Consider the following 57,430-nt stretch of genomic DNA (forward strand, 5'->3'; position numbering starts at 1 on the left):
CGGGACACCCTCCCGTCCGGCCCGCGGCGCGTCCCGCTCACCCGGCCGAAGCGCTGAGAGGCGCCCTCCCGGCCGACGCCGGGGCATTGTCAGTGGTGGGAGGCAGGATGGCTCCCATGACGACTTCAGTTGCAGTGATCGTGGATGCCGCCGCCTATGCCCAGGCCGTCGAGGACGCGGTCCGAGCCTCGGCCGCGTACTACACCGGCGGCACGTCGGCGCTGGACGACGACACCTACGACCGGCTCGTGCGCGGCATCGCGGTGTGGGAGGCCGCGCATCCCGAGCAGGTCCTGCCGGAGTCGCCCACGGGGAAGGTGGCCGGCGGGGCCGTCGAGGGGGACGTACCCCACACGGTCGCGATGCTGAGCCTGGACAACGTGTTCTCCGCCGAGGAGTTCACGGCGTGGACGGCGTCGCTGGCCCGGCGGATCGGGCACGACGTGGAGCGGTTCGGGGTGGAACCGAAGCTCGACGGGCTGGCGGTCGCCGCCCGGTACACCCGGGGGCGGCTCACGCGGCTGATCACGCGGGGCGACGGGACGGCCGGGGAGGACGTCTCGCACGCCATCGGCACCATCGAGGGGCTGCCGCGGGAGCTGGCGGAGCCGGTGACGGTCGAGGTGCGGGGCGAAGTCCTCATGACGACGGCCCAGTTCGAACACGCCAACGAGGTGCGCACCGGGCACGGCGGGCAGCCGTTCGCCAATCCGCGCAACGCCGCGGCGGGCACGCTGCGCGCCAGGGAGCGGACCTACACCGTGCCGATGACGTTCTTCGGGTACGGGCTGCTGGCCCTGCCCGGGACGGACGCCGACTCCGCCGCCCGGCTGGGCGAGCTGGCCCACAGCGAACTGATGGCGCGGGCCGCCGAGCTGGGGGTGAACACCACCGCGAGCACGGCCGTCCCCGGTGTCACGGCCGCCTCGGTCGAGGAGGTCCTGGACCGGGTGAAGGAGATCGCCGGGCTGCGGGCGGAGCTGCCGTTCGGGATCGACGGGATCGTGATCAAGGCGGACCTGGCCGCCGACCAGCGGGCCGCCGGGTCCGGTACCCGCGCCCCGCGCTGGGCGATCGCCTACAAGCTGCCGGCCGTCGAGAAGATCACGCGGCTGCTGGAGGTGCAGTGGAACGTCGGCCGCACCGGCATCATCGCGCCGCGCGGAGTGCTGGAGCCCGTCGAGATCGACGGCTCCACCATCACCTACGCCACCCTCCACAACCCGGCCGACATCACCCGCCGTGACCTGCGCCTGGGCGACCACGTCATGGTGCACCGCGCCGGTGACGTCATCCCGCGCGTGGAGGCGCCCGTCGCCCATCTGCGCACCGGCGACGAACAGCCCATCGTCTTCCCCGAGGTGTGCCCGAGATGCGGATCCGCCATCGACACCGGAGAACAGCGCTGGCGCTGCGAGAACGGCCGCAACTGCCATCTGGTCGCGTCCCTCTCGTACGCCGTGGGCCGCGATCAGCTCGACGTGGAGGGGCTCGGCCACACCCGGATCGTCCAGCTCGTGGAGGCGGGACTCGTCGCCGATCTCGCCGATCTGTTCGCCCTCACCCGGGAGCAGCTGCTGAGCCTGGACCGCATGGGCGAGACCAGCACCGACAACCTCCTCGCCGCGCTCGACACGGCCCGGGGGCGCCCGCTGTCCCGGGTGCTGTGCGCGCTGGGCGTGCGGGGCACCGGACGCTCCATGTCCCGCCGTATCGCCCGCTACTTCGCCACCATGGACAACATCCGTGCCGCGGACGCCGAGGCGATCCAGCGGGTCGAGGGCATCGGCACCGAGAAGGCCCCGTCCATCGTGGCCGAGCTGGCCGAACTCGCCCCGCTCATCGACAAGCTGGTGGCGGCCGGGGTGAACATGACGGAGCCGGGCGCCACACCGCCCGCCCCGGCCGGCGACCCGGAAGGTCCGCAGGAGGGCGCCGAGGCCTCGGGCGGGCCGCTGGCGGGGATGGCCGTGGTGGTCACGGGCGCGATGACCGGCGTCCTGGAGAAGCTCAGCCGCAACCAGATGAACGAACTCATCGAGCGGGCCGGGGGACGCGCCTCCTCCAGCGTCTCCAGGAAGACCTCCCTGGTCGTGGCGGGCGAGAACGCCGGCTCCAAGCGCGCCAAGGCCGAGAGCCTCGGCGTCCGGCTGGCCGACCCGGACGAGTTCGCCGCGCTGGTCGCCGACTTCCTCGGCTGAGTCCCGCCGACCGGGTTCCGTCGGGATCAGAGCTGGAGGATGACGAGGGCCGCGTCGTCGGTGGCCCGGCCCGCGGGGAGAAGGTCGAGCAGAAGGGCGTCGGCGAGGGGTTCGGGGCCGGCCCGGCGGTGGCGGGTGAGCGCGTCGGCGAGGCGGGCGAGGCTGTGGTCGATGTCCTCGCCGCGGCGTTCGACCAAGCCGTCGGTGTAGAGGACGAGCAGGTCGCCCTCGGTGAAGCCGACGGTGGCCTCGGGCCGGGGCGTGTGCTCCGGGCGGGCGCCGAGCGGGGGGTCGGTGGCCGCGTCGAGGAAGACGACCTCGCCATCACCGCACAGCAGCGCGGGCGGCAGATGCCCGGCGCTGCTGTAGGTGATCGTGCGGGTGTCCCAGTCGACGCAGGTCTGTACGGCGGTGGTGTTCTCGGCGCCGTCGACGGAGCAGGCGTACAGGCCGAGCGCGTCCAGTGCCTGCGCGGGGCCGTCCGCCACCAGGGACGCGGCGCTCAGCGCACTGCGCAGCTTGCCCATGACACAGGCGGCGGCCAGGCCGTGTCCGACCACGTCACCCACGGCGATGCCGATGCGGTCGGCGCCGGTCAGGTCGACCAGGTCGTACCAGTCGCCGCACACGTTCAGCGCGTCGGTCGCCGGCCGGTAGCGCACCGACGCTCGGTGGTGACCGAGCGGCTTGGGCGCGGGCAGCATCGCCGTCTGCAGGGCGAGCGCGACCTCCCGCTCGTGGGCGTGCGCCTCGCGCAGCCGCTCGTTGACCTCCTGCAGCTCACGGGCGCGGGTGTACAGCTCGGCCTCCAGCACGCTGGCCCGATCCCCCGGGGAGCGCTCACGGGCCCGGATCAGCTCGGTGACCTCCTCCACCTTGTGGATCAGGAGGACCACCTTCCCGTCGGGGCCGAGCACCGGGGCGTTCACCGGGCTCCAGTACCGCTCCTCCCACTCCCCCGGCCGCTCCACCGACTCCACGTCGTAGCGCTGCAGCGCCATCGCGTCCCGCTCACCGGTCTCCACCACCCGGTGCAGGGAGGCGGCCAGGTTGCGCATACCGCTGGCGGAGGGGTCGGTGGGGTTGTCCGGGAAGACGTCGAAGAGGTACCGGCCGACCACCTGCTCACGGGTGCGGCCCGACAGCCGCAGGAACTCCTCGTTCGCGTCCGCGTACACCAGCTCGGGTGTCAGCAGCGCCACCATGCCCGGCAGTGCCTGGAACACCGCCGCGTAGTCGTTCGCCGTATCCGTCATGGTCGCCGCCTCAGCGTCCGTCGGCCTTCCGTGATCCCCACCATAGGAGCCCACGGCCGCGACGGCGCGGTCCTGTTCCAGGAAAACCGGCAGGTCACGCACATTTGTGCGATATAGGAGGCAGCGTCGGGCAAAGGTGACCGTACGGACACCGCGGCCCGGCCGGCCACCGCACCGCAGCCACGCGCCGCTGCGGAGGGTGAGCGCGCACGGTGGTGCGCGGAGGGCGCGGCGTCGGCCTCGGTGACTGGCCGGTAATACGTACTCCGGTTACGTAGGACTACGGATGCGGCGGCGCACGCGCTTCGGTTGGCTTGCCGGACGCCGGAGGAGGATCGCCTCGTGCGCCCGCGCGCCGTCGGGGGCTCCCGGCGCGTCACAGGAGGCTTCCGGGGAGGGGCCCCGCAGTGATTGTCAGTGGCTGCCGCTAGCGTTCCGCACATGGTCGCACGTGGGCCGGGATTCCCCGGCTGAACTGTGCTTTCTTCCTGTGCAATTGACGCTAGGGGCTGGGGTACGTGGGTTGGCTGTCGGCGGGCGACGGGTATGAAGTCGCCCTTGTGGAGGGGCGGGTGGCGGCGCGAGCCACCTCGGGCCGGGCGGCGGGACGGCAGTTGAAATCACTGCCGAAGGCGCTGAAGGACCACCCGGAGGTGGACCGGCTGCGGCGGTTCGCCGAATGGCTGGATCGGCACGCGGCGGCATGCGTCACGCAGGTGGACGCCTGGATGGTGTCGTCACTGCCCGTGCCCACCGGTCTGCTGGCCCGGGTGTGGCCGGACGAGGCGTGGCAGGCCGCGCTGCGCGACCTCGCGATCGTCGGTGACGACCCGGACGAGGTCGGCTTCCTGCGGGGGGCCACCGACTCCGGCGAACTGCGGGTCGTGAACCTGGACGGCGAGACGGTCCGCCTCTCCCCGCGCACGGTGACCCTGCCGCACCCAATACTGCTGCCCGACCTGGACGACATCCGGGAGTTCGCGGCGGAGCTGGGCATCGTCCAGCGCGTCGAGCAGATACACCGGGCGACCTGGCGGCGACCGACGGACCTGGCGGCCAAGGCCACCCAGGTACGGGACTTCACCGGAGGCCGGTTCCGCTCCCGCTTCGCCCTCGCCGCCCGCGCCACCTCCCTCGGGTACCGCGTCTCCGGTGGGTACGCCACCGCCCGCGTCCGGGACGGCGAACGCACCGTCGAGGCCTCCGTGTGGATCGGGGAGCCGTACTGGGACGACGAGGTGGAGACCGGCAGCCTCACCTGGCAGGACCAGGACGGCCGTGCCCTGCCGCTGGCCGAGGTGGGCCCGGTGGCCTGGTCGGAGGGGATGCGGATGGCCGCGGCGCTGCACGCCGGGCGCGTGATCGAGGAGGGCAAGGACGCATGAACGGGGGCGAGACTGTGGCGTACGAGGACATGCTGGCGGCGGGCGGGGTGCTGCCGGCGGACACCGAGGGAGCCGGAGAGCGGGCGGTGCCGCTGACGGCGCGGACGTACCGTCATCCGGGTCTGGACGACCGGGTGGTGGTGCGGCTGGTCGCCGGGGAGCTGGGCGCGGCGGAGGATCTGGCCGCCGGGTTCCTCGGTCTGGAGCAGGACGCGGAGCCGGAGGTCGTGGGGCTGGGGCTGCGGCAGTCGCTGGGCTTCCCCGAGTGGGTGCTGGTGCACCACCCCGCGGACGGGCACCACGCGCTGGGCATCGTGCCGGACCTGGAGCGGGCGGCCCGGCAGGCCCGGACCAAGCCCAAGGCGGCCATGGACGCCTGTCTGGAGCTGGGCGCACGGCTCGCGGCGTCGGTGCCGCACTTCCTGCCGACCTTCTACGAGCAGGCCGGACGGGTGTTCCTCGCGGAGGAGAACGCCACCTACGCGGCCCAGTTGTTCACCCGCGCCCGCAAGGCCGAGGCGGAACACGGGCTGGCCGTCGAGGAGGAGCGGCTCGACGCCGTGTTCCTGGAGTTCGCGCTGGCCGGCGCGCTCCCGGTGAAGGTGCTGTCGGCGTACGCGAAGGAGCTGGCCGCGCGGGTCCCCGCCGAGGAGGCGCTGCGGCGCTTCACCCGGCTGTGCCTGCGCCGCACGGCGGGCGGTCTGCCGCCGTCGGCGCAGATGGCGAACGACCTGCGCAGACTGGCCCGCGCCGCCGGCCTCGACGCGGACCTGACCGAGCAGGACTATCTGGCCGAGCTGCTGGTCCTGCCGTCCACGCTGCGCGCGGCGGCGGGCTGGTGGAAGGGCCACCGCACGGCGCTGGTGGCGCTGGCCGCGCGCGAGCCGAAGGTGCGCGGCACCCTGCTGGACACGCTCCCCTCGTCCTCCGACGATGACCTGCCCGCGATGTGGCTGGACATCCTGGAGGCCTCCGGCGCCACGGCCGCGCTGTGGGACGGCTCCCTGCCCGCGGACCAGCGTCCGCACGACGGGGCGGCGGGGTGGCTGGAGCGGTTCCTGGTGTTCCGGGAACGGGCGCGGTCCTGGCGCGGCTCCACGCGGATGCCCGAGCTGTACCCGCTGGTGGAACGGGCGGCTGACCAGATGCGGACCGAACTGGCCTCGTCCTCCCGCGAGTTGACGGTCACGCACGACATCGATCTGATGGACCTGCTGCTGTCCCTGGACGTGCCCGTGGCCGCGCCGACGAAGGCCACCGCGCTGCCGCTGGAGCAGTGGGCCCCGGGCGAGGGTCACCGCGAGCTGCTGTCGCTGACCGCGGACTCCCGTTTCCACGACGCCTTCCGCCTGGGCGCGGACCGGTTCAGCGACGACGACTCCGGGCGGCGCGCGATCCGTGTGCTGGCCGCCTCCCCGGGCGGGCGCCCGCTGCTCGCGCGGTGGGTGAGCGGGGTCGTGCGACGGTTCACCGCCGTGGGTCTGCCCCAGCTGCCCGACGCGCTCACCCGGCTGAAGTGGCTGCCGGCCGAGGCACTGGCACTGGCCGAGGACGAGGTCCGCGCGGCCGTCGCCACCGACCTGGCACCGGTGCTGGCACGGACCCTGCGCGCCGGACTCTTCGACGAACTCGGCTGGCCGGCCTGGGAGGACGCCACCGCCACCCTCGTCCCGAAGAACGACGTCGAGGACATCATCGTCGCCGATGCCTGGCCGCACCTCGTCGTGGCCGGCGCCGCCCAGGCACGCGTGATCGGCGCGGAAGGCACGCTCCTCACCCACGACCTGCGGATCCCGGCGAACGACAGCTGGGGCGACCCGGGCTTCCACCACGTGGACGGCGAACTGCTCGTCTACTGGCGGTCCCGGTCCGACGGCCTGCGCGGCTACTGGCACACCCGCGCCGACAGCCCCCGGACCATGGAGGGCCCGGGCGGCACCCGGGGCACCGAGATGGACTGGTACAAGGCCGACCTGCGGCTCACGCTGCCCCTGCCGGGCGGCGGCCGCACCACCGGCGCGGGCGTCCTGCACACCGGGGACACCACGATTCCCGAGGAGCGGTGGCTGATCTTCGACGGGGCCTCCTACTGGGTGTGGCACGCGGAGGGCGAGCAGGACGCCCACGGCTATCACGAGTACGACCCGGCCACGAACACGCGCGGCCGCCGGAGTCTGCCCGCGTTCCTGTCCGACGCACTGCGCGACGCCCCCGAGGGCAGCACCTACGACAGCGGCTGGCTCGGCCCCTCCCCGACCGTCGGCCGCACGCCGGCCTCGGCTCCCGTGGACGGTGTGGTCGGCATCCGCACGATCCGGCTGCCCGACGGCTCCCGGCGCACCCAGGACCTCGCCGGACACACCGTCACCCTGCCCGCCGACCGGGGCAGGGCGGCCGCGCTCGTGGTCTTCCCGGGCGACGACCGGGCCCGCGCCGTGGTCCGCAACGGCTGGCAGCTGGAGATCGTCGACACCGACGGCGTCGTGACCTCCGTCGCGAAGACGGACCGTACGCCGGGCGTCTTCGGCGAGGGCACGCTGCTGCTGCCGCCGGTGCAGTTCTGGGAGTGCATGACCGCCCGTGACCCGGAGGGCTCCGCCGCGCTGCGCCGCCTCGACGGCGCCACGGCGGCGGCCCTGCTGACGGCCGCCGCCGAGGAGGACAAGGAGGCGCTGCCCACCGCCATCCGCGCGCTGCTGCCGGTGACGCACGACGCGCTCGTCGCGGGCATCGCCGGGGTCGTGCGCCACGCGGCCGGCCAGCAGGCCGTCCTCGACGGGGCCGCGGCGCGGCTCACCCGGGCGCTCGACGGGGGCCTGGAGGAGGAGGGACCCGCCGGTCCGGCGGACGTCGTCCTCCAGCAGGCCCTGAGCGGTGTCGGCGGATCGGCCGGCTACTGGTGGAACCGTGACGACCAGGCAGACACCGTCTTCCGTGCCCTGCGCACCCTGACCAGGGCCGCCGGGCACGGAGAGACCGCCGTGCCGCAGGAGCGCGCCGTACGCCTGCACCTCGACGGGACCGGGCTGCCGACCGGGCGCCCCGAGTTGCCGGCGCTGATCGACCGGGTGTGCGCCCTGGCGTTCCGGGCCGCCGCCCTCACCACCACGGAGGAGCACCGCGAGGTGCTGAGGACGCTGCTCGAACGGCTCGACACCCTGGGCCTCGGGAACGACGGCGGGTCCACCCGCTGGCGCGAGGTGACGCTGAGGCTGGGGGCCGACCAGCTGCGCACCCCGTCGGGCGCATGGCACGAGGGCTCCTGGGAAGGGCTGCTGCCGCTGGGCGGCGGCGCGTTCCTGGCGATCCTGGAGCACGGCTCGCCGGACAACGACGGCTGCACCTTCCGCGGGTACTTCCACGACCCGGCGGAGCGGTTCGAGACACCGGAGCCCTACACGCTCCAGAAGTCCACCCCGCTGGGCGTGGCGGGGGATGCCCCCTGGATCGGCGGGTTCCTCGCGGAGCTGGCCGCGCGCGGTCCTGCGCCCTGGTTCCCGGAGGCCGCCGAGGAGTTCGCCCGGCTGACCGGGGTCACCGACACGGTGGCCCGGCTGATCGTGGCCGGGCTTCCGGGAGTCGACGTTCACCAGCGCACGTTCCTGAGCACGGAGGCCCGCCAGGCCCTCGGGGTCAAGGCCGCCCCCGCGGCTGTCGCCAAGGACGAACTCCAGGGGGTCGACAGCGCGGTCCGCGCGGCGGTGGTCGGCGCGCTGCTGCCCGACGACCCCGCCGGTCTGTGGACCGACGGGCCGAACGTGGCCGCCGCGGCCGAGCTGTGGAACAGCGAGGTCGGCAAGCGTACGGCCGTCCCCGAGGACGTGCTCGCCGACGCGCTGCGCGCGGTCAGGCACGGCCAGTGGAACGTACGCGAGGCCCTGCCCGCGCTGCTCCACCCCGCCGGGGAGCCCCGGCTCACCCAGGACCTGGAATGGGCGGTCAGGGGCGACCGGGTCCGGCCGGTGACGGACGGCGCGGTCGGCTTCACGGCGGACACCCTGGTCGGCTCGGTCGGGCCGGCCGCCTGGCTCGCCCACCGCCTGCCCGCGGGCGATCCGCTCCGGGCCGCGCTGCCCGCCGCGCTCGCCGCCGTACGGGAGCGGCTCGCCCACCCCGGGCTGGTGCTCGACCTCGGGCGGTACGTCAGCCTCACCCAGTTCCGGAAGACGGCCGGCACACCGACCGAGACCGGCGAGGGCTTCGAGCGGTACGGCGCCGTCATCCTCGCCACCCACGACGACCAGCCGGCGCCGGGCATCCGGGTCGCGCTGCTCGACGAGGCCGGCCAGGACCCGTACCTGCCGGCGCTGCGGGTGGACGATCAGCGGCCGTACACGGCCGAGGTGGCGCTGCGCCTGGCCCGCTCCGCGTCGTTCGCGGCCCTGCTCGACGACCCGGGCGCCCCGCTCGCCGGCGAGCGCGCCGCGGACGGCACCTGGTGGCCGCAGGACCCGAGCCGTTCGGTGCCCGAGCTGGTGACCGAGGCGGCTAAGGAGTACGGCATCGGTGAGGACGCCGCCACGCTCTACCTGATGCTGCTCGCCATGCCCGACCCGACCGACCGCATGACGGCCCGCTGGACGGGCTGGAAGCCGGCCCGGCTCAGGGCGGCCCGTGCCGAACTGGCCGGGGGCGAGCTGGTGGTGGAGGCCAGCCGCACCAGGGCCGGGCGGTCGCTGTTCCTGCCCGGCGCCTGGGTCGACCCGAAGGCACCGCGACTGCCGCTGGAGCGGTGGAAGCTGCCGCTGTTCGGCGAGCTGATGAGCGACGAGCACGCCACGTTCGGCGTGATCGTGCCGACCGAACCGGCCGCCGAGCTGTACCGCAGGGCCTGGCAGCGCGTGCAGGACGGCGACGCGCCCCGGTTCGAGGAACTGAAGGTGCGGCGGGGCCGCCGCCGCTGACCGGCCCGGGGCGCCCCGCACCGGGCGCCCCCGGCACCGGCACACCAGAACGACCCACCGACCCACCGACCCACCGAGCAAGGACATCCATGACCCCGACCGACACGGCGACGGCCCTCCCGGCCCGGCAGACCCTGCCCGCCGAGGAGCGCCACGCCACCGAACTCGACTTCCTCGCCGCCCACGACCAGGGCCCCCGCCCGCCCGGCTGGCGGCTGACCCCGCGTTCCGTGGTCACCTTCGTCTGCGGCAGCGGCGGCGGCGCCCTGAAGCTGGCCGAGCCGCACGAGACGCTGCCCGACAAGCTGGTGATCGCGCCCAAGTTCGTCGGCGAACGCGCCCTGGTCGAGCGGTGCGTGGTCACCCTCGCCGGTGAGCGGGGCCTGCTGCTGGTCGGCGAGCCCGGTACGGCCAAGTCGATGCTCTCCGAACTGCTGTCGGCCGCCGTGTGCGGCACCAGCGCGCTGACCGTGCAGGGCACCGCGGGTACAACGGAGGACGCCTTCCGCTACGGCTGGAACTACGCCCTGCTGCTCGCCCAGGGTCCGAGCCCGCAGGCACTGGTCGACTCGCCGGTGCTCGGCGCCATGCGCTCGGGCCGGGTGGCGCGGGTCGAGGAGATCACCCGCTGCCTGCCCGAGGTGCAGGACGCCCTGGTGTCGATCCTGTCCGACCGCCGGGTGAGCGTGCCCGAGCTGTCCGGCACGGACCACGCCCAGGTCCCGGCCGCGCCCGGGTTCACCGTCATCGCCACGGCCAACCTGCGCGACCGGGGCGTCTCGGAGATGTCGGCCGCGCTTAAGCGGCGCTTCAACTTCGAGACCGTGCACCCGATCGCGGACGTGGACGCCGAGACGGCCCTCGTCCGGCGGCAGGCGGAGGCGGCCGTGCAGCGGGCGGGCGCGGCCTTCGGCGTGGACGACGCCGTGCTCGACGTACTGGTGACCGTCTTCCGCGATCTGCGCGAAGGGCGCTCCGCCGAGGGCTGGGACGTGGAGCGTCCCGGCACGGTGATGTCCACCGCCGAGGCCGTGCAGGTCGCGGCCTCGCTCGGGGTGGCCGCCGCGTATCTGCCCGGCGGGGACGCCCTCGACCTCGTCCCCGGGCACCTGCTGGGTGTGGTCCGCAAGGACGACCCGGCCGACCACGCCCGGCTGCTCGGCTACTGGGACGGTCCGGTGCGGCGCCGCGCCGAGGACGGCTCGGCGATGTGGCGCCGCCTGTGGGACCTGCGGGAGAACCTTCGGTGACGACCACTCAGGACCCGTGGGCGGCCGTCACGGCCCTCGCCGACTCCGCCGCGCCGTACCTGCTCGGGGTACGGCACCACAGCCCGGCCCTCGCCGCGGCCGTGCCCGCCCTGCTGGACGCCTCGGGCGCCGAGGTCGTGTGCCTGGAGCTGCCGGCCGACTTCCAGCACTGGCTGCCCCATCTCGCCGCCCCCGGCACGCTCGCCCCGGTCGCGCTGGCCGGGGCCGGCGAGGGCGGACGGCTCGGCTTCTACCCGTTCGCCGACTTCTCCCCCGAACTCGCCGCGCTCCGCTGGGCGCGGGAGCGGGGGGTGGAGGTGATCTGCTGCGACCTGCCGATGTCGGACCCGGCGTGGAGCGCGGACGGTCGCGCCCCGGCCACGGAAGCGACCGGACCGCGTCCGGACCGTCCGGCACCGCCCACGGACGACCCGAAGGCCGCCCCCACGCTCAGTCCGTCTGACGGCCCCACGGACGGCCCCACAGCCGGCCTCCCCACGCCTGCGGACGACCCCGCCCCGGCCGCGGACACGCGGAGCGTGGTGGCCGAGGCCGCCGCTCCCCTCGCCCCGCCCACCGCGTTCGCGGCAGCGCTCACCGCCGCCGGAACGGGGCGCGAGGGGGACGACCTGTGGGACAGGTCCGTGGAGGTGCTCGCCCCCGGCTGCGCCCCCGAGGCGATCCGCCGTGCCGCGCTCGGCGTGGGATGGGCACTGCGTCGCGATGCCGAGTCGGCGGGCGGCGTACCGTCCGTGGACCTGGCCCGCGAGACCCACATGCGGGACACCATCGCCCGCGCGGCAGCGGGTGGCCGCCGGGTCGCGGCCGTGATCGGCGCCTTCCACGCCCCAGCCCTCACCGACGCGTCCGCGGCCGGCTCGGCCGAAGCGGAGAGCAGGGCGCCCGCCACGCGTGCGGCCGGCGCCGCCGGCCGGTCCGGGGGAGCGCGGCTCGGCGCGGAGCACCCGCCCGTCGTCACCTCGCTCGTTCCGTACGCCTTCGACCTGCTGGACTCCCGTTCCGGGTACCCGGCCGGCATCCGGGACCCGCGCTGGCAGCAGGCGGTGTTCACAGCCGGGGGCGACCCCGGGCTGCTGAGGAACGCCGCCGCGCGGGCGATCACCGACGTGTGCCGGGAGCTGCGCGCCGCCGGGCACACCGCGGGCACCGGGGAGGCCACCGAGACCCTGCGGATGGCGTGCGACCTGGCCAGCATCCGGGGGCTGACGGCCCCCGGCCGGGGCGAGGTCCTGGAGGCGCTGACGACCGTCATGGGCCAGGGCGAGCCCCTCGGCCGGGGCCGGGCCCTGGCCCGGGCGCTCGAAGTGGTCCTGGTCGGCACCGACCGGGGGCGGATCGCGCCGGGCACACCGCGGTCCGGTCTCGGTCCGTCGGTGGAGGCGGAGCTGACCGCGCTGCGACTGCCCGGCCCGGACGACCCCGCCTCGCGCGAACTGCGCCTGGACCCGCTCCGCTCTGCGCTCGACAGCCGCCGCGAGACCCTGCTCCAGCGCCTCGCGGTGTGCGGCGCGGGCTACGGCCAGGCCATGGAGGTGGCCGGCACGGGCGACGGTACGGCGCTCACCACCCGGTGGCGGCTGTCGTGGACGCCCGCGGTTCCGGTACGGCTGGACCTGGCCGGGATCCGGGGCGTGACCCCGGCCCTGGCCGCCGAGGGCACCCTGCGGGAGACCTTCCGCCGGGAGTCGGCGGACGGCGGGCCCACCTGCGCCCTGGTGCTCGCCGGGCTCCGCGCGGCGGCCCGCTGCGACCTGCCCGCGCTGGTCGCCGACCGGCTGGCCGACGCCGCCGCCGTACTCCCGGCGGCGGCCACGCTTCCCGAACTCCTCGAAGCGCTGGACCTGTTGGAGGCGCTGCGCCGGGGTCATCTGCCCGGCACCACCGCCGAGGGCAGACGGTCGGCCGCCGAACTGGCCGTCGACCTCCTGGAGGCAGCCGTCCGCGCGCTGCCCGGCCTCGCGGGCAGCGACCGGCCGGAGGACGCGGCCGCGCTCGTCGCTCTCGCCTCACGGGCCGGCGAACACCGCCTCGGGCTGCGCATGGACGACGCCCTGGCCACCCTCGCGCGCACCGGCTCCCCGCTGGTGCAGGGTGCTGCGCTGGCCGCCCGCGTCCTGCTCGACCTGGACGCCGCCGACACCCTCGGGGCGCGTGCCGCGGGCTGGATCGACACGGCCACCGGCCCCGACAGCAGGCTGGCGCTGGCCCGCCGTCTCAGCGGCCTGCTCAGCGGCGCCGCCCCGCTCCTGCAGTCCGCGCCGACCGCGCTGGACCCCCTGCTCGACCGTATCGACACGCTCACCGACCAGGGCTTCCTGGACCGGTTGCCCGCGCTGCGCGGCGGTTTCGACACGCTCACCCCGGCCGGCCGCGACCGTCTCCTCGACACCGTGACCGAGCGCCTCGGCGACCGGCTGGACCTGTCGCTCGGGGCGTCACCGGCCCTCCTCGCGCTGTGGACGGCGGCCGACAGGGCGGGCCTGGCGGCCGTCGACCGGCTGCGGGTGCGGCTGCCCACCCGCACCGGCCCGGTGGAGCGGCCCGGGGGCGTGGACGGCGCCGCCGTCCCGGAGACCTCGGTCGCCCCGGCCGGACCGAACGCCGCCGTCGGGTCCGGGGTCATGGGGGCCGCCGAAGCCACGGTGCCCGGCCCCGAGGCGCCCGGCCCCCTCCGCCTCTCCCCCACCGACCGCTGGCGGCTGCTCCTCGGCCGGGAGAGCGAGAAGCTGCCGCAGGGTGCCCGCCGTTACGCGCACGCCCTCGACGAGCTGTACGGCAGCGGCCGGGGCGAGGGCTCCTCGGATCTGGGACGGGAGGGCGGCCAGAGCCGGGCCGGCGGCCAGGACACGTCGTTCCCCACGGCCCGGGAGTGGGCCGAGGAGCTGGACGCTCTGTTCGGCGCGGAGGTCCGCGAAGAAGTGCTGGCCCGGGCCGCCGACCAGGGCCGTACGGACGTCCTGGCCGAGCTGGACCCCAAGGCCGTCCGCCCTTCGGTCGATCTGCTCACCTCCGTGCTGTCCCTCGCCGGAGGGATGCCGGAGCAGCAGCTCGCCAGGCTGCGTCCGCTGGTCCGGCGTCTCGTCGACGAGCTGGCGAAGGAGCTGGCCACCCGGATGCGCCCCGCGCTCACGGGTCTGGCCACCCCGCGCCCGACCCGCCGTCCCGGCGGCCGGCTCGACCTGCCGCGCACCCTGCGGGCCAACCTGGCCCACACGCACCGGACGGCGGACGGCCGGACCGTGGTGGTGCCGGAGCGGCCGGTGTTCAGCACCCGGTCCCGCAAGGAGGCGGACTGGCGGCTGGTCCTCGTCGTCGACGTGTCCGGGTCCATGGAGGCCTCGGTGATCTGGTCGGCGCTGACCGCGGCCGTGCTGGGCGGTGTCCCCACGCTGTCGACGCATTTCCTGGCCTTCTCGACCGACGTGATCGATCTGACCGACCGGGTCGACGACCCGTTGTCGCTGCTGCTGGAGGTGCGGGTCGGCGGCGGCACCCATATCGCCGCCGGGATGGCCCACGCCCGTTCCCTGGTGACCGTGCCCAGCCGGACCCTGGTGGTGGTCGTGAGCGACTTCGAGGAGGGCTGCCCGCTGGGCGGGCTGCTCGGCGAGGTACGGGCCCTCGCGGGTTCCGGGGTTCATCTGATGGGCTGCGCCGCCCTGGACGACACCGGCACCCCGCGCTATTCGGTGCCGGTCGCCCAGCAGCTCGTCGCGGCCGGGATGCCGGTCGCCGCCCTCAGTCCCCTCGCCCTCGCCCGCTGGGTGGGCGACCGCCTCCGCGGAGAGACCCGATGAACGCCGAACTGCCCCCGGCGGCGCCCGATGTGGTGGCCGCCGCCGTCGAGAGTCTGACCTCACGGCTGCGCAAGAAGCTGGACGCCGCGATCGAGACGTACGCGGCCGTGCCCGTCACGGCCGACGGCGGTGCCCTGCGCGTCCGGTGCGGCGAGGACGCCGAGGTGACGCTCACTCCCGGACCCTCCGGTGCGGTGACCGAGGCCGAGCGGGCGGTGTGCAGCTGTCTGCTCGCCCCCCGCTGCCTGCACCGCGCCGCGGTGCTGAGCGCCTGCCCGGTGGCCGACGCCGAGGCAGCGGGCACGAACGGGGACGCGGCCGGAGCGGACACCGAAACGGACACCGGAACGGACACCGGAACGGACACCGGAACGGGGGACCCGGCCGTCGCCGGCGCCACCGAGCCGACCAACGCCACGAGCCCCGACGGCTCCACGGCAGCCGACAGCACCGCGAGCACCACGGGAACGCCCCCCGCCCCCGCTGCCGCCGGCGTCGCGCGGGCCACGCCCCCCACCTCTGCCCAGACGGCCGCCGCGGCAGGGCTCTGGGCCGCCACCGCGGCCGTGCTCGCCGCCGGGGTCCCGGCCGCGGGCGCGGTGCCGCAGGCGGAGTTGCTGCGGGCCGCGCACACCGCGCGGCTCGCGGGGCTGCACCGCGCCGAGGCGGCCGCCCTGCGGGTGGTGCGCGGACTACGCGGCGCACGTGCCCGGCACGAGGGCCACCGGCTGGCCGACCTCGTCGCCAACGTGCGTGAGCTGCTGCTCACCACCGGCCTGCTGTCGGCGGCGGACCCGGATCCGGCCCTGGTCGGCACCGCCCGCCGCGCCTACCGGCCGGGCGGCAGCCTGCGGGTGCACGGGGTGTGCCGGGAGCCGGTGATCTCGGCCACCGGCTACGGCGGTGTCGTCACCCACCTCGTCTCCGACGAGGGTGACTGGTTCTCGATCGCCGACGTCAAACCGGGTGGCCCGGCCCGCGCCCGGGGTGCCGGTACGGCCTCCGTCGCTCTCGGCTCCGGGGCCCTCGACCACGCCCGGCTCTCCCGTGGCGGGCTGCTGGTCGCCGGGGCCACGCTCTCCCCGGACGGCCGCCTCGGCTCCGGCAAGGGCGTGCGGGCCACTCCGCTCACCGGCCTGTCCTGGACGTCGGGACCGCTCGCCTCCCTCTTCGCCCGCCCTCTGGCCGAGGCGGTCGCCGAACGGCTCGCGGTCACCACCGGAACCGACCCGGAACAGGCCGAACAGGCGGCCCGCCGGCTGATCGGCTGCGACCTGGTCCTCGTCGGGGCGGCGGGCGATCATCTGCTCGCCCGCGAGGTGTCGCCCGCCGGGGCCCCGGCGGGCGACGGGCTCCTCGTCCGGCTGACTCCGGCGAACAGCCACCCGGACCTCGCGCACACCGACAACTTCCGTCAGCTCGCCGCCCGGCCCGGTCTGCGGCTGCGCGTGCTCGGGCGGCTCGAACCCGACCGTGCCGCCACGCTCAGCCCCCTCGCGGTCGGCCCGGCCCCGGACACGGAAGCCACCCTGCGGCTGCCGGACGACTGGCAGGGCCACGCCGACCTGGGTTACGACCGCCTCCGGGGCGCGCACTTCCCGCCGCCGGACAGCCTGCCGGCCCCGGACGGCCCCGTCGGCGTCCCGGCCGACCCGCTGGCCGAGGCTCCGCTGTGGAGGCTGCGCCGACTGGTCGAGGTCGCGGTCTCCGGGGGCCGCCGCGCGGTCGCCGAGCCGGCCCGCGACGGCGACCGGAACGGAGCGGGCGCGGCCCTGCGGCGCAGCGGGTTCCACGCGGCGGCCGACCTGTCGAGCGCGCTCACCGCGGAGGCCGACCGCCGCTCCCGGGATGTCTTCGGCCGCGTCACCGATCCCGACCCGGCCCCCTACGCCCGCGCCTGGCTCGCCACCGCGGTGTACCTGGCCGCCACCGAACGCGCGCTGGTCCAGGCCACCTGGCAGCCGGCGGCCTCCGGCACCTGACCGCGGGTTGCCCCCGCCCGACGCGCCCGCCCCGGTCTTCCCCCGACCGGGACGGGCGCGTCGCTCAGACCCGGCCCGACGGCTCCGGCACCGGTTCCTCCGCGGGTTGGTGAGGGATCGGCGGACGGTGCTGCCCCAGGCTCGATTCGAGGGCGTCGAGGGCCTGCCGGGCGGCCAGGATGCGGAGGCGGAGTTCGTCCGCGGCGGCGGTGGTGCGCCCCTCTGCGGCCGGGCACGCCGGACCCGGCGAACGGAGCCTCTCCTCCTGCACGCGCGCCGTTTCCGCCTGCGCGCGAGTCCTCTCCTCTTCCCGTTCCATCTCGCGGGCCTCGTCGAGGGAGCTGATGACGACGCCGATGAGGACGTTGACGAGGACGAAGGAGGCGAAGAGGACGTAGGAGGCGTAGTAGACGATGCTCCACCGGGAGATCTCCAGGCCGGCGCGGACGGCGTCGCCGAGGCCGTCCAGGGTCATCAGGAGGAAGAGGGTGAGGACGGCCCGGCCGAGGGAGCCGAAGTGCTCGGGGTCGTGCGCGGCGAAGAACACCCAGCCGACCATGGCGTAGACGTACAGCAGCAGGGCGCCGACGAGAAGGAAGCTGAAGGTGCCGGGCAGGCTGCGGCCCACGGCGACCATGAAGACGCGCAGCTGGGGCAGGAAGCGGGCGGTGCGCAGGACGCGGGCCAGGCGCAGCAGCCGCAGGACGGTGCCGTTGTCGCGGGCGAAGGGGAGGAAGGCGGAGACCACGACGGCCAGGTCGAACAGGTTCCACGGGTCGCGCAGGAAGTCACGGGGGCGGTCGGCGTGCGCACAGGCACGCACGAGTATCTCCGCGGTGAAGGCGACGAGGAAGGCGTGCTCGGCGAGGCGTAACCAGGTGCCCCAGCCCGCCACCAGCGCGCTGTACGTCTCCACGCCCAGCAGCGCCGCGTTGGCGAGGATCAGGGCGAACACGGTGACGCCGAACCAGCGGGCCTCCGTGACGGCGCGGGCCCGTTCCGCGAGCGCCCGGCGGAGGGGCCGCCGGCTCGTGGTCGTACGGTCGTGCGGGTCGGTCATCCTGCTGTACCTGCTCCTTCGCGCAGCGCGACGTCCCGCCGGCCGGGGCGGCCGGCGGGACCGTTGGAACGATCACGCTCCAGGAGACTTCTACAGCACTGTCCACGCGTGGTGCGCCGGGGGCGGCCGGTCAGGCCGCCCGGGGTTGCAGATAGCGCGCCAGGAGGTCGTCCAGGGTGACCAGGCCGGTCAGGCGGCCCGAACCGTCGTGGACGACGGCGAGGGTGGCGCGGTGCCGGCGCAGGACGTCGATCGCGTCGGCCACGGTCGCGTCGTCCGGCAGATCCGGTACCGGCCGGGCGAGGGCCCGTGCCGTGACCGCGCGGCCCTTCGCCCGGGCGACCAGCGCGTCGCGGGCGTGGATCGAGCCGAGGACGGTGGTGTCCCCGTCGCGGACGAGCAGGCGGGTGCGGTCGTGCGCGGCGGCGGCGCGCAGGACCGCCTCGACGTCGGCGTCCGCGTCGACCGCGGTGATCTCGGCGGCCGGGACCACGAGGTCGCTCACCGGGGTCGCGGGCTCCGTCAGTGAGCGGGTGATGAGTTCGGAGTCGACCTCGCTGATCAGCCCGAGGCGCTGGGACTCCTCGACGAGATGCGTGAGCTGCTCGCGGTTGTGCACGGAGGCCAGTTCGTCGCGCGGGGTGACCCTGCACAGCCGTACGAGGGCGTTGCTGACCCGGTTGAGCACCCCGATCAGCGGCCGTACGGCCCTGACCACGGCCCGGAAGGGCGGGGACAGCAGCATCGCGGAGCGCTCGGGGTGGGCGATGGCCCAGGACTTGGGCGCCATCTCGCCGACCACCATGTGCAGGAACACCACGACCACCATGGCGACGAGGAACGCGACACCGTAGCTGAGGGCGCTGGGCAGGCCCAGGTCGTTCAGGAGGGGGTCGAGTTCGTGCGAGATGGCGGGCTTGGAGACGGAGCCGAGGCCCAGGGTGCAGACGGTGATGCCGAGTTGGGCGCCGGCCAGCATCAGGGACAGCTCGCGCATCCCGGCGAGGGCGGCTCTGGCGCCGCGCTGTCCGGTGGCCGCCGCCTGTTCCATACGGTGGCGTTTGGCGGCGACGAGCGCGAACTCGGCGGCGACGAAGAACCCGCTGCCGATCAGCAGCACGACGGTGACGAGGAGTGCCATGGGGAAGCTCATGCCTGTTCCTCCTCGCGCTCGCGCACGGGCAGCCGCTCCAGGCGGACCCGGCCCGGTACGTGCCGGTCGAGCGTGGTGACGTCGATGACGGCGCGCCCGCCGTCGGGCAGGTCGACGGCGAGCCGGTCGCCGATGGCCGGGAAGCGGCCGAGGCGGTCCACGACCAGTCCGGCGACGGTGTCGTAGTCCTCCTCCTCGGGCAGGTCGACACCGGTGGCGTCGGCGACCTCGTCGAGGCGGCGCCCGGCGTCCACCAGCCAGCCCGTGCCGTCGGCGACCGCGAGTTCGGTGACGGTGTCGGACTCGTCGGCGATGTCGCCCACCAGTTCCTCGGCGATGTCCTCGTAGGTGACGATGCCGGCGAGGCCACCGTGCTCGTCCAGGACCACGGCGAACTCGTCGTCCTGCTCACGCATCCGCGTCACGGCGTCCGGCAGCGGCAGGGTGTCCGGCAGCAGCAGCGGGCGGCGGGCGAGGGCTCCGGCGGTGGTGGCGGTGAGGGGTCCGGCGGGCAGTCGCATCAGCTCGCGCACACCGAGGACGCCGGTGACGTCGTCCGGGTGGTCGCCGAGCACCGGGTAGTTCGAGTGACCGTGCCGCGCGATCAGTGCCACGGCCTCGGCGGCGGAGGCGTCCTCGCGCACGAAGACGGCGGCCACCCGTGGCACCATCACCTCGTCGAGGGTCCGCTCGGAGAACTCCAGGGCGTGGTCGAGCAGTTCGGCGGTGTCCTTGGGCAGTTCGCCCTGCTCGTGGGACTCACCGATGAGGTGGCCCAGTTCCTCCAGTGTCGCGCCGTGGTGCAGTTCCTCGACGGGCTCGATGCCCACCTTGCGCAGCAGGCGGTTGGCCGCGCCGTCGAAGACGTGCACGAGCGGGCCCACGACCTTGAGATAGGCGAGCGTGGAGGCTGCCAGGGACTTCGCCAGCCGCTCGGGGACGGCCAGCGCGAGGTTCTTCGGTGCCAGTTCGCCGAGGACCATCTGGACGACGGTGGCCGCCGTGAACGCGAGGACGACGGAGATCCCGCCGACCGCGCCCTGCGGGACGCCGACGCCGGTGAGGGCCGGTTCGAGCAACGCGGAGACGGACGGTTCGGCGATGAAGCCGACGACCAGACCGGTGACGGTGATGCCCAGCTGCGCACCGGACAGCATGAACGACAGCCGCTCCAGCACGGTCAGGGCACGGGCGGCCCGCCGGTCGCCCGCCGCCGCCTCACGGGCGAGGGCGAGCCGGTCGGCGGAGACGTAGGCGAACTCCTGGGCGACGAAATAGCCGGTGCCGGCGGTGAGGACGAGGACGGCCAGCAGGCCCAGTACGGCGTTCACGGCACTCATCGAGCACCACCCCGTCGCGTGCCGCGATCGGATCGATCAGCCGAGGTTCGGCGAGGTGGTCGGGGACTGTGCCCCGGGGAGTCCGTCTGTCTGGCGGACACGGGCTTGCTCCTTCAGTAGGTGTGCAGCACGTGAACGATTCTGACCCGATCTTCGTTCCCGACCGCGATCACCCGCGCCGGGGCACGGCGCTCCTGGCCCGCCTCAGGCGCCACCCGCCCTGACCAGACCCTTCTCGTACGCGATCACGACGGCCTGGGCGCGCTGCGCCAGTCGCCTCGTCGAGTTCACCGACGGTCGGGTCACCGGTGAGCACGCCCTGGAGCCGACCGCATGAGGGCCGTGTGGCGGGCCGCGCGGGCGGCGGTACGGCGGCGCGGGCTCCAGACGCTGGTGATCGGACTGGTCACCCTGCCAACGAGTGAGGCGCTGACGGCCGACGGGCTCGGACGCCTCACCCCCGGCCGGATGCCCCCGTGCGCAGGCCGCGCATGACGAGGTCGAACAGGCGGGCCGCGCGCGGGTGCCAGTCGCCCTCGGGATCGAGCTGCCAGACGCCGGCGATGGCGAGGACGAAGTCGTCGGCGGTGATGTCCGGGCGGATGGTTCCGGCGTCGTGGTTGGCCTGCAGCAGGCGTTCGATCGCGGCGACCAGGAGCGAGGAGCCGGGTTTCGCCGGGCCGCCCGTCGCGGCGGTGGCCCGGCGCAGCGCGTCGGCCAGGCCGGCCTTGGCGGTGGCGTAGCGGGCGAGGTGGTCCAGCCACGCGCGCAGCGCCCGGTCGGGCTCCAGCGTCCGGAGCAACTCGGCCGCGCCGTCCACGAGTTCCTGCACCTCCTGGCGATGGACCTCCAGGACGAGTGCCTCGCGGCTGGGAAAGTTGCGGTAGAAGGTGCCCTGCCCCACGCCCGCCTTCTTGGCGATCGTACTGAGCGGGACGTCCGCGGACCGCGACAGCTCGGCCAGCGCCGTCTTGAGGATGCGCTCACGATTGCGCTGTGCGTCGGACCGCTGGGGAACCTCACTGGCCGACACCACTCGCCCGTCCTTCCTGACGCACGCCCGGCACTGACGGACAGATGTCCACTTAGGGCGACCTTACCGCGATTCCCGGCCGAAAACGAACCCCCGCCCACCGCCCCGCACCGCCGGAGTGCCCCCCTGGGCGGTGTACGGTCTCGCTATAACGATCGTCATAGGAGATTGGCGAACTGGCCCGCTCCGGAAAGGTCGACCCCGCCCGGGTCGTCTCCCACGTCCTCGACTGGGAGCAGCTCCCGGACGCGCTCCCGGAGAAGCACCTCAAACCGGTCTTCGTACGCCCCACCGCCTGACCGTGGGGCACACCGGGCCACGGATCCCACCGGGCCCGGTGGGATCCGGCCTCAGGCCGTGGGGTCGAACCAGGTGACCGTGTCGGACATCGCCTGCTTGATCCGGAACAGCGCGAACTCGTTCAGGTCCGGCAGGGCGTCCAGCGAGAACCAGCCGACGTCCAGTGACTCGTCGTCGTTGACCCGGGCCTCGCCGCCGACGGCCCGGCAGTAGAACGTGGTGTCCATGTACTGGCAGACGTCACCGTTGTCGTACCGCACCGGGTCCAGCGCCTGGACGAGGACGATCCGTTCGGCCACGCAGCGCACCGCCGTCTCCTCGTAGACCTCCCGCACGGCGCAGGCCGCCGGCTGCTCCCCCGGGTCCGGGATACCGCCGATCAGCGCCCACCTGCCGGTGTCGGACCGGCGGCCCAGCAGCACTCTGCCCTCGTCGTCGAAGACGAGGGCGGTGACTCCGGGGAGCCAGAGCAGCTGGTTGCCGGCGGAGGCACGCAGTGTGCGGATGAAGTCAGGGGTAGCCATGGAGCCGACCCTAACGGGCCGGTTCCCTCACTCCCGCCGTTACGGCACGCGCACGCGAGGCGTACGGCTACACGCCACCGGCGCGCCTCCCGCGCACACCGGCCCCGATCGCCCAGCCGAGCCCACCGGCCGCGACCAGCACCAGAAGCATCTCGGGCGCGATGCCGAACCGGGTGGCGGGCGTCTGCGAGGAGCGCAGCGGCACCTTCTGGACCAGCGAGTCCGGGACGAACATGCCCGTCTTCTGGGTGATCCTGCCGTCCGGCATGATGATGGCGCTGACGCCGCTGGTCACCGGCACCGTGACGGTGCGGCTGTGCTCGACGGCGCGGACCCGGGACATGGCGAGCTGCTGGTAGGTCATCTCGCTGCGGTCGAAGGTCGCGTTGTTGCTCGGCACGGAGATCAGCTGGGCGCCGTCGGTGACCTCGGAGCGCACGGCCCAGTCGAAGGCCGCCTCATAGCAGGTGACGAGGCCGACCTCGGCACCGTGCATGGTGAACACGCCGGGCTCCGTGCCCCGGCTGAAGTCCTGGCGGACCATGGACGTCCACTCGCTGTTGATGACGCCGATCAGCGACCGCAGCGGCAGGTACTCGCCGAAGGGCTGGATCTGCCGCTTGTCGTAGGTGTCGACGGGGCCCTTCTCCGGGTCCCAGAGGATCTGCTCGTTGTAGAGCCTGCCGTCCCGCTCGACGACACCGCCGACGGAGATGGGGGCGCCGATGGCGGTGGCCGCCCGCTCGATCACCGCGCGGGCGTCGGCGTTGGCGAAGGGGTCGATGTCGGAGGAGTTCTCCGGCCAGAGCACGAAGTCCGGCCGGGCGGCCTTGCCCGCCTTCACCTCGGCGGCCAGCCGCTCCGTCTCCTTGGCGTGGTAGTCGAGCACGGCCCGCCGCTGGGCGTTGAAGTCGAGCCCCAGGCGCGGCACGTTGCCCTGGATGACCGCCACGGTCGCCGTGCCGTCCTCGGCCTCGTCGCTCACCAGGGCCCGGGACGCGAGGGCGCCGGCCAGGGGGACGGCCACGGAGAGCGCGGCCACGGCGGCGGTGCCCCGGCGAACGGCCTCGCCGGTGCGCCGGTTCGCGACGAGCAGCCGGACCGCCTCGCACAGCCCGAACCCGCACAGCACGACTGCGAAGCCGAGCACGGGTGTGCCGCCGAGCGCGGCCAGCGGCAGGAAGACACCGTCCGCCTGCCCGAAGGCGATCTTGCCCCAGGGGAAGCCGTGGAACGGGGCACGCGCGCGTGCCGCCTCACCGGCGGCCCACACCGCGGCGGCCCACACCGGCCAGCCCGGCAGCTTCGAGACGACGGCGACACCCGCGCCGACGAGCGCCACGAACACCGCCTCGATCACGACGAGCGCGAGCCATGGCCCGGGGCCCACCTCCACCCCGGTCCACACCAGCAGCGGAAGCAGGAATCCGAGGCCGAAGAGGTAGCCCAGGCCGAGGCCCGCCTTCCAGCCGCGGCCGCGCAGCACCCAGCCGAAGACGGCGAAGGCCGGCAGGGCCAGCCACCACAGGGTCCGGGGCGGGAAGCTGACGTAGAGCAGCACCCCGGAGAGCGCCGCGGCGGCGGCCGGAAGGAGCCGGGCGCCCCATCGGGACACCCGGGATACGGGCGTGGCCTGGGGTTCGAGCTGTTCCGGCTCGTCTACGGGAGTGGCGGTGACGGTCACTCGGGGAGTGTACGGCGCGTCACCCCGGCGCCGACAGCGTGGCCCGGGCGTCCCGGGTGAGGCTTTTGTCGTATCCCGGCCGCAACGTTCCTGCACAACTCGTCCACAAACCGGCGCATCACCCGTTACGGTGTGCGCGAGCCTCTGACGTGCGGCCGGACGAGTCCGGGCGGTCGGGGCCCGTCACAGGTGAGAGGCGTCGGGGGGCGACGGGTTGGGGTCCATGAGGACGCGGTCCGCGGCCGGAGCGCCGGCCGCACACGAGAGACGGAACGTCTCCGACGTCACGGGTGTGCTGCTGCTGGGGGCGTGCGCGGCCTGGTCGCTCACCACGGCGGCGGCGCGGGGCGGCCGTCCGGAGGGGGTGCTGCTCGCGGTGCTCGCCGTGGCGGCCGGCTATGCGGCGGGCCGGATCTGCGGGTCGCTGCTTCCGGTGCTGGCACCGTCCGCCGCGGCGCTGGTCGGCTTCGGTCTGGCGGTCACGGCCCCGCACACCGTGGCGGGCTCGCCGCTGATCCCGCCGCTCGGGCACACCGGTGCGACCGCGGCCCTGCTGGCCCTGTCCGCGGGCGCCGCCTGCTGCGCCGCGTGGGCGGCGCGCTCCCCGGGGCCACGGCTGGCCCTGCGGCTGCTGGCCTGCGGCATCGCGGTGACGGCGGCCGTGCTCGGGTCCACCACCGGTGTCGCCGCGTGTGTCGGAGTGCTGCTGTGCTCGCTCGCGGCTGACCGGATGCGCCACCGGGGCCTGGGGCTCGCGGGGCTCGCGGCCGGCACGGTCCTGGTGACGGCGACGGTCTGGGCGATCGCCGAGGACGCACTGCCGGCCGGACCGACCGACTCCCTGGAGGGGCAGCTCACTGCGCACCGGGTGCTGCTGTGGCACGACGCGCTCGGCCTGGCCCACGACGAACCGCTGCTGGGCACGGGGCCGGGCCGCTTCGGGGACCTGAGCCCGACGGTGGCCCTGTCGCTGCCGTCCGACGACCGGCCCCACTCGGCTCCGCTGCAGCTCGCGGCCGAGCAGGGTCTCGTCGGGGTCGCCCTGCTCGCCGCCGTGTTCGGCTGGCTCCTGTACGTGCTGTGGCGGGCCCCGCGATCCACTCCGGTCGTCCTCACCGCCGGCGCGGCCCTGACCGCGCTGGCCGCGATCGCCTCGGTCGGCAACGCGCTGAGCTTCACGACGGTGACGGCGGGCGCGGGCCTGCTGGCGGGCCTGGCGACGGCCCGGCCCCTGACGGACGAGGACGACGGCCTCGGCGCGGCCGGCCCCGAGGACCGCCAGGACCGCTAGGACCGCTAGGACCGCTAGGACCGCTAGGACCGCTAGAACAGCAGGGGGTGCCTGCGAGGAACAGGGTGGTCAGCGGGCGGCACCGGACGCCTTCGGGCTCAGCCGGGCACGGATGACCCGGACGGCCGACTCCGCGTCGTCCACGGTGATCGTGAACGTGTGGCCGTCCCAGAGGCGCAGCACCACGGCCTCCCCGCGTCGCACGACGACGGCGGTGCCCTTCTCGGGCCGCCAGCGATAGCCCCAGCCGCCCCACTGGTGGGGAGTGACGCAGGCGGCGAAGTCGGCTTCGGCGACCTGGGAGAGCGGGATACGGCGGCGGGGCACGCCGATGTGGCCGCAGCGGACCTCCAGGCACTCGTCGTCGACCCGCACGGAGACGTGCACGAACGCGAGGGTGCCGAAGAGGACGAGCAGTCCGGCCGCGATGCAGCCGACGACGGCCATGACGAGCGGGGCCGTACCGGACGTCCACGCCGAGTCGACCGCGAGTTCGATGCCCAGTGCCATGAACGCGGCGCCGCCGAGCGCCAGCAGCCACTGGCCGCGGTTGGTCGCGCGGCCGGTCCAGACCTCGGAGCCCGGGCCCGCAGGGGTACCCGTCTCACCGTGGGGGTGGTCCCTCATGGCTTTGAGCCTACTCAGGTTCCGCAGCGCGGGCACCTGGTCGCGGACGGTCACTGCTCCGCGTCGCGGAACGTCACTGCTGCGGTGGGGCGGCCGGTACGGGAGCGGTCGTCCGCAGGAGGGCGCCCTCGGCGTAGGCCAGGGCCGGGGCGGGCAGCCCGCCCTCACGGCCGCTGAGGATGACGGTCAGCGTCGCCCCGGTCCAGTCCGCCTCGGGCTTGGGCAGCTCGCCGATGCGGCGCAGCGCCTGGGCGGCCACGGCGCCGGCGGAACCGTGCAGCACGAGCGGCGGGCGGCCGGGCTGCTGGACGGCCGCGCGGATGCGTTCGGCGACCAGTTCGTAGTGGGTGCAGCCGAGGACGACGGTCGTCACGTCGTCGGGGGTGAGGGCGGCGGCCGCGGCGATCGCGGCGTCGATCGCCGCGTCGTCCGCGTGCTCCACCGCCTCGGCCAGGCCCCAGCAGGGCACTTCGGTGACCGCGACGCCGTCGGCGAACTCCTCGATGAGGCCGCGCTGGTAGGGGCTGCCCGTGGTGGCGGGTGTGGCCCAGATGGTGAAGGGGCCGCCGCCGGACGCGGCGGGCTTGATCGCCGGGACGGTGCCGATGACCGGCAGGCCGGGTTCGAGGAGGGCGCGCAGGGCGGGCAGGGCGTGGACGGAGGCGGTGTTGCAGCCGACGATCAGGGCGTCGGGCGCGTGGGCGGCGGCCGCCGTCGCGACGGCGAGGGCGCGCTCGGTGAGGTCCTGTGGCGTGCGCGGGCCCCAGGGCATGCCGTCGGGGTCGGAGGAGATCACGAGATCCGCGTCGGGCCGCAGCCGCCGTACCGCGGCGGCGGCGGGGAGCAGACCGATACCGGAGTCCATGAGCGCGATCTTCACCCGGCCACGATAGACGATGGCCTCGGTACGGCCGCCGCCGTGGGGCAGACTGCGGATGTGAGCGCCATCGCGTGGACCGCCGCCGGATCACTCGCCGCCTGGTTGTGGCTGCTGCTCGGCCAGGGCTTCTTCTGGCGCACTGATGTGCGTCTGCCCCCGCGCCGGGATCCCGACGACTGGCCGTACGTCTGTGTCGTCGTCCCCGCCCGCGACGAGGCCGGCGTACTGCCCGAGAGCCTGCCGTCGCTGCTGGTCCAGGACTATCCCGGCCGGGCGGAGATCTTCCTGGTCGACGACGGCAGCTCGGACGGCACCGGTGACCTGGCCCGCGACCTGGCCCGGCGGCACGGCGGGCCGGCCCTGACGGTGTCCTCGCCCGGGGAGCCGCCCCCCGGCTGGACGGGCAAGCTCTGGGCCGTACGGCACGGGATCGAGCTGGCACGCGTGCGGGGTCCGGAGTTCCTGCTGCTGACGGACGCGGACATCGCGCACCGGCCGGACAGCCTGCGCGCCCTGGTGGCGGCCGCCCGTACCGGCGGATTCGACCTGGTCTCCCAGATGGCGCGGCTGCGTGCCGAGAGCCCGTGGGAGCGGCTGGTCGTGCCGGCCTTCGTCTACTTCTTCGCCCAGCTGTATCCGTTCCGGTGGATCGGCGTCCGGGGTTCGCGCACGGCCGCGGCGGCCGGTGGCTGTGTGCTGCTGCGCACCGAGGCCGTCGAGCGGGCGCGGATCCCGGAGGCGATCCGGCAGGCGGTCATCGACGACGTGGCCCTGGCGAGGGCGGTGAAGAGGAGCGGCGGGCGGATCTGGCTGGGGCTGGCGGAGCGGGTCGACAGCGTGCGGCCCTACCCCCGGCTGCGCGACCTGTGGCACATGGTCGCGCGCAGCGCCTACGCCCAGTTGCTGCACAGCCCGCTGCTGCTGGCCGGCACGGTCCTCGGCCTCGCCCTGGTGTATCTCCTGCCGCCCGTCGCGCTCCTGGCCGGGCTGCTGACCCGGGACCCGGTGACGGCGCTCCTGGGCGGCCTCGCCTGGCTGCTGATGACGGTGACGTACCTGCCGATGCTCCGCTACTACGGTCAGCCCCTGCGGCTCGCTCCGCTGCTGCCGTTCACCGCGTTCCTGTATCTGCTCATGACGGTGGACTCCGCGGTGCGGCACCACCAGGGGCGAGGTGCGGCCTGGAAGGGCCGCACCTACGCACGCCCGGAGCCGGTCCCCGACGAGGGGTAGCGCGGCTACTTCCGGCCGGGGGTCCAGTTCATCCCCCACCCGTAGGCGTAGTCGACCGTACGCTGCGGGCTCACTCCGCGTTCGGGCACGAGGTAGCGGGCCTCGCGCTGGACGATGAGATCGCCTCCCTGGTTGGTGATGAGGGCCAGTGCGCAGACGGTGGAGGGGACGGTGCACTCGTCGAGGGAGAAGTCGATGGGCGCGCCGTGCTGCGGCTGGAGGGTGACCGTCGCATGGAGATCGGCGAAGGAGCGGGCGCCCTCGTAGATGGTGACGAAGATGAGGATGCGCCGGAAGTACTGCTTGTGGTCGAGGTTGACGGTCAGGTTCTCGCCGCTGCTGACGGCGCCGGTGCGGTCGTCGCCGTCGAGGTGGATGAAGGGCGGCTGGTGCAGGGAGCCGAAGGCGTTGCCGAGCGCCTGGACGACTCCCTTGCTGCCGTCGGAGAGTTCGAACAGGGCGCACAGGTCGAGGTCGAGGTCCGCGTGCATGGCGACGGCCCGGCCCAGTTTGCTGCCCCACCCCTTGAACTGCTTGTGCACCTCCCAGTTGAGGTTCACGCGCATGGCGCCGGATGTGCCGCCCTGTTTGGTGAGCGAGACCGCCGGGGCCTCCTTGGTGAGCGTCACCTTGGTCAGGCGGACCGGGGCGGGGGGCGTCGCGGGAGGGGCGGGCGGCGGGGGCGGGGCGCTGGTCACCGGCGGCGGCACGGTGACGGGAGGGGCGACGGGCGTGGGGGCGGGCGGTGTGGCCGTCTGCTGGGGTTCGTCCACCGTGATGCCGAAGTCGGTGGCGAGGCCCTCCAGTCCGCTGCTGTAGCCCTGGCCGACGGCGCGGAACTTCCAGGCGCCCTGCCGACGGTAGAACTCCCCCAGCACGAAAGCGGTTTCGGCGCCCGCGTCCGTGCTGTCGTAGCGGGCGAGCTCGGTGCCCGCGCGCTCGTCGAGCACGCGGATGTGCAGGCCGGGCACCTGCCCGAAGGTGCCGCCGTCCGCCGAGGCGGCCACGACCACGGTCTCGACGGCCGCCTCCACGCGCGCGAGATCGACGACGAGCGATTCGGTCACCTGGCCGCTCGCGTCCCGCTTGCCCTCGTGCCGGACGGCGCCGGAGGAGTGCGCGGGCTGGTTGTAGAAGACGAAGTCGGCGTCCGAGCGCACCTTTCCGCCGACGAGCAGCAGCGCCGAGGCATCCGTGTCGGGCACACCCGGCCCGGAACGCCGGCCCAGCTCCACGCGCAGCGCGGTCGTCGGCACCGCGGTGTTCGATCCTTTCGGCATTGACATGTCCGCCCCCATCAGAAGGTCATCCAGAAGGTCGTCGCCAGACCGCGTCCCACGCGGACCGTCGGATCCGGCCGGATCCGTTGTCGGCGCCAAACCTATTCCCCCGGGGCCCGGAACCCCCAGATCCCCTACCGAAAGTTCCTGACCGACCGTCGGTAACCCGCCGGGAACTCGGCCCTTACACGATCAGTACGCGCTTTGCTGCCCTTTTTCGCCGACTTCGCTCGCATTGGGGGTCCGGCGTCACTGCCGACACGGAAAACAACCCTCTTATCGGTCTCCCCAACCAGCACATCGTGGGCTTAACTTATGTGCCATGACCTCCCCCCGCTCCACCTATGGCGGCGGTTACTACTCCGCCTCGTCCTTCGCGGACACCCCGATCTACGACTCTCTCGTCGCCGAGCGGGGAACCCCTCAGATCGCCCCGATCCGGGTACCCGCCCAGTACGACACCCCGGGCAGCAATCTGCCCGCACTGCCGTCGGCGCTGCCCGCGCTGCCGGCCGGCCCGTCCCAGTCCGCCTACGGCTATCCGCAGGCGCAGCAGCCCTCGCCGCTGCAGCAGGCACCCAACGCGTACATCCCGCAGCAGGTCGCGGGCCCGCGCGGCTACCCGGGCGCCCAGCCGCAGCAGCAGCAACGGCCCATGGCCGGATACGAGGCCATGCGCCCGGCGGCCCAGCGTCCGGCCCCTTCGGCCCCGTACCAGCAGGATCCGTACAACGGCCAGCAGTACCGCGGGTACTGAGGCACTCGGCACATTTCGCGTGGGGTTGTCACGGTCTGCTGGCAGGATGACCCCATGGGGAACCCGTCGCTGCACTCGATCCACGTCCACCCGCTGAAGGCGGCCCGGGGCTTCGCCCCCGACGAGGCCGTCGTGGAGCCCTGGGGGCTGGCGGGGGACCGTCGATGGGTGCTGGTCGACGACTCGGGCAAGGTCATCACTCAACGTCCGCATCCGCGCATGGCGTTGGCCGCCGCCGGGCGGTTGCCCGGCGGCGGTCTCCTGCTGTCCGCGGCCGGCCGCGCGCCGCTGACCGTCCCCGTGCCCGAGCCCACCGGCACGGTCACCGTGGAGATCTGGCGGGACAAGGTGGAGGGGGTCCTCGCCGACGCCGCGGCGCACGCCTGGTTCAGCGACCACCTGGGCGTCTCCGTACGGCTCGCGCACCTCGACGACCCGGCGACCCGCCGCCCGCTCGACCCCGAGTTCGCCCGCCCCGGTGAGACCGTCAGCTTCGCCGACGGCTATCCGCTGCTGCTGACCGCCCTTGCCTCGCTGGACGCGCTCAACGCGCTGGTCGCGCGGGGCGACCATCCCGAAGAGGGCCCGCTCCCCATGAGCCGCTTCCGGCCGAACGTGGTCGTCGACGGCACGGACGCCTGGGCCGAGGACGGCTGGCGGCGGATCGCGATCGGCGAGGTGACCTTCCGGGTCGCGAAGATGTGCGGCCGGTGTGTGGTGACCACCACCGACCAGGAGACCGGCGAGCGCGGCCGCGAACCCCTGCGCACCCTCGCCCGCCACCGCCGGTTCGGCGACAAGCTGGCCTTCGGGCAGAACCTCGTGCCGGAATCCGGCGGCACGGTCCGGATCGGCGATGCGGTGCGGATACTCGAATAGCGCGCCCGAACTCGCCGCCGTACGGGCGTTCTTGACGCGGCCGGTATGCGGCTCCCTATGCGGCCGCCCTATGTGTCCCCGGTTTGCGACGCCCCCGTTCCCCCTTGAAAATTCAATCTCCTACGATTCGGTTCACGGGCAGGGAACACATGCCCGGGGTTCGGCCGTTGGGCGTTTGTGAGAAGTTCATGAGAAGGCCCGGTGGAGAGTGATCTCGCTCTCTCTTGACCGGGACCGCCCGTGAACGGCTCCGCCCCGGGTTATCACGGACGCGGAAGGGGGTGTGGCGCGATGCGGGTGGTCGGTGGACTGCGGGCGATCGGCGGGCTGTGGCGCTGGCGGCACAATCCGCTGCGGCGGACGACCGATCTGGTCGAGGCATGGCTGGCGTTCGCGGCCCTGCTGCTGATCGTCGTCGCCGCGCCCCTCGTCGGCACCGTGGCCGGCACCACCGCCCAGGGCGCCCTGCAGCAGTCCGTGCGCGACCAGCAGCAGAGCCGACACCGGGTGACGGCCACCGTCGTCAAGAAGGTCGACGGCTCCCCGCTGGACCCCGATCCGGAGACCTCCGCCACCCGCGGCCGGCAGAGCCGCGTGGTCGCCGACTGGACCGGCCCGGACGGCACCGAGCGCCGCGGCACGGTCCTGGCCGGCCTCAGGGCCCCGCGGCCCGGGGACCACTTCACGCTGTGGACGGACCGGCAGGGCCGCACGGTCGGCCGCCCCCTGGACTCCACCACCGCCACGACCCACGCGGTGCTGGCCGGATTCGGCTCCACCGTGCTCGCCGCGGGGCTCGTGGAGGGCGTCAGACGCCTGATCGTCTGGCGCATGGTCCTGCGCCGGTACGCCCGCTGGGACCAGGCGTGGGACAAGGCGGGGCCGGACTGGGGCAGGACGGGCGCGGGCAGCTGACGGCCTTCCCACTCCGGTCAACTCCCCCTGTCCGCGCACGCTACGGTGGACCGACCAGCCGAACTGTTCGGCATCGACCCGCGTTCCACGAGGTGGGGGCACAGCAACGCCATGGCACAGGGCACGGTCCAGGTGACGCACACCGGTACATCGCGGTGGCGGCGCCGCACGGGTGAGTACGCATCGCTCGCCGCAGCCCTGGAGGCCGCGAGCGACGGCGACGTGCTCGTCGTCGCCCCCGGCACGTACCGGGAGAACCTCGTCGTGCAGCGGGGGGTCACGCTGCGCGGCCCGGAGGGCTCGCCCGGCTCGGTCCGCATCGCGCCCGCGGACGGGGTGCCGCTGACCGTGTCCGCCTCGGCCGTCGTGCAAGATCTGCATGTGGAGGGCCAGGACGCGGCGGCGCCCGCGCTGCTCGTCGAGGACGGCACACCCGAGCTGCTGGACCTGCGCATCGTCACCCGTTCCGCGGCCGGCATCGAGGTGCGCGGCGGCGCCCGGCCGACGGTCCGGCGCTGCACCGTGGACAACCCGGCCGGCATCGGCATCGCCGTGGTCGACGGCGGCGGTGGCGTGTTCGAGGAGTGCGAGGTCGTCGCGGCCGGCCAGGCCGGTGTCGCCGTGCGCGGCGGCGGCCATCCCCGGCTGGAGCGCTGCCGGGTGCACCACACCTCGGGCTCGGGCCTGACGGCGACCGGGGAGAACTCCGCCCTGGAGGCGATCGGTTGCGAGGTGTACGAGGTCCGCGGCAGCGGCGTGCAGATCACCAACCGGGCCACGGCCCATCTCACCGACTGCGACGTGCACCGCACGACGGCCGACGGGATCACCCTCGACACCGACGCTGTGCTCACCCTCGCGGACTGCCGTATCCACGACATCCCAGAGAACGCGGTGGACCTTCGCTCGCGCTCCGTCCTGACCCTGACACGCACGTCGGTACGGCAGTTCGGGCGCAACGGGCTGTCGGTGTGGGACCCCGGCACCCGCGTGGACGCCAACCAGTGCGAGATCTTCGACAGCACCGGCGACTACCCGGCCGTCTGGGTCAGCGACGGCGCGACGGCGGTGCTGGAGTCCTGCCGCGTGCACGACGTACCGGACGCGCTGTTCGTGCTGGACCGGGGCTCGCGCGCGGACGTCGTCGACAGCGACCTGTCGCAGGTGCGGAACACGGCGGTGTCGGTCAGCGACGGGGCGACCGCGCAGCTCGACGACTGCCGGATCCGGGACGCCGCCACGGGCGCCTGGTTCCGCGACCACGGCAGCGGAGGCACCCTCAACGGCTGCACGGTGGACGGCACCCAGACCGGCGTGATCGTCACCAAGGGCGCCGACCCGACCATCGAGCGCTGCACCGTCACCTCGCCCGCCGAGGCAGGCTTCTACGTCTCGGCGGGGGGCCGCGGCAGCTTCCTCAACTGCCGGGTGACCGGCAGCGGCGGCTACGGCTTCCACGTCATCGACGGCTGCCGGGCCACCCTGCGCAAGTGCCGTACGGAGCGCTGCGCGCGCGGTGGCTACGAGTTCGCGGAGGGCGGTCCCGGTACCACGGGCGGCGGTCCGGTGGTCGAGGACTGCACCAGCGACGAGAGCGCGGGGGTCCGGCCCCCGGCCCCGCAGGAGACCGCCACGCAGACGACGGCCGCGTCCTCCGGCCTGCTGGGCTCGATCCCCGGTCAGCGCACCACCGAGCAGCCGCCGGCCGTCCCCCCGTCCGTCGTGGAGCCCGAGACCCCGGCGCGGGCCTCCAAGGCCGTGCTCGGTGAACTCGACGCGCTGGTCGGCCTGGACAGCGTCAAGCGCGAGGTCCGTGCCCTCACCGACATGATCGAGGTGGGCCGCCGCCGCCGACGGGCCGGCCTCAAGGCGGCCTCCGTCAAACGGCATCTGGTGTTCACGGGATCCCCCGGCACCGGCAAGACAACGGTCGCCCGCCTCTACGGCGAGATCCTGGCCTCGCTCGACGTCCTGGAGAAGGGGCATCTCGTCGAGGTGTCCCGTGTGGACCTGGTCGGCGAACACATCGGCTCCACGGCGATCCGCACCCAGGAGGCGTTCGAACGCGCCCGTGGTGGTGTGCTGTTCATCGACGAGGCGTACGCGCTGTCGCCGGAGGACTCGGGGAGGGACTTCGGCAAGGAGGCCATCGACACCCTGGTGAAGCTGATGGAGGACCACCGGGACGCGGTGGTGGTGATCGTCGCGGGCTACACGGCCGAGATGGAGCGCTTCCTCACCGTCAACCCCGGTGTGGCGTCCCGGTTCTCCCGCACCATCACCTTCGACGACTACGTCCCCGACGAACTGCTGCGCATCGTGGAGCAGCAGGCGGAGGAGCACGAGTACCGGCTGGCGCCGGGCGCGGGCGAGGCCCTGCTGGACTACTTCACGGCGATCCCCAAGGGCCCGGCCTTCGGCAACGGCCGTACCGCGCGGCAGACGTTCGAGGCGATGGTCGAACGCCACGCGAGCCGGGTGGCGCAGGTCGACGAACCGGACAAGGACGACCTGACGCTGCTCTACGCGGAGGACTTGCCGGAGCTGCCGTAGCCCGTGTTGCTGGGGTGTGCCCCAGGGGGAGGACCCCACCACAGGGGTGCTGTCAGCCGGATGGGACCGGAGCGGTCCGGCCGACAGCATGGGCGCATGAAGATTCGCACCCGACGCGCCCTCGTCCTGGCCCTGTCCGTCTCGGCCGCCGCTACCACGCTGACCGTTCTCCCCGGCCCGGTGGCCGCCGCGGCGGCCTCCTCCCCCGCCCTCGACTGGCGTTCCTGCGCCCGGCCCGGCGGGCCGGCCGGGCAGCAGTGCGCCGAACTGACGGTTCCGGTCGACCACCGCTCCCCCGACGGGCCCCGGCTGACCCTTGCGGTCTCCCGGCTGCCCAGTGAGCGCCCCGAGGCACGGCGCGGCACCCTGCTCGTGCTGCCCGGCGGGCCGGGCGGCTCCGGCACGGCGAAACTCACCCGGCAGGGCGAGGCGTTACGGCGGGAGACGGGGGCCGCGTACGACCTCGTGAGTTTCGACCCGCGCGGCGTGGGTGCCAGTACCCGTGCGTCCTGCGGACTTCCCGAGGCGGACCGGCAACTGGTGACCCTGCGGCCCTGGCCGGCGCCAAACGGCGGCATCGCGGAGAACGTCGCCCGCTCCCGCCGTACCGCCGAGGCGTGCGCCCGCAACGGCGGTGCGGTGCTGCGCAGCTTCAGCACCGCCAACCAGGTGCGCGACATCGACAGTCTGCGGCAGGCCCTGGGCGAGACGAAGCTGTCGGCGTACGGCGTCTCGTACGGGGCCTATGTCGGGGCCGTGTACGCGCAGCGCTACCCGGAGCGCGTCGACCGGTTGGTGCTGGACAGCAGCGGTGACCCCGACCCCCGGCGGGTCGAGCGGGCCTGGCTGGCGAACATGGCGCGGGGGGCCGAGGACCGGTTCCCGGACTTCGCCGCCTGGACCGCCGACCCGGCCCGGGAGGCGGAGGGCCTGCGCCTGGCCCGGCGTCCCGAGGACGTCCGGCCGCTGTTCCTCTCCGTGGCCGCGGAACTGGACCGCCACCCGAAGGCGTCGACGACACCGGGCGTGCCGCTGACCGGCAACCGACTGCGGCAGGTCATGCACAACGCCCTGTACGACGACGCGGCCTTCCCCCGGCTGGCCCGGCTGGTGCGCGCGGCCAGGGTGCCGCGGGCGACCCCGGTGCTGCCGCCGGAGGTGGCTCTGCCCCTGAGCGACGAGGACGCCTCGGGCACGACGGCGGTGATCTGCAACGACGTGCGTTGGCCGAGGTCGGTGGCCGCGTACGAGCGGGCGGTGGCCGCGAACCGAGCGCGGTACCCCCTCACCGCCGGGCTGCCCGCGAGCATCCCGCCCTGCGCGTTCTGGAAGGACGCCCCCGCCGACAGGCCCACCCGGATCACCGACCGGGGTCCCTCGAACATCCTCATGATCCAGAACCGGCGTGACCCCACGACCCCGCACGTCGGCGCCGTGAGGATGCGGCAGGCCCTCGGTGACCGCGCGCGGCTCGTCACGGTCGAGCGCGGCGGTCATGGCGTCTACCTCGGCACGGGCAATGCCTGTGGCGACCGGGCCGTGACCCGGTTCCTCACCACGGGCGAGCGACCCGCGCGGGACATCTCCTGCCCGGACTAAGGAGTCCGCGGGCCCGGCAGCCCGGTGTCGAGGCGGTCGAGCAGCTGCCGCCGTTCCTCCACGAAGGCCGGGTCCGCCTGGTAGTCGGAGTGGCCGAGGATCGGGGCGGGCAGGGGGTGGGCGGCGGTGCGGCCGTAGGCGAGCGGGTCCGTGCAGGGTTCGGCGTCGACCTGCGGCCCGTGCCGGCTCGTCAGACGTATGGGGCCGCCTATGGGGTCGGTGCGGCGGTACAGGTTGCGCCAGCAGTCGATCTCGCGGTGCAGGGAGGCGAGCGGCTCGGGACCGAAGTGGGCGGGGAACCAGCGCCCGTACAGCCGCTCCAGCGGGGATCCGTAGGTGAGGAGAGCGACCCGTTCGCGGTCCGACGGGGTCAGCTGCCATGCGGCGGCCGCCGCGAGGACGCTGCCCTGCGAGTGCCCGGAGATGACGAGCCGGCCGCCCGTGGCGCGGGTCCAGGTGGCCATGCGCCAGGTCAGGTCGGGTACGGCCCGTTCGGCATAGCAGGGCGGCGCGAACGGGTGTGCGGCGCGCGGCCAGAACGTGCCCACGTCCCAGAGGATGCCGATCGTGCGGCGCGCGGAGGCGTCCTTGTAGGCCCGGCGCCCCCAGGTGACGAACAGCAGGAAGCCCACGCCGATCAGCCAGGACCCCAGCGCCTGCGCGGCCTCGGCGGCGCCCGCGACGAAGGCCGGCGAGCCGAGCGCCGCCCGCGCCGGGGTCTCGCGCGTCGCCAGGGCGCCGGTCAGGGCGGCCGCGCCGAGCAGCAGCGTCACGGTGGAGATGACGCCGACGAGGCGGGGCGCCCGGTCGGTGAGCGCGGCCATGGCCCGGGTGCGGGCGATCCGGCGGGTCCGGCCCGCGTCGCGCGACTCGTGCTCCTCGCCGGGGCGCTCCTCGTGGGGCCGCTCCCGTGTCAGGCCGTACTCCCGCTCGACCGCCGCCGTCTCCTCCCGCCGCAGGACCAGGGTGCGGCGGGCCAGCCAGCCGAGGAGGCCGAGCACGACCAGGAGCAGGGGCGGGATGACGGAGGCCTGCCAGGTGAGCAGGACGGGGGGACCGGGCAGGGCGTCGTCCGTGCCGCCCAGCCAGTCGGCGACGCGCTGGGCGACCCCGGCGGACATCACGCCGCCGAGGGCACAGGCGAGCATGGCGACGGCGGGGCCGGCCAGACCGTACAGGGCGGTGCGCGAATCGGGGCGGGAGCGGTACAGCACATGGGCGACCACGCCGAGCGCGAGGACCAGCACACCCTGGACCAGGGTGATCCCGCCGAAGGTGACGTCCCCAGGCAACCGTCCCGCCGACCGCCAGCCGGGGCGTGACCAGCCGGCGTACAGCGCGGCGAGGAGGAGCACGGCGATCGAGCAGCCCGGCAGGCGGCGTACCAGGTGCGCGTCCAGGTGCTTGTCGAGGCGCCACTCGCTGCGGCCCCGGCGGCACACCACCCACACCACGACGACGGCGAGCACGACGAGTGCCGTCTCCAGCAGCCTGCCGAGCAGCTCCAGGACCGCGGGGCCGCCCGCCCCGCGGTCGTGGCGGGCCGCGGACGTGCCGACGGCCGCCGCCACGGTGAGGAAGCCGGCCGCCACATGGGCGGCACGCATCCTGGCCACGAGGCGGCGCCCGTACCAGAAGCCGGGCCGGCCGAGGGCGACGCGTGCGGTGTCCTCGGCCTCGGACCCGTCTCGCGGCGCCTTCTCGTCCTCGGAGGAGGTGTCGCCGTGCTCCATGGGGCGCTGGGACTCGTACTCGCTCCAGGTGCGGTGGGAGAGGTACCACAGCAGGCCGGTCAGGGCGCTGGGCACCAGGGCCGCCAGGGCGAGACGGCGGCCGGGCAGACTCCACCAGCCGTCGTCGGAGACGGCCGGGGAGAGAAATCCGAGCCAGGTGTGCGCCCGCGCGCAGTCGCGTGCGCCCGCGCACTGCCAGGCGGTCAGATCGAGCGCGACCTCGCAGGCAGCGGCGACGAGCAGCACGGTCAGGGTCAGGCCGGTCAGCCGGACCAGCAGCCCGTAGAGGCGTACGGTCCGGCGGCGGTCGCCGGCGCCGGGCCGCATCCAGTGGGCGAGGTTGACGACCATGAACGGCAGGAGCAGCAGCCACAGGGCGCGGGAGCCGTTGCCGGAGGTGAGGTTGCACCAGACGTACGCCTCGGGGACGGGTCTGCCCCCGTGGGCGTCCGGCTCGCTCTCGGCCTCGGCGTCGTCGACGCGGCGGAACACGGCGGCGGTGTCGTCGCCGGTGATCCGGACGGTGCGCGGATCGTCGAGCATGCGGTCGGGGCTGGTTCCGCCGACACCGTGGACGAGGAGTTCGAGGGCGGGACCCTCCGGCCCCGGCAGGCCGGATTCCGGGGGCCTCCGCGCCCCGGCGGGTTCCCGATGTTCCCCGGGTCCCGTATGTGCCGTATGTTCCCTCGCACGATCCACTGTTCCGCTTCCCCCGTGACGCACCGCAAGTCAGGTGATGTGCAGGCACTGATGATCGCCGCTGAGACGGCCTCGTACACCTGTGGTCACCGAATCTCCTCGATCCATGTGATAGTGACGGGCGCGGGAAACGGTGCGTGACGTGCGGGTGACCGTGCAGGTAATGGCCTCGCCCGTGGTGGACCGTGCGAATATGGGACGTCCTCGGGACCGGGGACGGGGGAATGTCCTCGTCGGAGGGGGTAATGAAGGCGTGTCGGGCGTGATGGGGCGAGAGGACCGGAGCGGGCGTGAGTGAGAACCAGAACCTCCTCGCGGAGCAGCGCCGAGCCCTGATCCTCGACGAGGTGCGACGGCGGGGCGGGGTCCGGGTCAACGAGCTGACCCGCAGGCTCGGTGTGTCGGACATGACGGTGCGCCGCGATCTGGACGCGCTGGCCCGCCAGGGCGCGGTGGAGAAGGTGCACGGCGGCGCGGTGCCGGTGGCCGAGGCGAGCACGCACGAGCCCGGTTTCGAGGCGAAGTCCGGGCTGGAGCTGAGCGCCAAGGAGGACATCGCGCGGGCCGCCGCGGAGCTGGTCGCCCCGGGGTCGGCGATCGCCCTGTCGGGCGGCACGACGACGTACGCGCTGGCGCACCGGCTCGTGGACGTGCCGGATCTGACCGTGGTCACCAATTCGGTGCGGGTCGCCGATGTCTTCCACGCCGCCCAGCGCACGACGGGTCCCCGGCAGGGGGCGGCGACCGTGGTCCTCACGGGTGGGGTGCGCACGCCGTCCGACTCGCTGGTGGGGCCGGTGGCCGATCAGGCGATCGCGGCGCTGCACTTCGACGTGCTGTTCCTCGGGGTGCACGGCATATCCGTCGAGGCGGGTCTGTCCACTCCGAATCTGGCGGAGGCCGAGACCAACCGGCGGCTGGTGCAGTCGGCGCGGCGGGTCGTGGTGGTGGCCGACCACACCAAGTGGGGCACGGTGGGCCTGAGTTCGTTCGCGGCGTTGGAGCAGGTCGACACGCTGGTGACCGACGCGGGGCTGGCCGCGCAGGCGCGGGCCGAGATCGCTGAGCATCTGCGGCGGCTGGTGGTGGCCGGGGAGGACTTCGACGACGGCGTGGACGACTGAGCGCCGTCGAGTTTCGAGGACGGTCCGTGGCCGCGGGTCGTCCGTGGCCGGTCGCGCCCACGCGGCGGAGCCGCACATCGGAACGGCCCCGCGCCCCTGACGGGGCGCTGCGGGACCCGGCGGTGAGAAGGGGCTCTCAGGCCGTCCACTCGCCCGTCGCCAGCAGTGTCTCGATCGCCGTCGTGTACGGGGCGATGTCCAGGCCCTGTTCCGTCAGCCACGCGTCGGAGTAGTACTTGTCGAGGTAGCGGTCGCCCGGGTCGCACAGGAGAGTGACGACGCTGCCCTGGCGGCCCGCCGCGACCATCTCGGCGGCGATCTTGAAGGCGCTCCACAGCCCCGTGCCCGTCGATCCGCCGGCCTTGCGGCCGATCGCCAGTTCCAGGGCGCGTACGGCGGCGACGCTGGCGGCGTCGGGGACCTTCATCATCCGGTCGACCGCGCCGGGGACGAAGCTGGGCTCCATGCGGGGCCGGCCGATGCCCTCGATCCGGGATCCGCAGTCGCAGGTGACGTCGGGATCGCCGGTCGTCCAGCCCTCGAAGAAACAGGAGTTCTCGGGGTCGGCGACACAGATCCGGGTGTCGTACTGCATGTAGTGCACGTACCGGGCGATGGTCGCCGAGGTGCCACCGGTGCCGGCGGTGGCGACGATCCAGGCGGGCTCGGGGAACCGCTCCAACTGGAGCTGGCGGAAGACGGATTCGGCGATGTTGTTGTTGCCGCGCCAGTCCGTGGCCCGCTCGGCGTAGGTGAACTGGTCCATGTAGTGTCCGCCGGTCTCCGCCGCGAGGCGAGCCGACTCCTCGTACATCTTCCGTGAGTCGTCCACGAAGTGGCAGCGTCCGCCGTGGAATTCGATCAGGCGGATCTTCTCGGCGCTGGTCGTGCGGGGCATGACGGCGATGAAGGGGACGCCGATCAGTTTGGCGAAGTACGCCTCCGAGACGGCGGTGGAGCCGCTGGACGCCTCGATGACGGGACGGCCCGGCCGGATCCAGCCGTTGCACAGGCCGTAGAGGAAGAGGGATCGGGCGAGGCGGTGCTTGAGGCTGCCGGTGGGGTGGGTCGACTCGTCCTTGAGATACAGGTCGATGCCCCACCTCTCGGGCAGCGGGAAGCGCAGCAGATGGGTGTCTGCGGAGCGGTTGGCGTCGGCCTGGACCTTGCGCACGGCCTCTTTGAGCCAGTCGCGGTACCCGGCATCGCTGTGATCGACATCGAGGGTCGCGCCCGGACGAGTGGGATGGGGGGTGCTCACGGCGTGCTCCTCACGGTGCGCCGACGGCGGATCGCGGCGTCGGACATCCCGATGATAAACACCTTCCACACGCTTCTCACCTGCATAAACATGCCTTTGAACACCTCAAAGGCACTCCTGTGGCAGGGATGCGCGGGGCGCATGGGGGGCGCATGCCGCGCATGCGCCGGAACCCCGCCCCCGGGCCACCGTGCGCACTGGTGCTCGACCCGCAGGACGTGCAGACTTCACCGCACGGGCCGAGTCGACGTCACCGGGGCCGTTCAGGGGAAGGCGGCCTCGGGCACACTGGAGCACGGTCCGCGACGGATCGCACGGCACAGGACAGTCGAGGCGCACTAGGGGGCGGGATACATGGCCGAGCCGGAGTTCAGGGCCACGGGCGTCCGGATCGGGAAGCGGCTGCGGCAGCTCACCCGGGCGGGGCAGGTCCGGATCGAGGACGGCCGGCTGCAGCTGCTGACCAGCTACGGCAGCGAGATCGACAGCGCGCCGGTGCAGGCGGTGCGCGCCTCGAAGCCCTGGTTCGCCAACGAGGACCGGGCGTTGGCCGACGTCAACGGCACCCGCTACACGCTCACGCTGAACGAGCACGACCCCGCTCCGGGGAAACCCGGTCCACCCTCGGCGCGCCGGTTCATCGAGGCGGTGCGCCGGGCCGCCGGGCGGGGCTGACGAAGCCGGCCGAACGGGTCCGCCGAGCCGCGAGTTGCGGGCCCGGTCCCCCTGGGTCACTCTGGTTTCACGTCACTCTGGGTTTACCGGCGATCACGCTGCGAACCAGCCCGCCGGCCACGTCAGCGGGCGGCGGCCGTGCGCAGCCACCCCACGAGCAGGCGGCAGCCCCGGCTTCCGCCACCAGGCGGCAGTCATCGGCGGCCGCACCACAGCAGGCGGCGTTTTTCGCCCAGCCACCTCGCTGGATCCGTACTCCGATCTTCTTCCGGACTCAACTTCGGGGAGTCGCAGCCGTGATCAGCCAGCAAAGCAGGCACTGCACGGTGGAGCTCCAAGCCCTGCCGTCGCGGATCGGACAGGTCCGCAGAATCGTATCTGCGCAATTGCGCTACTGGCATCTGGATCCGTTGATAGAGCGGGCCGCGCTCGGGGTGACCGAGCTGCTGTCCAACGTCCACCGGCACGCGGAGCCGGACAAGATGTGCACCGTGGAGATGGAACTGCTCCTCGGCCGGCTCACGGTCTCGGTGCGCGACAACGACCCCCGCCTCCCCGTCGTCCAGGACGCGGAGCCCTACGCCACCTGCGGCCGCGGGCTGGCGATGGTCGCCGCGGTGAGCGAGAGCTGGGGTGTGCGGCCGCACGCCGAGTCGGGGAAGGTCGTGTGGTTCACGCTGCCGGCGTCCTCCGCGGCGGTGCCGAAGATCTCGCCGTACGACGCCGGGCTGACGGTCGAGGCCGCCCAGCCGTGCGATCTCGGACAGCCCTACGACACCGGACGCAGGCCCGCCGCGCGCGGGCGCAGGTCCGAACACGCTCCCGCCCGGTCGGCCGTCGCAGGCTGACCGGGCGGTGACCCTTCCTCCGTGGGCCGACGCGGGTAAGCACGCCGACGACCGGCTCGCGGACGCCGGCCGGTCCCGCACCCGGCGCACTCCTCGCAAGTCCGAGGACGGCGCCGGGCAGCGTACCGTCCGGTGCACCTACGCGACTCCGGTGGACCGCCGTACGGGGCGATGTCGTACGGAGCGGTGCGCGCGGCGGCCACGAGCAGGGGCCGGTCGCCGTGGGGACATGCCCGTGGCAGGATCGTGTGGCTCGCCGCCCCCTCCGGCGGCGGTTTCCACGGCACCCCGATCCGAGAAGAGGCCCCACCCATGGCGCTGGAGATGCGCGACCGCTGCGAGCGCTGCGCGACGACCGTGCTGCCCGCCGACGCCCCGGCCCGCATCTGCTCGTACGAGTGCACGTTCTGCGTGCCGTGTGGCGAGGCCCTGCGCGAGATCTGCCCCAACTGCGGCGGGGAGCTGGTGGCCAGGCCCCGGCGCCGGACGGACGCCTGACGCCACCGACCGCCGCCCCGGGGGGCGTCACGGGAGCTGTCGACGCCGTTGCGCACCGGATCGATGACGGTGGACACCTAGGAGCGGGGGGTGGCGTGCCTCGTCCTCGACGGTCCGCCGCTGCTTCTGTGTCCCGGCCCAGGTCGCCAGGAGGGTGAGGCTGTCGGCGCTGGGGGTGCCGAGGTCGGCGGTGTAGGTGGTGAGGGAGATACGGGTCGCCGGGCAGGGCGAAGTCGTCGTACGAGAGTTTCATCCTGCCGACGGCCGGGTGGTGGACGGTCTTGCGTCCGCGGGAGCGGCGGCGGACGTCGTGCTTGGCCCAGCGGGTGCTGAAGTCCGTGCTGCGGGTGGACAGCTCATCGACGAGTTCGGTCACCTGCCGGTCCGGCGGGTCGCGTCCGGCGGTCGCGCGGAGTACCACGACCCGATGGTCGCCGACATGGTGGAGAACCAGGCCGAGGCCATGGCGGCGATCATGAAGGAGCAGCCCATCGGCCGGCTGGGGAGGGCGGACGAGGTCGCTGCCGCCGTTGTGTGGCTGTGCAGTTCCGGCGCCGGCTTCGTCGTCGGAACAGCCCTCCCCGTCGACGGCGGCTTCACCGTCCACTGAGACGGACAGGCACGCTTCCTGGGCCCAGGCCGGCCGTCCGCACGCCACCCAGCGGCGGTCCCGGTCCCGTTCGTGGTCTCCCGCTCGATCATGCTGCGGGGTAGCGGCACCCGGTGAGGGGCGTCAGACCATCGCGGCCAGCGGATCGTCGAGCACCGGCTGCCACGCCAACTCGGCCGCGCCCACCAGGCTGTTGTGGTCCAGGGTGCAGGCGAGGATCGGAGGCACCCCGCTCTGCCGCCCCCACAGGCTGCGGTCGGCGACGACGGCGCGCAGCCGGTCCGGGTCGGCGTCGAGCAGGGCCCGGTGCATGCCGCCGAGGATGATGCGGTCGGGGTTGAGGATGTTGACCAGACCCGCGAGTCCGAGGCCGAGGCGGTCGATGATCGCCTCGGCGGCCGTGCGGACGACCGGGTCGGTGTACTGGGTGCGGATCAGTTCGTTGGCCTGCTGCAGCAGGGAGCCCTCCGGGCCGGGGTCGCGGCCGACGGCGGTGAGCAGGGCCCGCGGGTCGGCCTCGACGTCGAGGCAGCCGCGGCTGCCGCAGTGGCAGGGGCGGCCCTCGGGGTTGACGGTGAGGTGACCCACTTCCAGGGCGAGCCCCGAACTGCCCGTGTGCAGACGGCCGTCGAGGACCAGCGCACCGCCGACGCCTCGGTGCCCGGTCGCCACGCACAGCAGCTCCCGCGAGCCCCGCCCGGCGCCGTGCCGGTGTTCGGCGAGGGCGGCGAGGTTGACGTCGTTGGCCGCGAAGGCGGGCCCCTCGATGCCGGCCGCACGGATCCGCTCGGCGAAGATCTCCCGCACGGGCGCACCCGCGGGCCAGGCCAGGTGCAGCGGGTTCAGCGCCAGTCCCGCCGGTTCCGCGACCGCGGACGGTACGGCGAGGCCCGCGCCCACGCACCTCCGGCCCGTCTCGCGCAGCAGCGCGGCGCCCGCGTCGACGACCGAGCCGAGCACCTTCGCCGGGTCGGCGTCGACGATCTCGCAGGCGGGCGCGGTGGTGACGATCCGGCCGCCCAGGCCGACCAGGGCGACCCGCCAGCCGTCGGCGTGGATCTGGGCGGCGAGGGCGACGGGCCCCTCCTCGGCGACCTCCAGGCGGTGCGAGGGTCTGCCCTGCGAACCGGCGGCCGCACCGGGGTGCGCGTCCACGCGGATCAGGCCGAGCGCCTCCAGTTCGGCGGCGACGGCGCCCGCCGTGGCCCGGGTCACCCCCAGTTCGGCGGTGAGCACGGCCCGGGTCGGCGCCCGCCCGGTGTGCACCAGTTCCAGTGCCGGACCGAGCGCGCCCCTCCCCCGGTCCAGCTTCGCGCGTGCCGTCGGTGTCCCTTCGCCCGCCGCCTTGGGGGCCGCCTTCCCGTCCATGAGGGGGAGTCTCCCATGATCCGCTCGGCGTCGGCCCGCCACCCGGCGCCGCGCCTCAGACGTCGTCGAAGCCGCCGGCCCGCAGCGTGATGTTCAGCCGGCCGGTCAGGCCCAGCCCGGCCGGCGCGGTCCCCGCGTACACCCGGGGCACCCCGTGGTACGCCCGCCGCGCCGCCCCGCCGAACACGAAGAGGTCACCGCTGCGCAGCTCGACGTCCGTGTAGGGACGGGTCCGGGTCCGCGGATTGCCGAAGCGGAAGAGGCAGGTGTCGCCGAGGCTCAGCGAGACCACCGGGGCGTCCGACGGTTCGTCGCTGTCGCGGTGCATGCCCATGCGGGCGTCGGCGTCGTAGTAGTTGATCAGCGCGATGTCGTACGGGTCCGTGGCCCGCTCCGGGCCGAGCGTGTCCGCCACCGCCTTCCGGCCCAGTTCGCCCAGCCAGGCCGGGAAGGGCTTCACCGGCGTACCGTCGCCGTCGACGGCCGTGCGGGAGTAGGCGTACGGGTAGGTGTGCCGGCCGGGGCAGGCGGGGTTGTCCCGGACGGCTCGGCCGCAGGCGGGACAGGCCCGTACGACGCCCCAGTGCCGGCCGAGGCAGACCTGCCGGGCGGTCATGGTGCCGCCGCCCGGGGTGCGGACCGTGCGGAGCCCGGCGGGCGGCCGGGCCCATGCACGACAGGCTTCCACCAGGCGCCGCTGCTGTTCGGCGTCCAGCCGGTCCGGGACGTGGACCGCGCCGGGCACGATCTCCGTGCGCTCGCGGGGGAACAGCTCGGCGTTCATGGTGCCATCGTCCCGCACGGCCACTCGGGAGGAGTCCTGAGCTGCGGCTCGGTTAGCCTGGGCGCACGATGAGCGACCGTATGACCGCGCCCTGGGGCGAGTACACCCTGACGCGCTTTCCCGAGGACCCCCGTGACCTGTTGCGCGCCTGGGACGCGTCCGACGCGTATCTGCTGCGCCATCTCGCGGAGAGCGGGACGCGGCTGGACGGGACGGTCGTGATCGTGGGCGACCGCTGGGGTGCGCTGACGACCGCGCTGGCCGGGTACGGGCCGACGCAGATCACCGACTCCTTCCTGAGCCGGGAGGCGACGCGGGCGAACCTGGAGCGCGGCGGGGTCGAGGCGGACGCCGTACGGCTGCTCACCACCCGGGACACGCCGCCGGACCGCGTCGACGTTCTGCTCGTCCGGGTCCCCAAGAGCCTCGCGCTCCTGGAGGACCAGCTGCACCGCCTGGCGCCCGCCGTGCACGAGGGCACGGTCGTGATCGGCACGGGCATGGTCAAGGAGATCCACACCTCCACGCTCCGCCTCTTCGAGCGGATCCTGGGCCCGACCCGCACCTCGCTGGCCCGGCAGAAGGCGCGGCTCGTCCACTGCACGCCGGACGCGGGGGTGCTGGCGGCCCGGGGCGGCGATCCGTGGCCGTACACCTATCGACTGCCGGACGGCATCGGCCCGTTGGCCGGGCGGACGGTCGTCAACCACGCGGGGGTGTTCTGCGCGGACCGCCTCGACATCGGCACCCGGTTCTTCCTGCGGCAGCTGCCCAAGGCCCCGGCCGGCGGCCGGGTGGTCGACCTGGGCTGCGGCAACGGCGTGGTGGGCACGGCGGTCGCGCTGGCCGGTGCCGACGCCGAGGTGGTGTTCGTCGACGAGTCGTACCAGGCGGTGGCCTCGGCGCGGGCGACGTACGAGGCGAACCGGCCCGGCGACGACGCCCGGGCCGAGTTCCGGGTCGGCGACGGGCTGGAGGACTTCCCGCCGGGCAGCGTCGATCTCGTTCTCAACAACCCGCCGTTCCACTCCCATCAGGCGACGACCGACGCCACGGCCCGGCGGATGTTCACCGGGGCGCGGCGGGCACTGCGGCCGGGCGGCGAGCTGTGGGTGGTCGGCAATCGCCATCTGGGCTATCACGTGACGCTGCGGCGGATCTTCGGCAACAGCGAAGTCGTCGCGAGCGACGCCAAGTTCGTGGTGCTGAGGGCGGTCAGGGCGGGCTGACCGGCCGTCGTCGAGGTGGCACCTCGCAGCGCGCGGGGCGAGGCGCCCAGCTCCCGTCGGCAGGCCTTGTTGAAGGCCTGGAGGTCGGGGATGCCCACGGAGGCGGCCACGGCGGGGATGGAGAGGGTCGTGGCGCGGAGCAGATGGTGGGCGCGTTCGAGTCTGCGGCGTCGGATGTAGGCGACGACCGTGCCACCGGTCTCGGCGTGGAACAGACGGGTCAGGTGGTTGTGGGAGACGCCGGCCGCCCGGGCCACCTCCGGCACGGTGAGCGGTGCCGCCAGGCGCGCCTCGATGTGGGCGATGGCGGCGGCCACCGCCGGGTGCGGGCCGGGGCCCGCGGTGGCGGGCGGGGCCAGCGTGGCGACGCGCCACAGGGCGGTCCAGATCTCGGCCCGGGTACGGTCCGGCTCGCTCGGGGAGGCGGCCACCGCCCGCAGCAACAGACCGGTGAGCGTGGGGAGTTCGGGTCCGGCGTCCTGCACGACCGGTACCGTGCGGGGCGGTCCGGCCGGGGTGACGCGCAGATGGGCGAAGAGGTGCTCGGAGCGGCCCCGGTAGCGGTAGCGGACCGTGGTGCCGGGCGGTACGAGGCTGACCCGGCCGGGGCGGACGGGGTGGACGGTGCCGTCGACGGTCAGCTCGCCCTCGTACTGGTACAGGTGCAGCTGCCACAGCTCGGGCAGCCGGAACACGTCCGTGGGGCTCGCGACGCCGTGTACGCCGACCCCGGCGAGGGCGACGACCGGCGGTGCACCGAGGTGGATCTCCGTCTCCCGCATGACCGGAAAATACCAGTGACGGGCGTCACATTCCGCTCCTGCGACCGCGCACTCTAGGCGGAAGGAGCAGGGGGAGCCGGCAGTTCCGAGCGCAGGACGCGGATGAGGCGGGTCACGGTGTCCGCCATCGCGGTCCGGCCCGCCGCGAGGTACCGGCGCGGGTCCACGACCTCGGGGCCGGCGTCGAGGAACTCCCGGATCGCGCCGGTCAGGGCGATGTTGAGGGCGGTGCCGATGTTGACCTTGGCGATGCCTCCCGCGACGGCCCTGCGCAGTTCGCCGTCCGGGACGCCCGAGGAACCGTGCAGGACGAGGGGGACGTCCAGGGCGCCGGCCAGCCGCCGCAGAAGGGTGTGGTCGAGGGCCGCGGTGCGGGTGGTCATCGCGTGCGAGCTGCCGATGGCGACGGCGAGCGCGTCCACGCCCGAGTCGGCCACGAAGGCCCGCGCCTCCTCGGGGTCGGTACGGGCCCCCGGCGCGTGCGCGTCCAGCGGCGCCGCGCCGTTCTTGCCGCCCACCTGACCCAACTCCGCCTCGATCCAAAGCCCTTGGGCGTGCGCCCACTCCACGGCGGCGTGGGTCGCGGCCAGGTTGTCCAGGTAGGGCAGGCGTGAGGCGTCGTACATCACGGAGCTGAACCCGGCGTCGGCGGCCCGGTGCAGCAGGTCGTCGCCGCGCACGTGGTCGAGGTGGAGCGCGACGGGCACGGCCGCCCGCTCCGCGACGGCGGACGCGGCGCGGGCCAGCGGGAGCGGGTCGCCGTCGTGGAACCTGACCGCGTTCTCGCTGACCTGGAGGACGACGGGCGCGTCGGCGGTCTCGGCGCCCGCGACGACCGCCTCGACGTGCTCCAGGGTGATGACGTTGAACGACGCCACCGCGACGTGCGTGGCGGCGGCCCCGGTGATCAGCGCTCGGGTCGTCGTGAGGGGCACGACTCCTCCTGTTTCAGCGGTCGTTCGGGTCGAGGATCACCGAGCGCGTGAGATGGCGCGGCCGGTCGGGGTCGAGGCCGCGGGCGGCGGCCACGGCGACGGCGAGCCGCTGGGCGCGGACGAGTTCGGCGAGCGGATCGAGCCCGCCGGGCACCCAGGTCCCGCCGGTCGCCCGCACCTGCTCGGCGAGCCCCTCCGGTGCCTCGCCGAACATCCAGGTCGCCGTGCCCCGGGTGGTGACGCTGATCGGTCCGTGCCGGTACTCCATGGCCGGATACGCCTCGCTCCACGCCAGCGCGGCCTCGCGCATCTTCAGCGCGGCCTCGTGGGCGAGGCCCACGGTCCACCCCCGGCCCAGGAAGGTGAACTGGGCGCTGTCGAGGAGCCCTTCGGGCAGCGGTGCCTCGAGCGCGGTCCGGGCGTCGGCGACGGCCGTCTCGGAGTGCAGGCCGAAGTGGGCGCGCAGCAGGGTGAGCGCGGTGGTGGCGAACCGGGTCTGGACGACGGACTTCTCGTCGGCGAAGCCCAGGACGACCACGTCGTCCGCGGCGGCCATCACCGGGGTGGCCGGGTCTGCGGTGATCGCCGTCGTACGGGTACGGCCCCGCAGCACGCCCAGCAGGTCCAGCACCTCCGTGGTGGTGCCGGAGCGGGTGAGGGCGACGACGCGGTCATAGGTCCGCAGCCGGGGGAACTCCGAGGCGGCGTAGGCGTCCGTCTCGCCGTGGCCGGCCCGTTCGCGCAGCGCGGCGGCGGCCTGGGCCATGAAGGAGGACGTCCCGCAGCCGACGAGCGCCACCCGCTCCCCCGGCGCGGACAGGACCCCGGCGTGTTCCACCGCCTCGGCGGCGACGCGGGCCCAGCACGCGGGCTGGCTGTTCAGCTCGTCCTCGACGTGGCTCATGCGGTCACTCTCCCCAGGAGACACCGGGATCATGCTTGTTCCTGCACGATAGAGTCATCTTTCGAGCATCTTCAAGCATGATGCGGCAACTGGACCAGCAGGAGGAGGCCTCATGTCCCGCGACACCCGCTGGCGGACGCTGCTCGAACTGCTCGCCGAGCGGGGGCGGCTGGACGTCGAGGAGGCGGCCGTCGAGCTGGGCGTGTCCCCCGCGACGATCCGGCGCGACCTCGACGGGCTCGCGGAGCAGCAGATGCTCGTCCGCACGCGGGGCGGAGCGGTCGTGCACGGCGTCTCGTACGAGCTGCCGCTCCGCTACAAGACGGCACGCCGGGCCACCGAGAAGCAGCGGATCGCGGCGGCGGTGGCGGACCTCGTCGCCCCCGGCGAGGCGGTGGGCCTGACCGGCGGCACGACCACGACCGAGGTCGCGCGGGCCCTGGCCGTACGAGGGGACCTGGCGTCCGGCACGCCCGCGCTGACCGTGGTCACCAACGCGCTCAACATCGCGGGCGAGCTGGCCGTGCGGCCCCAGTTCAAGATCGTGGTGACGGGCGGGGTGGCCCGCGCCCAGTCGTTCGAGCTCGTCGGCCCGCTCGCCGACGGTGTGCTCGATCGGATCACCCTGGACGTGACCGTCCTCGGCGTGGTCGCCCTGGACGTGGTCCACGGCGCGGCCGCGCACGACGAGGCGGAGGCCGCCGTCAACCGACTGCTCTGCGAGCGTGCCGAGCGGGTGGTCGTGGCGGCCGACTCCAGCAAACTGGGACTGCGGGCCTTCGCGCGGATCTGCGGGGCCGGCTCGGTGGACACGCTGGTCACGGACGCGGCGGCGGCGCCGGAGGCGGTGCGGCGTTTCGAGGAGGCGGGGGTGCGGGTCGTCATCGCCCGAGAGCCCGGGGCGCGGTGAAGCCGTCAGTGCGCGTGAGCGGTCGCGGGTTCCTCCGTGCTCGTGGGTTCCGTCGCTCCCCCGGCGCCGACCGTGAAGGCCGCCGTGTGGACCCTGCCCTCGTGCTTGAAGTCCAGGAAGAGGCGGTAGCTGCCGGCACTGGGGGCGGTGGCCGTGAAGGAGATGCCGGGGCCGGGCCGGGTCCTTCCGTCGCCGGGCTCGCCGTTCGGGTGGACGTGCAGGTAGGCGAGGTCACCCGCGCGCAGGGCGACCAGGTGGCCGTACGCCCCCAGGTAGGGCTGGAGGTCGGTGACGGGCCGGCCGTTCCGGGAGACCTTGAGGTCGAGTTCGCTCGCGGCGCCCGGGCGCAGGCCGCCGTCCAGCTCGACCTCGTAACCGTCGACCTCGGCCGTGGCGTTCGGCGCCGGGAGCTTTCGCGGCCGGTAGGTGCCCGAGGCCGCGAGGTCGGCGCCGAGGGTGAGGTTCTCGGTGTTCTCTCCGGCCGGGGTGAAGTCGGCGAACACGCGGTAGCCGCCCGCCGCGGGCAGGTCGACGGGGGTGCTCCAGGTGCCGTCGGCCGCGCGGGTGGGGTGCAGATGGCGGTAGGTGACCAGATCGCGTGAGGCGACGATGAGGTGGAGCTCCTTGTCGTGCTCGCGCTCGTACGCGGTGACGGCCCGGCCGTCCTCGCCCCTGATGACGAAGCGCAGCTCGGAGCGGTGGCCCGCGGTGACCCCCGGGGTGCGCAGGTCGAGGGTGTAGCCGCCTTCGGAGATCTGGAGTCCGCCGGGCGGCGCGATGTCGTGACCGCCTTCCCCACGTCCGGGGTTCGGTGACTCCTCGGCGTGGCCGTCGTGGCGCGCGGGCTCGTTCTCCGCGGTGCCGGAGACGACGGGTTCGATGCCCTTGCCCACGCCGTAGGCGGTGCCGAACGTCGCGGCCAGCGCGGCCGCGAACGCGGTGATCCTGAGTCCGGTGTTCATGGCCGTCTCCTTCGGTGTCCGGGTCCTCGTCACAGTCCTCACAATACCCCTGGGGGGTATAGAGTCAAGCCTCGCGAGAGCTTGCACCATATACCCCGAGGGGGTATACAGTCGGTTGGCGCCCACGATACCCCCGCCCCGTATCCGCGTCGAACACCGACCCCGATGTGCGAGGAGCAGAGACATGGCCGTCACCAGGACCGGAACCATCGCGGAGGTGGAGTTCTCCATCGGCGGGATGACCTGCGCCTCCTGCGCCGCCCGCGTCGAGAGGAAGCTGAACCGCGTGGAGGGCGTCACCGCCACGGTCAACTACGCCACCGAGAAGGCGAAGGTCAGCTACGGGGACGCGGTCTCGGTGCGCGAGCTGATCGCCACCGTGGAGGCGACCGGCTACACCGCACGGGAGCTCACGCCGCCCGCGCGGGCCGAGCCCGAGGGTGCGGGCGACGGCGCGGGCGACGGTCCGCGCGAGGGGACGGCCGACGAGCTGCGGACGCTCAGGCAGCGGCTGGTCACCGCGGTGGCCCTCTCCGTCCCGGTCGTCGCGACGGCCATGGTCCCGGCCCTGCAGTTCGAGTACTGGCAGTGGCTGTCCCTGACGCTGGCGGCGCCCGTGGTGGCGTATGCCGGGTGGCCCTTCCACCGCGCCGCGTGGACGAACGCCCGGCACGGTGCCGCCACCATGGACACCCTCGTCTCCGTGGGCACCCTGGCCGCGTTCGGGTGGTCGCTGTGGGCCCTGTTCCTCGGGACGGCGGGCACCCCGGGCATGACCCACCCCTTCGAGCTGACCATCGCCCGGGGCGACGGCGCCGGAAGCATCTATCTGGAGGCCGCGGCCGGGGTGACCGCCCTCGTCCTCGCCGGGCGCTTCTTCGAGGCCCGCGCCAAGCGCAAGGCGGGCGCGGCCCTGCGGGCCCTGCTGGAGCTGGGCGCGAAGGACGTCACCGTCCTCACGCCCGGGGGCGGCGAACGGACCCTCCCCATCGCCGAGTTGAAGGTGGGCGACCGGTTCCTCGTACGTCCCGGCGAGAAGATCGCGACCGACGGGACGGTCGTCGAGGGCACGTCCGCCGTGGACGCGTCCATGCTGACCGGCGAGTCCGCGCCCGTGGAGGTCGTGGCCGGCGATCCCGTCACCGGAGCCACCGTCAACGCCGGTGGCCGTCTCGTCGTCGAGGCCGGCCGGGTCGGCGCCGACACCCAACTGGCCCGGATGGCACGGCTCGTGGAGGACGCGCAGAACGGCAAGGCCTCGGCCCAACGGCTCGCGGACCGGATCTCCGCCGTCTTCGTCCCGGTCGTGATCGCCCTCGCCCTGGGCACCCTCGGCTTCTGGCTCGGCAACGGCGCCGGGCTCACGGCCTCGTTCACCGCCGCCGTCGCCGTACTCGTCATCGCCTGCCCCTGCGCCCTGGGGCTCGCCACGCCGACCGCACTGCTGGTCGGCACCGGTCGCGGCGCCCAGCTGGGCATCCTGATCAAGGGCCCCGAGGTGCTGGAGTCCACGCGGAAGGTCGACACCGTCGTCCTCGACAAGACCGGCACCGTCACCACCGGCCGGACGACCCTGCTGGCCGTGCACCCCGTCGACGGCACCGACGAGAACGAAGTCCTGCGGCTGGCGGGCGCGTTGGAACACGCCTCGGAGCACCCGGTCGCCCGCGCCGTCGCCGAGGCGGCGCTGACGCGGCTCGGCCCACTGCCCGCACCTCAGGACTTCACGAACGTACCCGGCCTCGGTGTCCGGGGCATCGTCGACGGCCGCACGGTCCTCGTCGGGCGCGAACGCCTGCTGGCCGACCGGGCCGTGGAGCTGCCCGAGGGCCTGGCACGGGTGCGGGCGGAGGCCGAGGCGGCCGGGCGTACCGCCGTCGCGGTCGCCTGGGACGGCGAGGCCCGCGCGGTCCTGGAAGTCGCCGACGCGGTCCGGGCGAGCAGCGCGCAGGCGATCACCCGGCTGCGCGCGCTCGGCCTCACACCGATCCTGCTGACGGGGGACAACAGGGTGGTGGCCGAGTCCGTCGCCCGCGAGGTCGGCATCGCCGCGGAGAACGTGATCGCGGACGTGCTGCCGCAGGACAAGGTGGACGTCGTCAAGCGCCTTCAGGCGCGGGGCCGTTCAGTCGCGATGGTCGGCGACGGGGTCAACGACGCGGCCGCGCTCGCGCAGGCCGACCTCGGGCTGGCCATGGGTACGGGTACCGACGCCGCGATCGAGGCGGGCGACCTGACCCTCGTACGCGGGGATCTGCGTGCGGCGGCCGACGCCATCCGCCTCGCCCGTCGGACGCTCGGCACGATCCGGTCCAACCTGTTCTGGGCCTTCGCCTACAACGTGGCCGCCCTTCCGCTCGCCGCGTCCGGCCTGTTGAACCCGATGATCGCCGGGGCAGCGATGGCCTTTTCCTCGGTCTTCGTCGTGGGCAACTCCCTGCGGCTGCGGGCGTTCCGAGCGGAAGGGTGAATCAACTGCCCATATGAATACGGTCAGTTGCCTGCCGGTCACCGGCGCAGGTTAGCGAAAGGCCGCGCCGGGCCCCGGAAGGAAAGCGATTCGGCAGGGCGTCGGCCCGGGCGACGGAAAGGGTGTCGAATTCCGCTTCGATCCACTTCACGGGCCCGGGCGGGACCATGCGCCTTTACCGATGGACCCCTTTCAGCCGCCCCACACCCGGCGCCCACCGCCCCGGCGGCCGCACGCGCGGGCCGGTCGTCGTGCTCGGCCTGATCGCCGGATGCACGGCGTACGGGGAGGGGCGCTGGCCGACTGGGGCGCCCTGCACCTGGAGGTGGACCTGGACGCCTCGCCGGGAGTCGCGGCGCTCGGTTACTCGTGTTTCGCGCCGGCCATGACGATCGGCCGGCTCACGGGGACGCCCCTGCTCGAACGCCTGGGCAGGACCACGGTACTCGTGGCCGGTGGCACGACCGCGGCGGGCGGCATGCTGCTCGGCTCCCTCGCGCCCTCCGTGTGGGCGGCCCTGCTCGGCTTCGCCGTCACCGGTCTGGGCCTCGCCGACATCTTCCCCGTCGCCGTCGAACGCGCCGGCGCGCCGGCCGGCCCCGGCGGAGTCGCCACGGCCTCGACCCTCGGCTATCTGGGCATGCTCCTCGACCCGCCCGCGATCGGCTTCATGGCCGAATGACTCTCCCTGCCCGCCGCGCTCACGAGCGTCGCGGTACTCGCCGGGTTCGCCTCCGCCATCGCGTTCACCACCCGCCGCTCGACCGCGAAATGACCACTCACCGTTGCCTGGTGACACCTCGCGGTGCATGAAGTCAGCCCTCCGAGAACATGAGGCAACCATTCAGTCGTTCGATTCGTATAACTCCCTGGAGGCACTGCGACCCGGCCGAACAGAGAGCGGCCGGAGCGTCACCATCCGCTTTTCCGGATGGTCCCGAACAAGGAGAAACGATGCGACTGTTCGTGCTCAACTACGCTCGCGCCGCTGAGCAGTTGGAGTTCAGCGCTCCGTACACCTACGACTCCGGGCTGCAGTTGAACGTGCTCGCCGACGGGCGGATAGCCGCGCATGACCAGGGCCTTATGCGGGAATTGGGGGCGACCACCTCCACGGCGGGATCGAAGACCCATTTCGACGACTGAACGCGGATTCGCGACGATGACGGTGTTGATCCTGACAAGTGAACAGGATGTGACGGCGGACCTGGTGGTGGCCCGGCTCAACAGGACCGGCGTACCGGTGGTCCGCCTCGACCCCGCCGACCTGCCCGGCACGGTCGCGCTCTCCGGCGAGTACGTGCACGGCTCCTTCCGCGGGCAGCTGGCCGCCGGCGGGCGCCTGGTGAGCATGAGCGGGCTGCGGTCCATCTGGCTGCGCCGGCCCGGTGTTCCGGCCGCCGGGGTCGCCGAGCCGTCCCCCTGGCTCACCGAGGAGTCGTCACAGGCCCTCTACGGCATGCTGCGCGGCACGGGCGCCCGCTGGATGAACGACCCGGACGCGGCCCGCCGGGCCCGGCACAAGCCGTGGCAGCTCCGGCACGCCCAGCGCTGTGGGCTCCCCGTCCCGGCCACGCTGATCACCACGTTCCCGCAGGCCGCCCGGGACTTCGCCGAGCGCTTCCCGGACCTGGTGGTGAAGCCCGTCTCCGGCACCCACCCACGGGAGCCCGTCGGCACCGTCCCCACCAGCCGCGTCGCGCCCGGCACCGACTTCACCGCCGTCGCGTTCGGGCCGACGCTGCTGCAGCGGCGGATCGCCAAGACCGCCGACATCCGCCTCACCGTCGTCGGCGACCGCATGCTGGCCGCCCGCAAGGCGGTCGCCGCGGACGCGCACCCCGACGAGGTGGACGTCCGCTTCGCCCCCTCCACCGCCCCCTGGCAGCCGGCCGAGGTCCCGGACCGCACCGCCACGGCCGTCCACACCTACCTCCGCGACGCCGGACTCTCCTACGGCGCCTTCGACTTCGCGGAGGACGCGGAGGGGATCTGGTGGTTCCTGGAGTGCAACCAGTCCGGCCAGTTCGGGTTCGTGGAGATGGACACCGGCCAGCCGATCGCACACAGCGTCGCCGAGTGGCTGGCGCACGAGGAACCGGGGGCGGAAACGCGCCGCGACGAGCGGATCCGGACGACCCCCTGACGTCCGCGTCGTCCCGGACGACCCGGACGTCCCGGACGACGCCCCGCCGCATGCGCGAAGCGCCCGTCCGGGGCCGGGGCGGGCGCTTCGCGCATACGGCGGAGGAATCGGTCGCGCGGCGGGGGTCGGTCGTACGGCGGGGGATCGGGCGTACGGCGGGGGGGGGGTCGGTCGTACGGCGGGCGGCGGGCCGCAGGAAGCGTGCGGCGTGCGGCAGACTCGTCGCATGGAGATCGCCGAGCACATCCGAGCCCTGGAGCAGGAAGGCCGACTGCTCGCCTCGGCCGCCCGGAAGGCCGGTACGGACGCCGAGGTACCGACGTGCCCCGCGTGGCGAGTCCGGGACCTGGTCCGGCACACAGGGGCCGTGCACCGCTGGGCCACCGCGTTCCTCGTCGACCGTCACCCGTCCTTCCGGCCCCTCGTGGACGGCCCCGACCTGGACGGCGACCCGCTGCTGACCTGGTTCGAGGACGGACACCATCGCCTCGTCGAGACACTGCGCACCGCCCCGACCGACCTCGACTGCTGGAGCTTCCTGCCCGCGCCCACCCCGCCGGCCTTCTGGGCACGACGCCAGGCCCATGAGACGGCCGTGCACCGCGCCGACGCGGAAGCCGCGCTCGGCGGCGAACCCGGCCTGCACGCCGTGGAGTTCACCGCGGCCTTCGCCGTGGACGGCATCGACGAACTGTTGCTCGGCTTCCATGCCCGCGCCAGAAGCCGGGTGCGCACCGCGACGCCGCGCGTCCTGCGGGTGCGGGCCACCGACACGGACGCCGTGTGGACCGTACGGCTGTCGTCGGAGCCACCCGCGGCGGAGCGTGCCGAGGCGGCGGGGGCCGGTGACGCCGACGGTGAGATCGCGGGCCCGGCGCCCGTCCTGTACCTGGCCCTGTGGAACCGGCTCCCCCTCCCGCCCGCGACGGGCGACCCGTCGCTCGCGCGGCTGTGGCGGGAGACCTCGGGCATCGGCTGATCCGGGCCCGGCGGGTACGTCGGCCACCTTGTCGACCGTGCCCGTCGCCCCCACACTCGGCCCATGGGGAAACGAACGCAGGCCGAACGGGACGCGATGACCATGGAGATGCTCTTCGCGCTCTTCGCCGGGGCTGTCCTGGCGGGCGCGGCATACTTCGGCGTCACGGAGTTCCTGCCGAGCGCCTTCGGCTCCCTGGGCGACCGGCGGAGCCTGCTCGACCTCCTCGCCCTCGCGGTGACCGCGGTGGTGTTCGTCGCCGTCGTCACGGTCGTCCTGACACGCTTCCGGCACGCTGCGGGCCTGCGCCGGCAGGCCGCCGGACCACCCGGCGGGCACCACTCCGCTCCGCCCGGCGGCACCAGCCCCGACTCATAGGCGGACGACGAGTTGGGCGCGGTCACGGTCGCCCGGCTCCATCAGGAACACGTCGGGACGGAGTTCACGCACCCCCCGCAGTGGGACTCCTGGCCGTCGGCGGCCTCTCCAGCGCTCGATGTCGGGCTGTACGTCGAGCGGCGCCCTGAACCCGGCCCGTAGCCACGTCCCGCGCAGCACGCCCGCCGGCCCCGGGGTCGTCAGCGCTCCGCCGCCTCGGACTGAGGGAAC

General features: G+C 74.0%; 44 protein-coding genes and 3 pseudogenes (1 of these 47 cut by a window edge). 27 read left to right on the plus strand and 20 right to left on the minus strand.

Annotated elements, in window-relative coordinates:
• Positions 1 to 107: 107 nt before the first annotated feature.
• Entirely contained in the window at positions 108 to 2,201 is a 2,094-nt protein-coding gene (gene ligA, locus ACFU5F_RS15490; RefSeq protein ID WP_383887081.1) for an NAD-dependent DNA ligase LigA, read from the plus strand.
• Positions 2,202 to 2,227: 26 nt separating this feature from the next.
• On the opposite strand, the gene ACFU5F_RS15495 is transcribed toward ligA, so the two are convergent.
• On the minus strand, positions 2,228 to 3,457 hold the full coding sequence (locus ACFU5F_RS15495) for a PP2C family protein-serine/threonine phosphatase (protein WP_383887083.1): 1,230 nt from the start codon (positions 3,455 to 3,457) through the stop codon (positions 2,228 to 2,230).
• A gap of 518 nt (positions 3,458 to 3,975) precedes the next feature.
• On the opposite strand from ACFU5F_RS15495, the gene ACFU5F_RS15500 reads away from it, so the two are divergent.
• The 5 genes from ACFU5F_RS15500 (at position 3,976) to ACFU5F_RS15520 (ending at position 16,796) form a co-directional block, all read left to right on the plus strand.
• On the plus strand, positions 3,976 to 4,842 hold the full coding sequence (locus tag ACFU5F_RS15500; RefSeq protein ID WP_383887084.1) for a DUF4132 domain-containing protein: 867 nt from the start codon (positions 3,976 to 3,978) through the stop codon (positions 4,840 to 4,842).
• Positions 4,839 to 9,746, plus strand: coding sequence for a DNA-binding protein (locus ACFU5F_RS15505; protein ID WP_383887086.1), 4,908 nt, complete (start codon positions 4,839 to 4,841; stop codon positions 9,744 to 9,746). The genes ACFU5F_RS15500 and ACFU5F_RS15505 overlap by 4 nt, the downstream gene beginning before the upstream one ends.
• An 89-nt stretch (positions 9,747 to 9,835) precedes the next feature.
• The gene (locus tag ACFU5F_RS15510) at positions 9,836 to 10,996 is read left to right on the plus strand and encodes an AAA family ATPase (RefSeq protein ID WP_383887088.1); all 1,161 of its coding nucleotides are present in this window, start codon (positions 9,836 to 9,838) and stop codon (positions 10,994 to 10,996) included.
• Complete coding sequence (locus ACFU5F_RS15515; protein WP_383887090.1) at positions 10,993 to 14,814, plus strand: DUF5682 family protein; 3,822 nt, start codon at positions 10,993 to 10,995, stop codon at positions 14,812 to 14,814. The genes ACFU5F_RS15510 and ACFU5F_RS15515 overlap by 4 nt, the downstream gene beginning before the upstream one ends.
• Positions 14,811 to 16,796 carry a hypothetical protein gene (locus tag ACFU5F_RS15520; protein WP_383887092.1) on the plus strand — a complete coding sequence of 662 codons (1,986 nt, stop codon included), beginning with the start codon at positions 14,811 to 14,813 and terminating at the stop codon, positions 16,794 to 16,796. Before ACFU5F_RS15515 ends, ACFU5F_RS15520 begins: the two co-directional genes overlap by 4 nt.
• Before the next feature lie 64 nt (positions 16,797 to 16,860).
• On the opposite strand, the gene ACFU5F_RS15525 is transcribed toward ACFU5F_RS15520, so the two are convergent.
• The 4 genes from ACFU5F_RS15525 to ACFU5F_RS15540 form a co-directional block, all read right to left on the minus strand.
• Positions 16,861 to 17,856, minus strand: a complete 996-nt coding sequence (locus tag ACFU5F_RS15525) for an ion transporter (RefSeq protein WP_383887094.1) — start codon at positions 17,854 to 17,856, stop codon at positions 16,861 to 16,863.
• Positions 17,857 to 17,986: 130 nt separating this feature from the next.
• Positions 17,987 to 19,009: a hemolysin family protein gene (locus ACFU5F_RS15530; protein WP_383887096.1), complete on the minus strand. Its 1,023-nt coding sequence runs from the start codon at positions 19,007 to 19,009 to the stop codon at positions 17,987 to 17,989.
• Positions 19,006 to 20,349 (minus strand): hemolysin family protein, encoded by a 1,344-nt coding sequence (locus ACFU5F_RS15535; RefSeq protein ID WP_383887099.1) that lies wholly within the window; start codon positions 20,347 to 20,349, stop codon positions 19,006 to 19,008. The genes ACFU5F_RS15530 and ACFU5F_RS15535 overlap by 4 nt, the downstream gene beginning before the upstream one ends.
• Before the next feature lie 454 nt (positions 20,350 to 20,803).
• Positions 20,804 to 21,385, minus strand: coding sequence for a TetR/AcrR family transcriptional regulator (locus ACFU5F_RS15540; protein WP_383887101.1), 582 nt, complete (start codon positions 21,383 to 21,385; stop codon positions 20,804 to 20,806).
• Between the two features lie 170 nt (positions 21,386 to 21,555).
• Between ACFU5F_RS15540 and ACFU5F_RS15545 the strand changes: the two are divergent.
• A pseudogene (locus tag ACFU5F_RS15545) lies at positions 21,556 to 21,681 on the plus strand (dehydrogenase); the annotation flags it as partial.
• Positions 21,682 to 21,732: 51 nt separating this feature from the next.
• On the opposite strand, the gene ACFU5F_RS15550 reads toward ACFU5F_RS15545, so the two are convergent.
• Positions 21,733 to 22,206, minus strand: a complete 474-nt coding sequence (locus tag ACFU5F_RS15550) for an NUDIX domain-containing protein (protein WP_358948488.1) — start codon at positions 22,204 to 22,206, stop codon at positions 21,733 to 21,735.
• 67 nt (positions 22,207 to 22,273) lie between these two features.
• Entirely contained in the window at positions 22,274 to 23,890 is a 1,617-nt protein-coding gene (gene lnt, locus ACFU5F_RS15555; protein WP_383887103.1) for an apolipoprotein N-acyltransferase, read from the minus strand.
• Positions 23,891 to 24,113: 223 nt separating this feature from the next.
• On the opposite strand from lnt, the gene ACFU5F_RS15560 reads away from it, so the two are divergent.
• Entirely contained in the window at positions 24,114 to 25,181 is a 1,068-nt protein-coding gene (locus tag ACFU5F_RS15560; RefSeq protein ID WP_383887105.1) for an O-antigen ligase family protein, read from the plus strand.
• A 69-nt stretch (positions 25,182 to 25,250) separates the two neighbouring features.
• Here the strand turns inward: ACFU5F_RS15560 and ACFU5F_RS15565 are convergent, their stop codons facing one another.
• Both ACFU5F_RS15565 and ACFU5F_RS15570 read right to left on the minus strand, forming a co-directional pair.
• Complete coding sequence (locus tag ACFU5F_RS15565) at positions 25,251 to 25,808, minus strand: hypothetical protein (protein ID WP_383887107.1); 558 nt, start codon at positions 25,806 to 25,808, stop codon at positions 25,251 to 25,253.
• Between the two features lie 73 nt (positions 25,809 to 25,881).
• A complete protein-coding gene (locus ACFU5F_RS15570; protein WP_383887109.1) occupies positions 25,882 to 26,688 on the minus strand; it encodes a glutamate racemase in 807 nt (268 codons plus the stop codon).
• 57 nt (positions 26,689 to 26,745) lie between these two features.
• Here ACFU5F_RS15570 and ACFU5F_RS15575 point away from each other — a divergent pair, with 57 nt between their 5' ends.
• Complete coding sequence (locus ACFU5F_RS15575; protein ID WP_383887110.1) at positions 26,746 to 27,921, plus strand: glycosyltransferase; 1,176 nt, start codon at positions 26,746 to 26,748, stop codon at positions 27,919 to 27,921.
• Positions 27,922 to 27,926: 5 nt separating this feature from the next.
• On the opposite strand, the gene ACFU5F_RS15580 is transcribed toward ACFU5F_RS15575, so the two are convergent.
• Positions 27,927 to 29,219: a TerD family protein gene (locus ACFU5F_RS15580; RefSeq protein WP_383887112.1), complete on the minus strand. Its 1,293-nt coding sequence runs from the start codon at positions 29,217 to 29,219 to the stop codon at positions 27,927 to 27,929.
• A gap of 304 nt (positions 29,220 to 29,523) precedes the next feature.
• On the opposite strand from ACFU5F_RS15580, the gene ACFU5F_RS15585 reads away from it, so the two are divergent.
• The 5 genes from ACFU5F_RS15585 (at position 29,524) to ACFU5F_RS15605 (ending at position 35,904) form a co-directional block, all read left to right on the plus strand.
• Positions 29,524 to 29,958, plus strand: coding sequence for a DUF6643 family protein (locus tag ACFU5F_RS15585; protein WP_383887114.1), 435 nt, complete (start codon positions 29,524 to 29,526; stop codon positions 29,956 to 29,958).
• Between the two features lie 54 nt (positions 29,959 to 30,012).
• Positions 30,013 to 30,837, plus strand: a complete 825-nt coding sequence (locus ACFU5F_RS15590) for an MOSC domain-containing protein (protein WP_383887116.1) — start codon at positions 30,013 to 30,015, stop codon at positions 30,835 to 30,837.
• 291 nt (positions 30,838 to 31,128) lie between these two features.
• Positions 31,129 to 31,752, plus strand: coding sequence for a hypothetical protein (locus tag ACFU5F_RS15595; RefSeq protein ID WP_383887118.1), 624 nt, complete (start codon positions 31,129 to 31,131; stop codon positions 31,750 to 31,752).
• 111 nt (positions 31,753 to 31,863) lie between these two features.
• Complete coding sequence (locus tag ACFU5F_RS15600) at positions 31,864 to 34,305, plus strand: right-handed parallel beta-helix repeat-containing protein (protein ID WP_383887119.1); 2,442 nt, start codon at positions 31,864 to 31,866, stop codon at positions 34,303 to 34,305.
• Between the two features lie 96 nt (positions 34,306 to 34,401).
• Positions 34,402 to 35,904, plus strand: a complete 1,503-nt coding sequence (locus ACFU5F_RS15605; RefSeq protein WP_383887121.1) for an alpha/beta hydrolase — start codon at positions 34,402 to 34,404, stop codon at positions 35,902 to 35,904.
• Here ACFU5F_RS15605 and ACFU5F_RS15610 read toward each other — a convergent pair.
• Positions 35,901 to 38,336, minus strand: coding sequence for a hypothetical protein (locus ACFU5F_RS15610; protein WP_383887123.1), 2,436 nt, complete (start codon positions 38,334 to 38,336; stop codon positions 35,901 to 35,903). The genes ACFU5F_RS15605 and ACFU5F_RS15610 overlap by 4 nt on opposite strands.
• A gap of 290 nt (positions 38,337 to 38,626) precedes the next feature.
• Between ACFU5F_RS15610 and ACFU5F_RS15615 the strand changes: the two genes are divergently transcribed.
• The gene (locus tag ACFU5F_RS15615) at positions 38,627 to 39,460 is read left to right on the plus strand and encodes a DeoR/GlpR family DNA-binding transcription regulator (protein WP_383887125.1); all 834 of its coding nucleotides are present in this window, start codon (positions 38,627 to 38,629) and stop codon (positions 39,458 to 39,460) included.
• A gap of 136 nt (positions 39,461 to 39,596) precedes the next feature.
• On the opposite strand, the gene ACFU5F_RS15620 is transcribed toward ACFU5F_RS15615, so the two are convergent.
• Positions 39,597 to 40,721, minus strand: a complete 1,125-nt coding sequence (locus ACFU5F_RS15620; RefSeq protein ID WP_383887127.1) for a PLP-dependent cysteine synthase family protein — start codon at positions 40,719 to 40,721, stop codon at positions 39,597 to 39,599.
• A gap of 354 nt (positions 40,722 to 41,075) precedes the next feature.
• On the opposite strand from ACFU5F_RS15620, the gene ACFU5F_RS15625 reads away from it, so the two are divergent.
• The 3 genes from ACFU5F_RS15625 to ACFU5F_RS15635 all read left to right on the plus strand — a co-directional run bounded on the left by ACFU5F_RS15625 (position 41,076) and on the right by ACFU5F_RS15635 (position 42,742).
• A complete protein-coding gene (locus ACFU5F_RS15625) occupies positions 41,076 to 41,396 on the plus strand; it encodes a hypothetical protein (RefSeq protein ID WP_005474746.1) in 321 nt (106 codons plus the stop codon).
• A gap of 296 nt (positions 41,397 to 41,692) precedes the next feature.
• Entirely contained in the window at positions 41,693 to 42,244 is a 552-nt protein-coding gene (locus ACFU5F_RS15630) for an ATP-binding protein (RefSeq protein ID WP_383887129.1), read from the plus strand.
• A 312-nt stretch (positions 42,245 to 42,556) separates the two neighbouring features.
• On the plus strand, positions 42,557 to 42,742 hold the full coding sequence (locus ACFU5F_RS15635) for a DUF1272 domain-containing protein (protein ID WP_013005687.1): 186 nt from the start codon (positions 42,557 to 42,559) through the stop codon (positions 42,740 to 42,742).
• 268 nt (positions 42,743 to 43,010) lie between these two features.
• On the opposite strand, the pseudogene ACFU5F_RS15640 reads toward ACFU5F_RS15635, so the two are convergent.
• Positions 43,011 to 43,163, minus strand: a pseudogene (locus tag ACFU5F_RS15640) (transcriptional regulator); the annotation flags it as partial.
• 54 nt (positions 43,164 to 43,217) lie between these two features.
• Between ACFU5F_RS15640 and ACFU5F_RS15645 the strand changes: the two are divergent.
• Positions 43,218 to 43,352, plus strand: coding sequence for an SDR family oxidoreductase (locus ACFU5F_RS15645; protein WP_383887223.1), 135 nt, complete (start codon positions 43,218 to 43,220; stop codon positions 43,350 to 43,352).
• A 123-nt stretch (positions 43,353 to 43,475) separates the two neighbouring features.
• Here ACFU5F_RS15645 and ACFU5F_RS15650 read toward each other — a convergent pair whose 3' ends face one another.
• Both ACFU5F_RS15650 and ACFU5F_RS15655 read right to left on the minus strand, forming a co-directional pair.
• Positions 43,476 to 44,720 (minus strand): ROK family protein, encoded by a 1,245-nt coding sequence (locus ACFU5F_RS15650; protein ID WP_383887131.1) that lies wholly within the window; start codon positions 44,718 to 44,720, stop codon positions 43,476 to 43,478.
• A 55-nt stretch (positions 44,721 to 44,775) separates the two neighbouring features.
• The gene (locus tag ACFU5F_RS15655; protein WP_383887133.1) at positions 44,776 to 45,504 is read right to left on the minus strand and encodes an alpha-ketoglutarate-dependent dioxygenase AlkB family protein; all 729 of its coding nucleotides are present in this window, start codon (positions 45,502 to 45,504) and stop codon (positions 44,776 to 44,778) included.
• A gap of 68 nt (positions 45,505 to 45,572) precedes the next feature.
• Here ACFU5F_RS15655 and ACFU5F_RS15660 point away from each other — a divergent pair, with 68 nt between their 5' ends.
• Positions 45,573 to 46,733: a methyltransferase gene (locus ACFU5F_RS15660; protein WP_383887135.1), complete on the plus strand. Its 1,161-nt coding sequence runs from the start codon at positions 45,573 to 45,575 to the stop codon at positions 46,731 to 46,733.
• Here ACFU5F_RS15660 and ACFU5F_RS15665 read toward each other — a convergent pair.
• From ACFU5F_RS15665 to ACFU5F_RS15675, 3 genes are read right to left on the minus strand one after another with little or no spacing between them, the layout of a single operon-like run.
• A complete protein-coding gene (locus ACFU5F_RS15665; protein ID WP_383887137.1) occupies positions 46,643 to 47,515 on the minus strand; it encodes a helix-turn-helix domain-containing protein in 873 nt (290 codons plus the stop codon). The genes ACFU5F_RS15660 and ACFU5F_RS15665 overlap by 91 nt on opposite strands.
• Positions 47,516 to 47,568: 53 nt before the next feature.
• Positions 47,569 to 48,450 (minus strand): ketose-bisphosphate aldolase, encoded by an 882-nt coding sequence (locus ACFU5F_RS15670; protein WP_383887138.1) that lies wholly within the window; start codon positions 48,448 to 48,450, stop codon positions 47,569 to 47,571.
• A gap of 13 nt (positions 48,451 to 48,463) precedes the next feature.
• Positions 48,464 to 49,354, minus strand: coding sequence for an SIS domain-containing protein (locus tag ACFU5F_RS15675; protein WP_383887140.1), 891 nt, complete (start codon positions 49,352 to 49,354; stop codon positions 48,464 to 48,466).
• Between the two features lie 112 nt (positions 49,355 to 49,466).
• On the opposite strand from ACFU5F_RS15675, the gene ACFU5F_RS15680 reads away from it, so the two are divergent.
• Complete coding sequence (locus ACFU5F_RS15680; protein WP_383887141.1) at positions 49,467 to 50,264, plus strand: DeoR/GlpR family DNA-binding transcription regulator; 798 nt, start codon at positions 49,467 to 49,469, stop codon at positions 50,262 to 50,264.
• 5 nt (positions 50,265 to 50,269) lie between these two features.
• On the opposite strand, the gene ACFU5F_RS15685 is transcribed toward ACFU5F_RS15680, so the two are convergent.
• A complete protein-coding gene (locus ACFU5F_RS15685) occupies positions 50,270 to 51,226 on the minus strand; it encodes a hypothetical protein (protein ID WP_383887143.1) in 957 nt (318 codons plus the stop codon).
• A 184-nt stretch (positions 51,227 to 51,410) separates the two neighbouring features.
• Between ACFU5F_RS15685 and ACFU5F_RS15690 the strand changes: the two genes are divergently transcribed.
• The 6 genes and pseudogenes from ACFU5F_RS15690 to ACFU5F_RS15715 all read left to right on the plus strand — a co-directional run bounded on the left by ACFU5F_RS15690 (position 51,411) and on the right by ACFU5F_RS15715 (position 57,199).
• Positions 51,411 to 53,696 carry a heavy metal translocating P-type ATPase gene (locus ACFU5F_RS15690; RefSeq protein ID WP_383887145.1) on the plus strand — a complete coding sequence of 762 codons (2,286 nt, stop codon included), beginning with the start codon at positions 51,411 to 51,413 and terminating at the stop codon, positions 53,694 to 53,696.
• A 215-nt stretch (positions 53,697 to 53,911) separates the two neighbouring features.
• Positions 53,912 to 54,471 (plus strand): annotated as a pseudogene (locus ACFU5F_RS15695) (MFS transporter); the annotation flags it as partial.
• Positions 54,472 to 54,650: 179 nt separating this feature from the next.
• A complete protein-coding gene (tgmA, locus tag ACFU5F_RS15700) occupies positions 54,651 to 54,842 on the plus strand; it encodes a putative ATP-grasp-modified RiPP (RefSeq protein ID WP_013005676.1) in 192 nt (63 codons plus the stop codon).
• A 16-nt stretch (positions 54,843 to 54,858) separates the two neighbouring features.
• Positions 54,859 to 55,842, plus strand: coding sequence for an ATP-grasp ribosomal peptide maturase (gene tgmB, locus ACFU5F_RS15705; protein WP_383887147.1), 984 nt, complete (start codon positions 54,859 to 54,861; stop codon positions 55,840 to 55,842).
• A 226-nt stretch (positions 55,843 to 56,068) separates the two neighbouring features.
• On the plus strand, positions 56,069 to 56,821 hold the full coding sequence (locus ACFU5F_RS15710) for a maleylpyruvate isomerase family mycothiol-dependent enzyme (RefSeq protein ID WP_383887225.1): 753 nt from the start codon (positions 56,069 to 56,071) through the stop codon (positions 56,819 to 56,821).
• A 63-nt stretch (positions 56,822 to 56,884) separates the two neighbouring features.
• The gene (locus tag ACFU5F_RS15715) at positions 56,885 to 57,199 is read left to right on the plus strand and encodes a DUF6332 family protein (RefSeq protein ID WP_383887149.1); all 315 of its coding nucleotides are present in this window, start codon (positions 56,885 to 56,887) and stop codon (positions 57,197 to 57,199) included.
• Positions 57,200 to 57,399: 200 nt separating this feature from the next.
• On the opposite strand, the gene ACFU5F_RS15720 is transcribed toward ACFU5F_RS15715, so the two are convergent.
• A protein-coding gene (locus ACFU5F_RS15720; protein ID WP_383887151.1) for a TetR/AcrR family transcriptional regulator crosses the window boundary here: on the minus strand, positions 57,400 to 57,430 show its 3' portion. Its footprint extends 683 nt past the window's final position; 31 of the gene's 714 nt are visible here — the last part of the coding sequence; the start codon falls outside the window, past its right edge; the stop codon is at positions 57,400 to 57,402.

This window comes from Streptomyces sp. NPDC057438 (assembly GCF_042802995.1).
In the GTDB taxonomy this organism is placed as follows: domain Bacteria; phylum Actinomycetota; class Actinomycetes; order Streptomycetales; family Streptomycetaceae; genus Streptomyces.

Coding starts and splice junctions, on each gene's coding strand:
- ACFU5F_RS15665 (WP_383887137.1), bottom strand. CDS start 47,515: ATGCGGGAGACGGAGATCCACCTCGGTGCACCGCCGGTCGTCGCCCTC.
- ACFU5F_RS15505 (WP_383887086.1), top strand. CDS start 4,839: ATGAACGGGGGCGAGACTGTGGCGTACGAGGACATGCTGGCGGCGGGC.
- ACFU5F_RS15685 (WP_383887143.1), bottom strand. CDS start 51,226: ATGAACACCGGACTCAGGATCACCGCGTTCGCGGCCGCGCTGGCCGCG.
- ACFU5F_RS15600 (WP_383887119.1), top strand. CDS start 31,864: ATGGCACAGGGCACGGTCCAGGTGACGCACACCGGTACATCGCGGTGG.
- ACFU5F_RS15520 (WP_383887092.1), top strand. CDS start 14,811: ATGAACGCCGAACTGCCCCCGGCGGCGCCCGATGTGGTGGCCGCCGCC.
- ACFU5F_RS15635 (WP_013005687.1), top strand. CDS start 42,557: ATGGCGCTGGAGATGCGCGACCGCTGCGAGCGCTGCGCGACGACCGTG.
- ACFU5F_RS15535 (WP_383887099.1), bottom strand. CDS start 20,349: ATGAGTGCCGTGAACGCCGTACTGGGCCTGCTGGCCGTCCTCGTCCTC.
- ACFU5F_RS15550 (WP_358948488.1), bottom strand. CDS start 22,206: ATGGCTACCCCTGACTTCATCCGCACACTGCGTGCCTCCGCCGGCAAC.
- tgmB (WP_383887147.1), top strand. CDS start 54,859: ATGACGGTGTTGATCCTGACAAGTGAACAGGATGTGACGGCGGACCTG.
- ACFU5F_RS15690 (WP_383887145.1), top strand. CDS start 51,411: ATGGCCGTCACCAGGACCGGAACCATCGCGGAGGTGGAGTTCTCCATC.
- ACFU5F_RS15625 (WP_005474746.1), top strand. CDS start 41,076: ATGGCCGAGCCGGAGTTCAGGGCCACGGGCGTCCGGATCGGGAAGCGG.
- tgmA (WP_013005676.1), top strand. CDS start 54,651: ATGCGACTGTTCGTGCTCAACTACGCTCGCGCCGCTGAGCAGTTGGAG.
- ACFU5F_RS15560 (WP_383887105.1), top strand. CDS start 24,114: ATGAGGACGCGGTCCGCGGCCGGAGCGCCGGCCGCACACGAGAGACGG.
- ACFU5F_RS15565 (WP_383887107.1), bottom strand. CDS start 25,808: ATGAGGGACCACCCCCACGGTGAGACGGGTACCCCTGCGGGCCCGGGC.
- ACFU5F_RS15495 (WP_383887083.1), bottom strand. CDS start 3,457: ATGACGGATACGGCGAACGACTACGCGGCGGTGTTCCAGGCACTGCCG.
- ACFU5F_RS15710 (WP_383887225.1), top strand. CDS start 56,069: ATGGAGATCGCCGAGCACATCCGAGCCCTGGAGCAGGAAGGCCGACTG.
- ACFU5F_RS15650 (WP_383887131.1), bottom strand. CDS start 44,720: ATGGACGGGAAGGCGGCCCCCAAGGCGGCGGGCGAAGGGACACCGACG.
- ACFU5F_RS15660 (WP_383887135.1), top strand. CDS start 45,573: ATGAGCGACCGTATGACCGCGCCCTGGGGCGAGTACACCCTGACGCGC.
- ligA (WP_383887081.1), top strand. CDS start 108: ATGGCTCCCATGACGACTTCAGTTGCAGTGATCGTGGATGCCGCCGCC.
- ACFU5F_RS15585 (WP_383887114.1), top strand. CDS start 29,524: ATGACCTCCCCCCGCTCCACCTATGGCGGCGGTTACTACTCCGCCTCG.
- ACFU5F_RS15590 (WP_383887116.1), top strand. CDS start 30,013: ATGGGGAACCCGTCGCTGCACTCGATCCACGTCCACCCGCTGAAGGCG.
- ACFU5F_RS15605 (WP_383887121.1), top strand. CDS start 34,402: ATGAAGATTCGCACCCGACGCGCCCTCGTCCTGGCCCTGTCCGTCTCG.
- ACFU5F_RS15580 (WP_383887112.1), bottom strand. CDS start 29,219: ATGGGGGCGGACATGTCAATGCCGAAAGGATCGAACACCGCGGTGCCG.
- ACFU5F_RS15655 (WP_383887133.1), bottom strand. CDS start 45,504: ATGAACGCCGAGCTGTTCCCCCGCGAGCGCACGGAGATCGTGCCCGGC.
- ACFU5F_RS15680 (WP_383887141.1), top strand. CDS start 49,467: ATGTCCCGCGACACCCGCTGGCGGACGCTGCTCGAACTGCTCGCCGAG.
- ACFU5F_RS15715 (WP_383887149.1), top strand. CDS start 56,885: ATGGGGAAACGAACGCAGGCCGAACGGGACGCGATGACCATGGAGATG.
- ACFU5F_RS15530 (WP_383887096.1), bottom strand. CDS start 19,009: ATGAGCTTCCCCATGGCACTCCTCGTCACCGTCGTGCTGCTGATCGGC.
- ACFU5F_RS15525 (WP_383887094.1), bottom strand. CDS start 17,856: ATGACCGACCCGCACGACCGTACGACCACGAGCCGGCGGCCCCTCCGC.
- ACFU5F_RS15675 (WP_383887140.1), bottom strand. CDS start 49,354: ATGAGCCACGTCGAGGACGAGCTGAACAGCCAGCCCGCGTGCTGGGCC.
- ACFU5F_RS15510 (WP_383887088.1), top strand. CDS start 9,836: ATGACCCCGACCGACACGGCGACGGCCCTCCCGGCCCGGCAGACCCTG.
- ACFU5F_RS15595 (WP_383887118.1), top strand. CDS start 31,129: ATGCGGGTGGTCGGTGGACTGCGGGCGATCGGCGGGCTGTGGCGCTGG.
- ACFU5F_RS15645 (WP_383887223.1), top strand. CDS start 43,218: ATGAAGGAGCAGCCCATCGGCCGGCTGGGGAGGGCGGACGAGGTCGCT.